This is a genomic window from Chachezhania antarctica (genome assembly GCF_003646465.1).
GTDB lineage: Bacteria > Pseudomonadota > Alphaproteobacteria > Rhodobacterales > Rhodobacteraceae > Chachezhania > Chachezhania antarctica.
Map to the genome: position 1 here is coordinate 1 of NZ_QZEX01000021.1, position 41,041 is coordinate 41,041.

Sequence of the window (41,041 nt, forward strand, 5' to 3'; positions counted from 1 at the left end):
AATTCCACAGAATACATCTCCCGACCCTCAGCTTCCGCCTCGGGTGTCAGAATGGCGGAATTTTACTCCGCGACGGTCAGGTAATCCCACCGTTTCCGTGGCCCAGTTTGCCTCCGAGATTCACAGCAGGCTCTTCGAACATGGCAATGGGGTCTTCACCGAACTCGACCTGAAACTTTTTGATCCAGAGTTCGACATCCTCCCGAGAGCGAGCTTTGGGTGGCATCGCGTCGCTACTTAGAAAATCGGTTACCAAGCCGTCGATCAGATTGGCGCTAGTCTTTTGCGGCACGGTGCAAGCCGCGAATGCTTGAAAAAACTCAGGCGACACCGGGTGTGGGATGGCATCCTCCCAGAACTTAGGGCCGCTACGCCATGCATAGAAGTGGTACTTTACTCTGCACTTGAGTTTCCGACGGACCCTGTGGACTCCTTTGGGAAGGCTACGTTTTACCAAGGCGGGCTCTCCTTTCCGCAACCAAATTTCGAGAGTTAGAGCTCGCAGTGCTGGATATCTGATCCATACCTTGAGCCTGATCCAGCCTCGACCGCACCAACTTTGGGTCGTACCACCCTCGCCGACCAGGTACTGGTGCTATGCGAAGATGACGGCAGAAGTCATAGAAAGACGTCGAGGCCGTATCGTAGCCAAGATGCTCTGCCAATTGCTGAGTGGAAATCAGCTGGATATCTCGCAGCATAATTTACCCTCCTAGAGCGCCATCTTAGTTGCATCTTTAATCGAGATAGGCTTGCTGGCGCAGGCTTCACTCGAGGGAGAGTTGCCCCGCATATGCAACGGGCTTCGCATTATCAGACGGTGAAGGGACTGATCAGCCACGCTCATGATCGGTCCTCACGCTCGTGCAAAGCTACTGGGACAATCATCTTCCGCTCAATAAATTCGTCGAGGGCTCCATCAGGCACGAAGAACCGATTATTTAAGCGAAGATGGCGTAGCTCATTTGATGCAATGAGGCTGCGGATCGTCTTTTCTGGCCATCCAGACGTAGTGGCGAGCTCACGTGGAGTCTGAAATCCTTGCAAAACGCTCTCCATTTTCTTGGCGAACTAGGAACGATCAGCTACGGTTGGGAATGAAGCGGCACGATTGTGACTCGTTCGCGAATCTAGGTAACATTTGATACCATAGGGTAACAATGAGCAGTCTGCAAGAGCGTTTATCCGCAATCAGAAAAGCGACTGGGCTATCCCAGGCAGCTTTCGGAGCCGAATTCGGCCTCTCTGATCGTGCTTACAAGAACTATGAGCTCGGGATTCGCGAACTTCCGTTGGCCGTCGCTCTTGGCATCGCTGACAAGTACGACGTGAGCATCTCTTGGCTCCTGACTGGCGAAGGAGCCAGAACCGGCCCTGAGATGCGCGATGCGCTCAAGGCAGCAGTGATAGCTGTGCGCGAGCACTTCATCGAAGAGGGGCAGACCCCGAGCCCAGACTATGAATCAGACGTCGTACAGTACGTCTTTGACGAAATACTGCGCGAGGGAGGGCTCAACCCTGCCCGCATGGATGCGTATTTCAAGACATTGAGGAAGGATTCGTGATGCAGAACATAATCTTAGCGGAGGCACGCAAGGTTCTCGCCCAAGCTCGGGCTCAATCCAGTGGACGGCGTCTGGATCAGGCCCGCAATCGGTGCTTTCAGCTCGCTACCGCAGCCTGTGCAGTTGCCGGACTTGGGTGGATAGGTTTTGGCATCTTCTTCCTCAATGAAGGCCCTCAACTGGCAGCGGCTGCCTTCGCGGCCATTATCATACTGAGCATTGTCGTCGCATGGACGTCAGCCGCCTGCATGTCCTTCACATCAAAGCCGAAAATCGAGACAGTCCGATGAGCCTTCAAACCACCGACTTGGGCTTTGAAGCCGACCTTTTCAAAGCGGCGGACCGACTTCGCGGCAACCTAGAACCCTCAGAGTACAAGCACGTCGTGCTTGGCCTGGTCTTCCTCAAGTACATCTCTGAAGCCTTTGAAACCTATCATGCTCAGCTAGCCGCCGATGAATACGCGGATGCGGAAGACGCTGAAGAGTATCTTGCAGAGAATATCTTTTGGGTACCTCCAGAAGCTCGTTGGACGCACCTTCGAGACAAGGCGCGTGATCCGAATATCGGCAAGTTGATCGATGACGCCATGGAGGCCATCGAGAAAGTACCAGCCAACGATAAGCTCAAGGGTGTTCTCCCCAAGAACTATGCCCGTCCCACGTTGAACAAAGAAATGCTGGGCGATCTGATCGACCTGTTCTCCAAGATCGATATGCGCGGGAATGCTTCTGAAGCCCGCGACCTCCTTGGCCGAGTCTACGAGTACTTCCTCTCTGGCTTCGCCTCTTCAGAAGGTAAGCGCGGCGGCGAATTCTTCACGCCGCGTTCCGTCGTGCGCACGCTGGTGTCCATGTTGGAGCCGAAGAAAGGCCGCGTCTATGACCCCTGCTGCGGATCGGGCGGTATGTTCATCCAGTCCGAGAACTTCATCGAGGATCACGGCGGCCGCCGCGATGACATCTCGGTATATGGACAGGAAATCAACCATACGACTTGGCGTCTGGCGATGATGAACCTAGCCGTGCAGGGCATCGACGCCGAGATCAAGTGGAACAACGAAGGCTCGTTTATCCGAGACGAGCTGCCCGACGTGCGCGCCGACTACATCTTGGCCAACCCGCCTTTCAACATCTCGGACTGGGGCGGCGAACGTCTGACCGAGGATGTGCGCTGGAAGTTCGGTACGCCCCCCAAGGGGAACGCCAACTACGCGTGGCTACAGCATATACTGCACCATCTGGCTCCGCGCGGTACAGCGGGGGTGGTGCTGGCTAATGGCTCCATGTCGTCCCAGCAATCGGGCGAGGGTGACATCCGTGAGGCGATGATCGAAGCAGACAAGGTCGACTGCATGGTGGCCCTGCCTGGGCAGCTATTCTATTCAACTCAAATCCCTGCCTGCCTCTGGATTTTGGCAAACGATAAATCCGCCAATGGACACCGTGATCGGCAAGGTGAGGTGCTGTTCATCGACGCACGTCAGATGGGGCACATGGTCGACCGTGTTCGTCGCGACTTCGACGATAGAGAGATCGCCAAGATCGCCGATACCTACCACCGTTGGCGAGCAAAGACGCCGGAGCTGTCCTACAAGGACGAGCCCGGTTTCTGCGCCAGTGCTAAACTGGAGTTGATCCGCAAGCATGACTACGTCCTGACGCCCGGCCGCTACGTTGGCGCGGCGGATGAAGAGGATGACGGCGTGCCATTCGCGGAGAAGTTTGAGTCTCTCAGAAACCAACTTCATGAGCAGCTCCTTGAGCAATCAAGGATCAGCGACAAAATCCGGCACAAGCTTTGGAGTGAGTTATGAAGGGTTTCTGTGAGGAAACGCTTGGGAGCATCGCCAACCCTTCACGTGGCGGCTTGGTTGATGGCCCTTTCGGATCGAATTTGCCTGCTTCAGAGTACGTTGAAGAGGGAGTACCCGTTTTGCGCGGCTCCAACCTGTCGATTGGGCCCTCATACCTCAAAGAAAACGAATTTGTTTTCGTTAGTCGCGAACTCACAGAAAAGCTCGCAAGAAGCATCTGTCGTCAAGGGGATATAATTTTTACCAAGAAGGGCACCTTGGGCCAAACTGGCTTTATCTCCGAGAGCTCAAAATTCAAAGAGTACCTTTTGTCGTCCAATCAGATGAAAATCTCTGTAGATTGTAGGAAGGCGATCCCAAAGTACGTGTATTACTACGTTTCATCTCCCTCCAGCATATCCAAGATCATCCGCGATGCTGAAGCGACAGGCGTTCCGAAAACAAACGTCGCCTATTTGAAGACTTTTCCGATTCTCTTGCCGAGTATCTCTGAACAACAGGCGATACTTGATATGATTGCCCCTCTCGACGACAAGATCGAACTGAACCGGCGGATGAATGAGACGTTGGAGGCGATGGCGCGGGCGGTCTTTCGGGATTGGTTTGTCGATTTCGGCCCCACCCGCCGCAAGGCCGCAGGCGAGACTGACCCCGCCGCCATCCTCGGAAGCCTCCTCCCCGACCCAACCCAAGCCACCCCCCTCGCCGCCCTCTTCCCCGACAGCTTTGGAGACAACGGCCTGCCGGAGGGGTGGGAAGAGCGCGAAGTCGGCGACCTGTGCCCCATTGTCGGCGGCGGAACCCCCAGCACCAAGGAACCCGCGTTCTGGGACGGAGGAACGCACAACTGGGCAACGCCAAAGGACCTGTCGAAGCTCTCGGGCCTGTTCTTGCGCGAATCCGAACGGCAGGTAACGGATGCGGGCCTCGCCAAGGTCAGTTCGGGCCTGTCCCCCGTTGGGAGCGTCCTGCTCTCGTCCCGCGCACCGATTGGCTATGTCGCCATCGCGGAAGAGCCTGTTGCGGTGAACCAGGGCTTTATCGTCATGCAGCCCACCCCGGCATTTCCAACGGAGTTTGCCTATTTCTGGACGCTGGAGAACCTCGACCTGATCAAGGCGAACGCCAACGGCTCGACCTTCCAAGAAATCAGCAAGAAGAACTTCCGCCCCCTGCGGGTCAACCACGCAGGCGCAGACTTGGTGGCAAAATTTGCTGAAGTCGCGGGGCCAATGATGGACCTGATCCGCAACAACGAACAAGAAAACCAAACCCTCGCCGCCACCCGAGACCTCCTCCTCCCCAAACTCATGTCCGGCGACCTCCGCCTGACCGGCACGGAGGGTGTGACGTGAAGAAGTATTGGGGCCAAGCCAAGCCAGTTGCTCAATACCATGCCAAAACATGGCTCAACTCAGGCTTTGAAAAGCTGGGCGTTGAAAAGCGCTTTGAAGTTACACCAAAGGAACGCCTCGCGGCCCGTGGAACATTGGGTTTCCCCAACCGGCAAATATTCATTTCCCGACAATGGTTTGATTGGGGCTTCCGCCAGACGCTGATTGGTTGGAGCCTTGGCTTGCTGGTTGTTTGTTATCTCGTCGTGCAAATCTTCGGTGTCGACGTTGGCGCAGAAAACCTCTGGACCGAGTTTTGGGGTCTGATCTTCGATATTCTTATCATCCTGGTGGGTTTCGGGCTTATCCAGAATTGGAAGCAACGGCGCGACGATATCGCAAGGCAAGAAGAGATCATCGAGGACCTGAAGCGGTGGGACAACGAAGAATCCATGCATCGCATCGTTGGGGCTATCCGTCGCCTAAACAACATGGGCAGGACTGAAGTTGATCTTACAGGTGCTTCAATCTCTGGCGCGAAATTCAAAGGATATGGCGTAAGCAGTTTACGTGGTTCGCGACTGTCTGGAGGGGGCTGGGCGGATGAAACTATCCGCAAGTCATCGTTCAAGGTCGTCGATTTTTCTCGACTCGACCTTAGAGACGTAACCTTCGGAGTCGATGCTTGGGGAATTGGGCTCGCGGTGTCCGGCCATTACCAAGATTGCAATTTCTGGGAAGCCGATTTGCGAGGCAGTAACTTTGATGCCACCGAACTAAACTGGAACAATCCACCGCCCGACACTCTCGATGAAGAAATCGACCGCGAGCCGGATGGGCGTCCGATTATGGCCCGCACGCACGCTGATAGCTTCAATGACACGGACCTCGCTGGCGCATCTTTCAAAAGGTGCCAATTTCACTGGGCCGATTTCCGAGAGGCATTCAATGTCGAGCACGCGGATTTTTCCGGGTCTAAAGGCCTCGAAACATGCGCATTCGATACCGAAGAGTTGAAAGCCAAGGTCATCGCTCAAGCCAAGGGAGATGCGGTTTGAGTGAAACGAAGTTGACCCAGGACGAACTGCGCGAAAGACTCGACTCACTCCCTATCTGGCCCGAGTTTCGCGAAGGCGATCCCGACGTTGATGGGCTGATCCCGACCTGCCGGGTCGAGAGTTGGGAAAAATTCATCGAGGCAATGCGCGATCCGCAACACAACCGCGCAGCCAGTGAGTGGGTCTATCGCGGACAACGCGGGGGCGACTGGCCCTTGGCCTCGACTCTCGGGCGCAAGTTCGACGGTGGCAGCATCCCCGCCGACAAGCGCCAGCAGCTCTTATCGCAATTCGAGCTTGCCATGCGCGGGCGTGGCTATGACCTGAGCGCCTTCAACGGAGATGATTCCGAGATCGAGAAATGGGCCATCGGCCAGCACCATGGGTTATTGACCCCCTTGCTGGACTGGACGCGCTCGCCCTTCATTGCCCTGTTCTTCGCTTTCAACAGTCCGGATGATCCGGAAAAGAACCCCTCTCGCGCCGTCTATTGCGTAAACATGTCGGCGCTGCGGAACGCGCTTGGTGAACAGACCCTGTTCCGCGATCCGATGGGGCACAATAACAGCCGCTTGGTGAACCAGGCGGGTCTCTTCACAATGATCCCAGATGACGACGACAATTTCGCCAGCTACGTCATCAATACACTCCAAGAAGAGGGGGTTGTAAGTGCGGAACCCGTTACCCAGACGGCGACCGTCGAAAGTTCTGGCTCTGAGGTTCCTGAGGTCGAATACACGGTCACGGACAACCTTTCAGACCAGCTGAAGCAGTATATCCAGAAGATTCACATTCCAAACTCCGGTAGGATGGACTGCCTCGCAACTCTGAGGAAGATGAACATTCACAACGGAACTCTTTTCCCAGATGCCCAAGGCGCTTCACTGTACTGCAATGATTGGCTTGAACGTATCTTGCGGGAGGAACAGGACGAACGCGCAAGAGCAGCCGAGCGAGGTGCCCGTATGACCTCAACAGCGGCTGCTAAAGAGGCGATCGCAGCCGCGCCTGATGCATTGGCAGCAGTTAAGGCAATCTTGGGTCAGTCACTTGGAGAGGAATTTTCGCAGCAAGAGAAGGATGATTTTGCCGAACGCTTGTACGAGCGCTTCCAGCAAGATCAGTCGTTTGACTGGCACCTGTCTGACAGCAAGACCGCCAAGGTTAAGACCGGGCAACGACGGCTGGCCGCTGCATTTGGCTTCTCAGACACACTTCGCGAACAAGTAACGGATCAACTGGTCGAATTTTACAAAGCGGCGGCGAGTGGAGTTTCAGACGCATGATCAACGAAGACCTAGTTGAACAAGCCGCGCTGGCCATTCTGCAGAATAGCGGAATTCCGTACCTAGGCGCCGATGTGATCTCGCCCGACGGTACAGAGCCTGAACGGGCGTCCTATGGCGAGGTTTTGTTGAGAGGGCGGCTGGAAGCGACTGTAGCCCAGCTCAACGCCCATATCCCTGAAGATGCACGTAGCGACGCTCTGAGGCAGATTTCCGGGTCTACCTCGCAAAGCCTGATCGAAGAGAACAGGCGGATTCAAGGGTTGCTAGTCAATGGCGTGGATGTTGAGTTTAAGTCTGATGACGGGACGATCCGCGGTGACAAGGTCTGGCTTGTCGATTTCGAGGATCCGCAGGCCAACGACTGGTTGGTGACCAACCAGTTCACCGTGATTGAGGGGAAGCATAAGCGCCGCCCTGACTTGGTTGTGTTCCTAAACGGCTTACCGGTGGCGGTGATCGAGCTGAAGAACGCTGCAAGCGAGGCTGCTACGATCGAAGATGCCTTTGCCCAGCTTCAAACCTACAAGCAGCAGATCCCATCTCTATTTCGAACAAACGCCGTTTTAGTCAGTTCAGATGGTTTGCTGGCGCGGATCGGCTCACTGACGGCCAATGAAGAGCGGTTCATGCCATGGCGTTCTGTAACGGGTGCTGCGGAGGACTTTACCCCTGAGGGCCCGCAGGAGATGGAGACGCTGCTGAAGGGCGTATTCGACAAAGGCCGCTTCCTGGAGCTGCTACGGGATTTTACCGTATTTGGTGACACAGGCGATGGCCCGTTCAAGATTATCGCCGGCTACCACCAGTTTTTCGGCGCACGAAAGGCCTTGGTGAACGCAATCGAGGCTTCAAAGCCTGAGGGTGATCGTCGCATCGGTGTAATCTGGCACACTCAAGGCTCCGGGAAATCGCTCCTTATGGCCTTTTTTGCGGGCTTGCTGGTTCGAAGCCCCGAGCTTCAGAACCCTACCCTGATTGTACTTACGGACCGAAACGACCTCGACGACCAACTGTTCCAAACGTTCTCGACCACCAAGGACCTGATCCGGCAAACCCCAGAACATGCTGAGAGCCGGGACGAGCTACGCGAGCTTCTAGAGCGCCAATCCGGCGGGGTAATATTCACGACTATGCAGAAATTCGCTCCCGAGAAGGGGGAGGAGCGCTTTCCTACATTGACTGACCGCCGCAACGTCATCGTGATCGCCGATGAAGCGCACAGAAGCCAATATGGGCTGAATGCCAAAGTGAGCGCCAAGACTGGCGAACGAAAGTACGGGTATGCTCATTACGTCCGGCAGGCACTCCCGAACGCCTCATTTGTTGGCTTTACCGGCACTCCAATTGAGACTGCCGATGTAAACACACCTGCAGTTTTCGGCGGCTATGTTGATATTTACGACATCACGAGAGCGGTCGAGGACAAAGCCACGGTTCCCATCTACTATGAAAGTCGCTTGGCTCGCATCGAGTTGGACGAAGACGAAAAGCCCAAGATTGATGAAGAAATCGCCGCCATCCTGGAAGACGATACCCTATCGGAGCAGGAAAAGGCTAAAGCCAAGTGGAGCACGGTTGAAGCGCTCGTCGGCGCAGATAAGCGTCTGAAGCAGGTCGCCGCGGACTTGGTCGAGCACTTGGAGGCTCGGACCGCTGCTTTAGGCGGCAAAGCCATGGCTGTTTGTATGAGCCGCCGTATCTGCGTTTCACTGTACAATGAAATCGTCAAACTGCGTCCGGAATGGCACTCGGACGCTGACGAAGCTGGAGCCGTAAAAGTTGTTATGACCGGCTCAGCGTCCGATCCTCTGGAATGGCAGGAGCACATCGGCAACAAGAAGCGCCGAGACGACTTGGCCAAACGCGCGCGTACGCCGGATGATCCGTTGAAGCTTGTGATCGTGAGAGACATGTGGCTGACGGGCTTCGACGCGCCGAGTATGCACACGATGTATGTCGACAAGCCTATGCGCGGGCACGGTCTGATGCAGGCCATTGCACGCGTAAATCGAGTTTTCAAAGACAAGCCAGGCGGTCTGGTGGTCGACTACATCGGCATCGCCCAGAACCTGAAAAATGCGCTGTCGCAGTACTCTGATGCGGATCGAGAGCGAACCGGAATTGACGAAGAGCAGGCCGTTGCCTTGCTCGCCGAGAAGCTCGATGTAGTGCGTAGCATGTTCAACGGCCACGACTACAGCCTGGGGCTCAGCGGCACCGCACAAGCCCGATTGAAGGCTCTGGGCGATGCCGTTGACTGGATCGTTGGGCAGCAGACCAACAAAGCTCAAGCCGCGTCAACAGAAACTGAAAAGAAGAAGCAGCTATCACGCTTTCAGGATGCCAGTCTTGAAATGTCACGTGCTTTTGCGCTGGCATCTTCCAGCGACCTGGCAAAGTCTGTGAAGGACGAAGTTGGTTTTTTGCAAGCTGTTCGCGCTGCGATAACGAAGACATCAGCGAAAGGCAAACTGTCCTCGCGGGCAAAAAACTTTGCCATCGAGCAACTTGTTAATAAGGCTGTCGCTGACGCCGAGATCGTCGATATTTTGAAGGCGTCCGGTATCAAGACACCAGATATTTCCATTCTGTCCGATGACTTCTTGCTGGAAGTTCAATCTATGGAGCGAAAAAACCTCGCTCTGGAAGCGCTTAAGAAATTGCTCAATGGGGAAATCAAGAGCCGAACTAAGCGCAACGTTGTTGAAAGCCGGGCTTTTAGCCAGCGACTTCAGGAAGCCGTCGCTCGTTACCATGCCAATGCCATCTCGACGGTCGAGATGATTCAAGCTCTTATTGATATCGCTAAAGACGTCAAGGCTTCGGCCATGCGTGGTGAAGCTGAAGGGATGTCAGATGACGAGCTGGCCTTCTATGATGCCTTGGCGCAGAATGACACCGCAGTGGAAGCAATGGGGAATGAGCAACTACGCATCATCGCTCATGAGTTGCTGGATCAAGTTCGCCGCAACGCCACGGTCGATTGGCATAAGAAGGAAAGTGCACGGGCCAAGATGCGGATTCTTGTGCGACGCATCCTTCGAAAATACGGCTATCCTCCCGACCTATCGAAAGAGGCTGTTCAAATCGTCCTAGAGCAGGCCGAAGCGTTGCTGCACGAGATCACATGACGTAGAACCTTGCCGCCCTTGGCGGCAGCCGCCTTTCCGTCCCCTGCCTTGTGGGGGCGATGTCCTCCAAGGCGGCGGGCATCAGGCCCGGCCCGCTCGCATCACGACGGGCCGTAGGGACGGGACTGATGCCCGCTCAGGCCACCAATGGTTCGATGTCGGATACATCGATCTGCTGGATGGCGGCGTGCATGTCGAAATTGGTCTGCATGTTCATCCAGTAGTCCGGGGTCGTGTTGAATACGCGGGCAAGGCGCAGCGCCGTGTCCGGCGTCATGCTCGTCGCACCCTTAACCAGCCGTTCGATACGGGTCCGCGGAACGCCGAGGCGACGGGCCAGTCCGATCGCGCCGATATCAAGCGGATCAAGGTAAAGCTCTTTCAGGACTTCGCCGGGGTGCATCGGATCGTGAAGCAAGCTCATGACATCTCCTTTCAGTGGTAATCGACCATCTCGACTTCGGCTGGTCCTTTCGGAGTCCAGACGAAGCAGATGCGCCATTGGCCGTTGATCCGCACCGAGTGCTGCCCGGCACGATCTCCCTTCAGTTCCTCGAGGTTGTTGCCAGGAGGAAAGCGCAGGTCTTCCACCGCAACAGCCGCGTCCAGCGCCGTGAGCATTGCCCTCGTGCGCTTCACGAGATCAGCGGGAAACCCTTTGCCGTACTTGCCTTGCAAGGCGTTCATGGCAAGTTTGCCCTTCGCGCTCTGGATCATGACAGGTATGTATCACGACGTGATGCATGTGTCAAGGTGTGATACATTTGCGCTGCGCCCCTTCGCGCCAGATATTTCGATTTGTCTCCAGACGGGCCGCCGTCGCAGCCAGTGCTCGACCGACAGCGCCCTCGGGTCCTGGGATGTCTCCAACCGCTTCGCACACAGCACCAAGCCGATACCAGCGGCTGAAAGATCGCAGCCAACCTTTTGAAGTGCCGAAATCATAATGGAAACCGATTACTGGCGAGGTCGTGACCCATGGATCAGAAATCGTTGGATGGCCGCTCAGGTCGCCTTCAGCGCGGATTGCGTCACTCTCGCGCTTGATAAAGAACCAGCTCTGCAGGAGCGGAGCATCTTCCAGGTCGGAAATTTGCGGCCCAGCTTCTGCGGCTTCGATCGCAAGGAGCAATGCCTTTGGGGGAACCTGACCAATCATATCAATCTGTATCTCCCTTGCCGTAGAGCCTTTCAATTTCGGCAAAGAAAGCTTCTTCGTCGAGTTCGAACTCCATGCGTTTCATGGGGCACAGATCATAGGCCAGCACCTTCATGATCACCATGTTGATCGAGAGGGCGTCCTCGTAGGAGCGTACCGACGGAAGCTCCACATGAAGGTCGTAAGTTCCGTCGTCTCGTGCTGCGATGCGGATCGATCCCTCTTGGGCCTCGCTATCGAGCACCACCGATCCGTCCCTTTTCAGAGCTTTGCAGCGTGTGACGGTACGGCAATGTTCAAGGACCGGCGGCAATGAGTCCAGAAGCAACTCCAGCGCATCGGCTTTTCCGGGCGGATTGAGGTAGTGCGCACGGGTGTTCTCGATGAGGAGAAAAGTGCTGCCAAAAATCTCTCGGATCGCGTTCTGTGTACTCCGTGCCTCTTGAGCACGTTTCGATGACTTGGTTGACCTGACCATGAAGTGGCCTCCTTGCTGATTTTAGGTGACTAAGGCCCATCTTGAGGCGAGTTACTCGGGCTGGGAGCGGGCCGCCTTGGTGGGGTGAGGTCCTGATCGACCTTCACCTCCTGAGCCGGAACCCGCGCGGCTGTTTTGCCTCCGGCTCCGGCTTTGGTTCCGTGGCCTGCAAAGACTGCTCCAAGCCGTTCAAGGACTCGTGCAACTCCTTCTGCAAGCGCGCGAGCGATCTCTCTTGCTCGATCAATTTCGTCATGCAGTCTTCCACGCCTTTGCCGAGCTCTTCGACGCAGGACAGCAACTCGTGCTCCAAGTTCGTCAGGGTCATCCTCTACTCCTCTTGATGAAGACAGATGCGTCCAGCCCCGGTCCCCAGCGGACAGCGTGTCGGCACGAGGCCGGGCGGCAGGGCGATCAGTTCTCCAAGGCCGCCCACGCCCCGGATCGCCCTGCTGCCTTGAAGCGCCTCGGGCGGTTGCGCCAGGCGCGGGGTCGGCGTGGGCTGATTGCTGGCGATCATCAACGTCACCGCCAGGAATGACCCGCTGAGCGTCAGCGCGGCCATCACTCCGCCTACCAGCGCCACCCGCGCCAGCGTGTGCCGGGTCAGCAGCCTGTTGAGCCGCAGGCTGCGCGCTTGGAGCGCTTCGATCCTCTCCTCGATCACGTTCAGGGTATCGGTTGTCTCGCGGTTCAGGCAGGCCAGCCGCTTGCGGGTCTGGTTCTCGAACTCGGCCGTATCGCTCGTGATTGTAGAGAAGGCGCTTCTGGCGCTCTTCGTCCACGCGCCGCTCAAGTTCTTCAACTGAGATTCCAGCGAGTCGAGCTGAGAGGCCAGCAGGCTGTCCATGTTCGCTTGGATGCGCGGGTTGAGTTTGCTCTGCGGTCCAGTGTTCATCGAAGATCGCTCCTTTCAGACGCCAGCGCTCGCCGCTGTCTGGGTCCAGTACGGTGAGGTAGGCCTTGCCCTTGCGGGGAAGTTTGAAACCGATCTCGGTCAGCGCCGAAATCATCGACCGCCGGTCCCAGATCGCGCCGATCGCTATCTGACCCTCGATCCAGGCGTTCAGCTGCTCGCGTGTGGCGGCGCGGGCCGGTTCCTCGGGCAGGGCCTGCGTCTGTCGGGCGCGCGCCGGATCGAGCGGATCAGCCCAGCCGTGCCGCCGGTTCTCCAGATCCACGAAGGCGCTGAAGGCGCTCTCGTGGCCGGGCGGCGCGATGTTCAGACTCTTGCGGGTCGACAGCTCCATCCGGGGCATCAGGAAGTGCAGCTCGACACGCCCGGCGTGGGTATGGCGCACCCAGAGCATGTCGAACTGGTCGGCCTCCAGCCCGGCACAGGCGAACTCCTCGAACCGCTGGATGACCGCGCGCTGCTCCTCTTCGGTCGGCGCGTCCTCGGCGGCAAAGCTGATGACGCCGCTCTTGTAGCGCCACTGGTGCGGCATGGCATCGATGAGCGCCTGCATTCGCGCGGGATGGCCTTCGATGACCTCGGGCAGCGTGGCACGCCGATCCCAGACCTGCTGCCCGCGTGCGTCCCGGATCGCGTTGCGGTGCTCGTCGTAGGCCTTCACCGTCTTGGCGATCAGGTAGGCGACGGCAGGGGCAGCTGATCCCTGCCCATGGGGGAAGAACTTCACCATCATGCGCGCCAGTCCTCACGGAGGCCGTCCAGCTCCCGCTCGATGGCGACCAGAGAGGCGGAGAGGGCCAACAGGTCGATCCGGTCCAGCGTGCCGAGCTTACGAGACGCGTTGAGCGCACGGGCGACCTGGTTGAGGTTGGCCCCGATGCGCGACAGGGCGACCAGCAGGTCCGGGTCGGCCTCGGGGACCACCTTCCGATGGCCGGAGCGCACCAAGGGCAACCGCTCGCGGAGCAGCTCTGCCAGCGGACGCCGGGCGCGTCGGGCTTCCACCTCGAGGCGCGCTTTCTCCGAAGCAGAGCAGCGGAACGCGATGGTCTCGGTCAACGGCTCGGCGTATTTGGGTGTCCTAGCCTTGGCGGGGTTCGAAGGGGCGGCAGGCCCCTCGCATGGTCCCGTGTGCAACACGGGTGACCTTGCTGTCTTTTGATCCAAGCGGACTCGATGCCGTGGACCTGTCATATCCCAGCTCCCGCGCAGGCCTCAATGCGGCGAGGCGAAAACTCTTCATAGCCCGGGCTGGCGAAGGTCAGATGGGATCGGCCTTCTCTGCGGATCAAGTCACGCAGGGATTGGACTTGCTCCCGCCATCGAGCGCTACCTTCCGGCGCGGGCGTCCGGCCTGGGAGCCAGAAACCTCGGTGACGCCCGTGATCGGATATCGGGAGACACCGCTCCAACGTAGCCAAGCCCTCTCGCGACAGGCGGTCATCCCAATCGCGCGCAAAGCATATGTCGCGAGGAACGAACGTCAGGCCACCCGTTGCGGCGTCTGCCTTGCCGGATTGCCCCCTCTCAGGCAAATCCGGCGTGGCAGAACGCTGCGGTTCATTTCTAAATTCTTGTTCTTTGTTCGGGGGACATTTCTGTCCCGCTGTGACGGACAGGTCTGTCCCCCTATCAGGACAGGAATGTCCCCCTTTGCCCTGCTTTAGAGGGACAACTTTGTCCCCCTCACGACGTCGCTCGGCGGCTCGACGCATGACCGCTTCTGTGGGGCGATAGCGAGAAGACGAACCCTTGTTGGTTCCCCTTTGGACGATCAGGTACCCGGCAGCTTCAAGAGCGTTGATGGCACGCTTCACGCTTTTGGCGCATTTGCCAATTGCGCTGCCGATCGTGGCGAATGTCGGGAAAGACTCGCCTGTGTCATGATCGGCATGTGAAACGGCCAGATAGAGCGCCACCCTCAGCGCGGCATCGCTGAGATCGTGGTCCAAAACAAGCTCCTGGAGGTATTGCAGCTTGATCGTACAGAAGCGCGGCAACTCAGACATGGCGACCTCCCGAGATTGCTCTGAGAGGGAAGCTCTGGTAGGGTGCTACAAAGAAGACTTTCCAAGTGCCGTTGAGGTGGGTGGCCGCCCCCTCAACGGTTTTTCTTTGTCCTGTCTTGATCCGCGAACGGTTTACAGACGCCTCGTAACCCATTGATATCAGGGCGTGAACAAACGGGGTCCGTTTACGGAAAAATCCTTTATTTTCAATGATTCCGGACGGATTGCAAATCCGTGTACACCGGTTCGATTCCGGTACTCGCCTCCAAAATCACCCCAGTCAGTAACGACTAGTCGCCCAGCCCGGCGCGAATGTGGGCGTAGCCTTCGCGGTAGACCGCCTCCGGGCTTTCGGCGAAGTCGCGCCAGACTTTCGTGGCAGCCGCCAGATCCGGCAGACCGCGGCCGAAGGCCTCGATCGTAAGCCAGTCGTCATAACCGATCTCGCGGATCGCGGCGAAGGTCTCGGCCCAGGGGATGTGGCCCCGCCCCGGCACGCCCCGGTCGTTTTCCGAGATGTGGATGTGGACGACATCGTCCGCATGCTGCGTCAGCGCGGCTATCGGTTCGGTCTCTTCTATATTGGCGTGGAAGGTGTCGTACATCGCGCGGATGTTCGGATGATCGACCTGCGCCAGCAGTGCCGACAGATCCGCCATCGTGTTCACAAGGTAGCACTCGAAGCGGTTCAGCGCTTCCAGCCCGACCATGACACCGGTCTTGGCCGCATGCTCCGCGATCCGCCGCTGGCTTTCGACGGCGCGCTTCATCTCGTCATCCGTGGGCCCCGTGCCCGAGAACTGGCCCAGCACAGAATGCAGTGGTCCCGACACCGTATTGGCGCCCAGCGCGGCGGTGCAATCGAGCACCCACTTCATCCGCTCGACACCGGCATCGCGGACCAAGCGGTCAGGCGAGATCAGGTCATGCGCGGGGTCGCCCAACGCCGACACGGCGGTCCGCTCCAGCCCCAGCCGGTCGAGCATCTGCCCCAGTTGGACGTAATCTTCCGGCACCCCGTCGAAGATCGGAATCTCGACACCGTCGAAGCCCGTCTCGCGTATGTCCGCCAGAAGCGCCTCGTGCTCTGGCCCGACCTGTGTCGTCCAGAGAAACATGCACATCCCGATCTTCATTCGCCGCTCTCCTCATGGCTTTTCTGGTAATACCAAATCATCCTCGTGCACTCCAATGAAAAACTGAGCACTGCGCCGCGCAAATGCCTACAGGACAGAAAACTGCACAGATAATTGCGAGTTTATCCCTCAAACCGCCTCTTGACCGACTCTCCCCAAATCCGCAATCTGGTCTAACCAGAATATGGTGCCGGGGTGTGCAGCCCGCGCATCGAGAGGGAGGACCAGTATGCACCTTTCAACCCACAACTGGATGCGCGCGGAGCCGTTGGAAACGACCGTCCGGCGGATCAAACAATATGGCTACGAGTCGATCGAGATCTCGGGCGAACCCGACCAGTACAACACGATCGAAACCCGCGCCCTGCTGAAGGAGACCGGCATGCGCTGCTGGGGGGCCGTGACGCTGACACTGGGCGACCGCAACCTAGCCGCCAAAGACGAAGGCCAGCGGGCGCGGTCGGTGGAGTACGTCAAGTCCGTCATCACCATGGTGTCGGAACTGGAAGGCGAGATCGTCACCCTTGTGCCCGCCACCGTCGGCAAGGTCGTCCCCGACGGCACGCTCGAAGAGGAATGGGGCTGGGTCGTCGAGGCGACGAAGGAATGCTTTGCACACGCGCAATCGCGCGGTGTGAAGATCGCGGTCGAGCCGTTGAACCGGTTCGAGACGTACCTCTTCAACCGTTGCGCGCAGGCGCTGGCGCTGGCCGGTGCGGTCAGCCCCGACTGCGGCGTGTGCCTCGATGCCTTCCACCTCAACATCGAAGAGGCCGACATCTACGACGCGATCCGGCTGGCCGGTGACCGGCTGTTCGATTTCCACGTGGCTGACAACAACCGCTTTGCCGCGGGTCTTGGGCACCTCGACTGGCCCAGGATCGTCAGCACGCTGAAGGAAATCGGGTACGACGGGGCGCTCACGAACGAATTCGTGGCGCCCGTGGACCGGACACCGGCCGCGATGTACCCCGACATGGTTGAAACCGATCCGGTGGATATCTCTCCGGAGCAGCTGAAGTTCATCCAGGATCACGGCTCATCGCTGCTGACGGAAAAGTTCTACGCCGACCAGATGCGCATCACTGCCGAAACCCTTCTGCCGCTGATGAAGTGAAACCGCGCGGGCGGCCCCGTGCCGCCCGCCGCCATAAGGACGCGACAGATGCGGATAAAGTCGGTTGAGGCGCGGTGGGTCCAGATCCCGCTGAAGAAGGAGCAGCAACATGTCAGCGATTTCGGACGGCTGAAGACCTTCGACGCCGCAATCCTGCGGATCGAAACGGAAGACGGCCATGTCGGCTGGGGTGAAGGCAAGAACGCGGCGGGCAGTGCGGGGAACTACGGCAGCCTTGTCCATCTGCTGAACGCCGAGTTCGGGCCGCGCCTGATCGGGCAGGACGCCAGTGCGATCACGCCCATCTGGGAGATGCTGTACAACGGCGTCCGTCATGAAAGTGCTGCCGCGCGTGGCCATGTCATGCCGGAACTCGCGCGCCGCGGGCTGACCGTGGCCGCGATCAGCGCCATCGACATCGCGCTGTGGGATCTGCGCGGCAAGGCGCTGGGGGAACCCGTCTGGTCTCTTCTGGGCGGCAGGACGGCCGACCGGCTGCCGGCCTATGCCTCGGGCGGCTGGGCCGATGCGTCCGGGATCGGCGATCAACTGAAATCCTATGTCGACGCCGGGGATTTCGGCGCGGTCAAGATGCGGGTCGGATCGATGGATGGCGCGCCGCATGTCTCGGCCGAACGGGTGCGGGCCGCGCGCGAAGCTCTTGGCCCGGGCATCGACCTGATGGTCGATGCGCACGGCACCTACACCGTGGCCGACGCGAAGCGTTTTGCCGCAATGGTCGCCGATTGCGATCTTGCGTGGTTCGAGGAGCCGGTAACGGCCGACGACCGGGCCGGGCTGATCGAATTCCGGGCCGCGACCCATATCCCCGTGGCCATCGGCGAAAGCGAGGCAACGCGTTTCGACTTTGCCGATCTCGCCGCCCGCCGCGCGGTTGACATCCTCCAGCCCGATCCGGCCTTCTGCGGCGGCATCACCGAAGCCATGCGGATCGGGACCATCGCGTCGTCCTTCAACCTGCGACTGGCGCCGCATCTGTGGGCCGGGGCGCCCGCGTTCTTTGCCGGATTGCATGTCATCGCGGCCTCGCCTGCCGGGTCGATCGTGGAATTCTCGCTGGGCGCCAACCCGATGATCCACGACCTTTCGCGCGCCCCGGTCAAGGTGACGGGCGGCACCGTCGCCGTGCCCGATGCGCCGGGGCTGGGACTGGAGATCGACGAGGATGTCGTTGCCCGATACACCAAGCGCTGACCTCATGGAACGGATCGGCTGATGCAGGAACACGAGCTTCTCCCCGCGTTTACGGCGCATGTGCTGAGCGCCGCGCGCGCCAATAACGGCAAGGCGCCGTCGGAACGCGATCTGGCCGAACATTTCTCGGTCAGCCGCGGGCAAGTGCGCGAGGCGCTGGCGATACTCGAATCGATGCAGGTGATCGAACGGCGGGCCAAATCGGGCATCTACCTTGCCGACGGGCACAATGGCATCGCCGCCATGGCCTTTTTCGCCCGCGCCGGATTGCCGCTGGAGAACCGGCAGATCTACGAGGCGGTCGAGGTCCGCAAGATCCACGAGATCAAGGCCGCCGAGATGGCCGCCGAACGCGCGACGGAGAAGAACTTTGCCGCGCTCCGCGATATCCTTGCGCGCTCCGAAGACCGGCTGGCGCAGGGCGAAGGGATCGACTCGCTGGACCAGGAATTCCACCTGGAGATCGTGCGCGCGACGCAGAACGGCGTGTTCCTGAGCATCTGCACCGCGTTCTACGAGGTCGGCGCAACGCGGCTGCAGGTGTATTTCCGCGATCCCGAACGGAATCGAAAATCCCACGACGAACACCGCCAGATCTACGAGGCGCTACTGGCGCGCGATGCCGCCCTGTCGTCGGCGCTCATGGTCTCGCATCTGCGGGGCGCGATGAGCTACTGGACGGAACTTCTGGAACCCGACGCCGACAGGCCCGCGTGATGGGGCTTTCGATCTTCTCCACGCACCCGTTGCACCCCGAAGTCACCCGGGCGCTGTCCGACATCGGCCCCTACCGCGTTGCCAGCGCGCCGGAGACGGGGGCCATCCTGTCGGAAAGTGAGGGCGCCAACGTGATCGTCGTGCGCGCGCCGATCGCGGAGGACGTGATCCAACAGCGGCCGGGCTTGCGGGCGCTGGTGCGGCACGGCGCGGGGCTCGACATGATCCCGATGGACGTGGCGACCGGGGCCGGTGTGCTGGTGGCGAACGTGCCGGGCGCGAACGCGGTGACGGTCGCCGAACATGTGATATGGTCGGCCCTTGCCTTGCTGCGACGGTTCCCGCAGGTGAACGCCGATCTGCGCACGCAAGGCTGGCCCGCGGGCCGCGCGCATTCCGACGGGGGCCGCGAGATTTCGGGCCGGACGCTGGGCATCGTCGGCATGGGCAATGTCGGGCAGACGCTGGCACAGATGGCGTCAGCCGGGTTCGGCATGCAGGTCCTGTGCCACACCCGCAGTCCCGGGCGGGTGCCTGCTGGTGTTACTTCTGTTTCACTCAATGAATTGCTTGAGACCGCCGACATCATCGCACTGTGCTGCCCGCTGACAGACGCGACTCGGGGACTGATCGACGCCGAGGCTCTGGCGCGGATGCGTCCCTGGGCCGTTCTGATCAACGTCGCGCGGGGGCCCGTCGTGGTGGAAGACGCGCTGATCGGGGCGCTGCGGTCCGGGCACCTAGGCGGCGCGGCTCTGGATGTCTTCGACGCCCAGCCGCTGCCCACCGATCATCCGTTGACGACGCTGCCCAACGTGGTCCTGACGCCGCACATGGCGGGGATCACCGAAGAGAGCATGTTGCGCATGGGCCAGGGCGTTGTCGCCGCGATCCGCAGCCTCGACGCGGGCGCCCTGCCCGATACGTTGGTGAATCCGGAGGCGCTGCCGCTTTATCGCGAACGGTTCGGCCTGCCCGGTTAGGCGAAGGCCAGGTTTCGCCCGGTGTTCCGGTCGAAGGTCAGTACCTTTTCCGGCTTCCAACCGAAGCGCACGATCTCGTCTCGTTTCACATGGGTCCCGGCGGGCACGGTGGCGTGGAGCCGCGTTTCGCCGAAGTCGAGCGACAGGATCTTGATGACGCCCTGATCCTCGATGTCGAAGACCCGCGCCTCGCCCGGGGCGCCCTGTTCCAGCACCATGGCTTCGGGGCGTACACCGAAAGTCAGCGGGCCTGCCCCGCCCGCCATGCCGATCGCGACCGGCAGGCTGATGCCGTTGAGGTTCGCCGCACTTCCCGACAGCGTGCCTTCGATCAGGTTCATCGGCGGGGAGCCGACCGAGCGCGCCACGAACGTGTTCGCGGGGCGTTCATAAATGTCCGACGGTGTGCCGACCTGCACCAGCCGCCCGCTGCGCAGAACGCCGATCTTGTCGCCCATAGACATCGCTTCAACCTGGTCATGGGTCACGAAGAGGAACGTCGCGCCCAGTTCGTGGTGCAGTGCCTTCAGCTCCACCCGCAGGGATTCGCGCAGCTTGGCATCCAGCGCTGACAGGGGTTCGTCCATCAGGAACACCCGCGGTTCGCGCACAATGGCCCGCCCGATGGACACACGCTGCATCTCGCCGCCCGACAGGCGTTCGACCTTCCGGTCCAGAAGATGCGTGATCTGCAGCGTATTGGCGGCACGTTCGACGCGCCGCGCAATTTCGTCCTCGCTCATCCGCCGGCCCTTGGGGCGCAGCGGGAATTCAAGATTTCCGCGTACGGTGAGACGGGGATAAAGCGAATATTGCTGCAGCACGAGCGCCACGTCGCGCTCTGCCGCCGTCCAGTCGCCGACATCGACACCGTCGATCAGAACGCTGCCTTCCTCGGGCTTTTCAAGCCCGGCGATCGACCGCAAGGCGGTTGTCTTGCCTGCCCCGGTCCGGCCCAGAAGCACGAAGAATTCGCCGTCTTCCACCGTCAGGGTCAGATCCTTCAGCGCGCGGGTACCGCCGAAGCGCTTGGTGACATTCTTGAATTCGACACGCGCCATCAGGCGGTCCTCCTCAGCGACTGACCTGTTTGGGCATCGAAGAAATGCGCCCGCGCGGGATCGAGCGTGACCCAGACCTTTTCACCGTCGCCCCGCGCAAAGCCGGAATCGCAGCGCGCGCGCAGGGTCTCATCGCCCACCCGCACGTCGACGATGTCATGACTGCCCAGCGGTTCCACGTTGGTCGTCTCGGTCTCGAACCCTTCGCCCGGTTCGCGGGACAGAAGCACGGCCTCGGGCCGGATACCCAGCTTGGCGGGGGAGCCGTTCAGGTGGGATACCGTCGCCGTCGGCACGCGGAACCCTTCCGACCGGCCGACCCGCAACAGCGCATCGGTGCCCGATCCTTCGACGGCCACGTCCGCGATGTTCATCACCGGCGATCCGACGAACTGTGCCACGAACAGGTTCGCCGGGTGCAGATACACCTCGTTCGGGGCGCCCACCTGTTGCAGCACGCCATCGTGCATCACCACGATCCGGTCGGCGAGCGACATCGCTTCGACCTGGTCATGGGTCACGTAGACCGAGGTGGAATTCCGCGCGATATGCAGCCGCTTGATTTCCGCCCGCATCTGTTCGCGCAGCTTGGCATCCAGCGCGCCGATGGGTTCGTCCATCAGCAGCGCCTGCGGCCGCCGCACCAGCGCGCGGCCGATGGCCACGCGCTGCATGTCGCCGCCCGACAGCGCCGAAGGCCGACGCGGCAGAAGCCGTTCGATACCAAGGAACTTGGCCACTTCCTTGACCTCGGCCACGCGGTCGGCCTTGCTGCTGCGCACGGCGCGCAGCGGGAAGGCGATGTTTTCCTCGACCGTCATGTGCGGGTAAAGCGAGAACGACTGGAACACGAAGGCGATATCGCGGTCGGCGGCCTTCAGGTCCTGCACCTCGCGCCCGTCGATGGTGATGGTGCCGGAAGACACCGTCTCCAGCCCCGCGATTGCGCGCAGCATCGTTGTCTTGCCGCAGCCAGACTGGCCCAGCATCACCACGAATTCCCCGTCCTCGATGGTCAGGCTCACGTTTTTCAGCACCTGGACGGAGCCGAAGAACTTCTCGATATTGTTCAGTTCGATCCGCGCCATCAGATCAACTCGTCCTCTTCTTCTTCCTCGGCTTCGGGCTCGGGCCCGATATGCGAGGTCACCATGAAGGCGATCAGCCCCACGATGGTGATGGTCACACCGTAGCGGTGCAGCGGTTCGATCCACGGCTGACACAGGGCGATCAGCCCGAAGATCATCAGCGACTGCGCCGCGGGTTCGTAATACTTCCGGTTCTTTTCTCGAAAGGTCATTTGCGGATCGCTCCGAAGGACATGCCTCTCAGCAGGTGGTTGCGCAGAAGGAAGGTGAAGATCGCGACCGGCAACAGGAACAGGAAGGCGCCCGCGGCGATCACGCTCCAGTCCGGCAGGCCGGAGCCGACCTGGCTGGGGATGTAGGGCGGGGCCGTCTGCGCGTTGCGGTTCGTCATCATCAGCGCGAAGGCATATTCGTTCCACGCGATGATGAAACAGAACACCGCCGTCGCCGCGATCCCGGTCAGCGCCTCGGGCAGGACGATCTTGATGAAGGCCTGCAGCCGCGTATAGCCGTCGACCAGCGCCGCTTCTTCGTATTCGCGGGGGATCTCGTCGATAAAGCCCTTCATGATCCAGACCGAGAAGGACAGGTTGAACGCCGTGTAAAGGATGATCAGCCCCAGATGCGTGTCATGCAGACCCACCGCCCGGTACATCAGGAACATCGGGATCGCGACAACGACGGGTGGCAGCATCCGCGTACTGAGTATGAAGAACAGCCAGTCGTTCTCTCCCTTCACCTTGAACCTTGAAAACCCGTAGGCAGTCAGCGTGCCCATCGACACGGCAAGGAAGGTCGAGATGATCGAGATGATCAGCGAGTTCTTGTAGCGGTCCCAGTAGCCCGACGGCGTGATCTCTCCGCTGCGGCGGTTGCGTACGACGCTTTCGCCATCGTCGTAGATCAGCTGCTCCCACCACGGGGCGGCGTCATAGGTTTCTTGGTCCACCGGTTCGCGCATCTGGCTGCGGCGGACGAAGAGCTTGGCAAAGGGCGTCAGCGTGGGTTCGAAGAACACCGTCGGCGGCGCCGTGGTGGCCAGGCTGCGGGGTTTGAACGCGGTCGAGGCGATCCAGTAGATCGGCGTCAGCATGACGATCAGCGCGACAAAGACGGCGGCAATCGCAGCCCGGTTCATCACGACTTCGCGGGTTGTCTTTACCTCTGCCATGTCAGCGCGCCTTTGCCCGGTTCAGGTATTTCACGTAGATATTGGTGATGGCCACGACCATGATCAGCACGATGTAGGCGAAGGCCGAGCTCATCCCCGTCTGCCATTCCAGAAACGCCATCTTGTAAAGCCGGATCGCGATCAGTTCGGTCGTGGGTTGCGACGACAGGATGTAGGCGTGATCGAAGGTCTTGAAGGCCTCCATCGTGCGGAAGATGATCGCGATCATCAGGATCGGCGCCACCAGCGGCAGCGTGATCCGGAAGAAGGTATAAAGGGAACTGGCCCGGTCGATCTCGGCCGCCTCGTAGAGGTGCTTGGGCACCGCCGACAGCCCGGCCAGCGACAGCAGCATCACGAAGGGCGACCACATCCAGATATCGACGATCGCCACGGCAAAAAGCGCCACCTGCGGATCGGCCAGCCATTCGAATTTACCCAGCCCCAGGAAGTAGTTGATGATCCCGAAGGATGGATCGTACAGCAGCTTCCAGAACAGGCCCACGACGGCCATCGACAGCATCATCGGCAGCAAGAGCAGCGTGGTGATCAGCCCCTTCATGGGGATCGCCCGGTTCAGCAGCATCGCAAGACCGAAGCCCACGACCACCTGTCCCGAGACCGAGATCAGCACGTATTTCGCGGTGATCGTGAAGTTGCGCCATATGAATTCGTCGCCCAGCAGATCGCGGTAGTTCGCAAGCCCGATCCAGTTCGCCGGCGCCGTTGTCGAGGCGCGGAAATCGGTGAACGACTGCCAGAGCGAATAGAGCAGTGGGAAGACGTTGAAGATAATAAGAAAGGCGATCGTCGGAATGATGAAGAGATTCCGGATCGTCATGTCGGAAAGCCCGCGCGCGACGGCGCGGGTATCCGGCTCGAGCCTGGTCATTACGTCAGCCACGTCTGTCGTCCTGCCTGTAAAGATGTCCGGGCGGAGGCGCGCCTTGCATGCCCCCGCCGTTTACGTGCCGATTACTCGGTGCGGCCGTACTTCTTGAAGGTTTCGACCCAGTCCGCGGCCAGCGCGTCCAGCGCTTCCTCGGCCGTGCCTTCGCCGCCCACGACATAAGGGTAAAGCCGCTGGTTGGCCGAGGTCAGAAGCTCGGCGAACTCGGGCACTGCCCAGAAGTCCTTCACCCGGAACATGGTCTGGTAGAAGGCTTCGTTATAGGGCGTGGCGTTGCGGAACTCCTCGCTTTCCAGCGTTGCCGCGTGGGCCGTGTAGCCGCCCAGCTCGGCCCAGCGCTTCTGCACTTCGGGCTGGATGAACCATTCGAGGAACCTGTAGGCCTCGTCGATGTTCTCGGAATACGAGACGATCGAGATGCCCTGCCCGCCCAGCGCCGCGTGCTGGTCCCCGTCCGGTCCTGCCGGGTTCGGGAAGAAGCCGGTGTTCTCGGCATGCGGGTTGGTGGCCGGGTTCAGCAGCGCCGGGAAGAAGGCGAAGTAGTTCATCGACATGGCCGCCAGGCCTTCGGTGATCGCCTGGTTGTTTTCCACGAAGAAGGTCTTGGACCAGCCCGGGGGCGTGTAGCTGTACAGCCGCTTGTAGTCTTCCAGCGCCTTGACGTTCTGCGGGGAGTTCAGGATGCCCTCGACCTCGTAGGTCTCGTAATCCCCCAGGTCGCCGCCATACGAGAAGATCGCGTTCTCGACGCCCATCACCATCGCATCGTACGAGTTGTCGGTGTAGATCGCGACGCCATAGCGGTCTTCATCGGGGCGGTGGAAGAACTCGGCGATGTCCAGAAGCTGCGCCCATGTCTCTGGCGGGGCCAGATCATAGCCGTACTTGGCCTTGAAGGCCTCCATCTCGGCCGGATCTTCGAACCAGTCCTTGCGGTAGGACCAGCCCACCGCGTCGCCTTCGGCCGGGACGGCCCAGAACTTGCCGGAGTTGCCGGGGTATTCGGCGTAATACTTCACCGTCGCGGGCGCCATGATGTTGCCCAGGTCGTGCTCGACGAAGAAGTCGGTCAGATCGACATAATGCCCGCCTTCCGACGCGGCGCCCAGCCACTGGCTGTCGCCGACGATCAGGTCGTAGGCGGAACCGCGCGCGTTGAATTCGGTGAAGGCCTTGGTCTGGAAATCCGACCAGGGGGTCGTTTCCACGTTCACGATGACGCCGGTTTCGGCCTCGTAGTCGTTCACGAGTTCCTGCAGGTAGTTCGCGGGATCCCATTCGGCCCAGAAGATGTTCAGCTCCTGCGCCATGGCGGCAGGGGCGATGAACGCACCAACAGCCGCCCCGGCCAGTAGCCGGCTAGCAAATCGTTTCATTTCTATCTCCTCCCAGTTCGGGCTCTCGGGCGGCGTCCGGTTTCGGATCGTTTGAATTGTTTCACTGCCTGAGGCCCTGAAACTGCCACCCTTGAACACATTTTTGGTACTACCAGATTGCGCAATCTGTCAAGAAGTTGTTTAGATTGTCGCAGGCACTTCGGATCGGATTCCGCCATGTTTTTTATGGATGAAATTGACTTCTACACACGGCTTTTCAGGCCGGTCGCAGCGGTACGAGCCCACGGGACCCGTCAAATCAGTTCTGGCTTTTTGGTCCGACCAGATTTTGCCTCTCTACTGCCCTCCCCCATTTCGTTGCGCGGCGGCGATCATCGCCTGCGCCGCCCACAAGGCCGTTTCCAGGGCCTCGTCCTCGTCCAGGCCCCAGATGTCCTTCAGCACAACCATCGCCTCGATCCCGAAGGTCAGCGACAGCGCGCGGGTCAGCCGGGCGCGGTCGTCGGGCGCGATGTCCAGATCGCGGGTGGCGCTTTGCAGCAGCGCACGGCGATGCCCCCGGCCCAGCGTGGAATCCTCGGCCCCCGCATCCAGCGACTGGCGCAGGGCAGCGCGGAACGTCGCCTCGTGCTCGAACAGCCGCGGAAAGGCGGTGCGGTACAGGTCATCGACCCGCGCCTCGCCCGTCGTGCCGTCGTCCCATTCAAGGATGGGGCCCAGGGCCTCGGCCACGACAGCGCGCAGCATGTCGGCAAGGGTGGGGAAGTAGCGGTAGGCGGTCGAACGCGACACGCCGGCGGCCTCGGCCACCTCGCTGACGGAAGGCGATTGTCCGGCCCGCATCATGTCCCGCGCCGTGGTCACCATCAGCGCATGGGTGCGGGCCGCCGCGCCCTTCAGCGGCTGCGCGTCTGTCGTTTCGACTCGTTGACTTGGGACGTCCATCCCAATATGGTACTCCAGTCCCATTTTCGGTCAACCCGAAATCTGCATGGGGCCTCTGGGAGGAGGAGGTGGGCATGTCCGGCATGATCCATGTTGTCGGCACCGCCGACACGAAGGGCGAGGAACTCGCCTATCTGCGCGACCTGATCGTTGCCGGCGGCAGCGCGGCGCGCATCGTCGACCTGGGCACGCGGGAGCCGACCATTCCGGTCGATGTGGCGGCTGAAGACGTCGCCGGTTGCCACCCAGACGGCGCATCCACCGTGCTGGGCGGCGATGACCGCGGCACGGCGGTCGCGGGCATGGGCGCGGCCTTCGCCGAATGGTGTCGGCGGCACGGCGACCAGGTGACCGCCATGATCGCGGTTGGCGGCGGGGGCGGAACCTCCATCGCGTGCGCCGGCATGAAGGAACTGCCCTACGGGTTGCCGAAGATCATGGTCTCGACCCTCGCGTCGGGCGATACCGCGCCGTATGTCGGCACGTCCGACATCGTGATGGTCCCCTCCGTCACCGACATCGCCGGGCTGAACCGTCTCAGCCGGGTGATCCTGTCCAACGCGGCGCAGGCGCTGCTGGGCGCGGTGCGCAACCCGGCGCCCGAAGCGACCAACGACAAGCCCGCCATCGGGCTGACCATGTTCGGCGTCACGACACCCTGTCTGACCGCCATCGGCGAACACCTCCGCGACCGATACGATTGCCTTGTCTTCCACGCCACCGGCACCGGCGGGCGGGCGATGGAGCGGTTGCTGGGCCAGGGCGTTCTGTCCGGCCTTGTCGACATCACCACGACCGAAATCGCGGACCTGCTGGTCGGCGGGGTGCTGGCCGCCGGGCCCGACAGGCTCGACGTGGTGGCCCGCAGCGGTGCGCCATGGGTGGGCTCGGTCGGCGCGCTCGACATGGTGAACTTCTGGGCGCCCGAGACCGTCCCCTCGGCCTTCGAAGGCCGGCAATTCTACCATCACAACCCGAACGTCACCCTGATGCGCACGACGCCGGACGAGAACACCGAGATCGGCCGCTGGGTCGGGCAGAAGCTGAATGCATGCGAAGGCCCCGTCCGGCTGCTGTTCCCGGAAAAGGGAATCTCGGCCCTCGACACCGAAGACGGCGATTTCTGGGACCCGGAGGCTGACGCCGCGCTCTTCGATGCGCTGACCGAAACGCTGAACGACACGTCCCGCCTTGTGCCGCTCCCCCACCACATCAACGACGACGCCTTCGCAAAGGCCGCCGCCGCAACCTTCCTCGAACTGATGGACGACTGATGCCCATGATTCCGCGCAAAGACCTGTTGAGCCGCTTTCACGAAATGATCGCCGCGGGCGTGCCCATCATCGGCGGAGGTGCCGGCACCGGGCTTTCGGCCAAGTCCGAAGAGGCCGGCGGGATCGACCTGATCATCATCTACAATTCCGGCCGCTATCGCATGGCCGGGCGCGGATCGGCGGCGGGGCTGCTGGCCTATGGCAACGCGAACGAGATCGTGAAGGAAATGGCGGTCGAGGTGCTGCCCGTGGTCAAGCACACGCCCGTTCTGGCGGGCGTGAACGGGACCGACCCGTTCATCCTGATGCCCCGCTTCCTGGCCGAACTGAAGGACATGGGCTTTTCTGGCGTGCAGAATTTTCCCACCGTGGGCCTGTTTGACGGCAACATGCGCCAGAGCTTTGAGGAAACAGGCATGGGCTTCGGGCTGGAAGTCGACATGATCGCCGAGGCCCACCGGCAGGATCTGCTGACGACGCCCTACGTCTTCAACCCGGACGAGGCCGTGGCGATGACAAAGGCCGGGGCTGACATCATCGTGGCGCATATGGGCGTGACGACGGGCGGCACCATCGGTGCGACCTCGGCCAAGTCGCTGGACGATTGCGTGGGCGAGATCGACGCCATCGCTGACGCGGCCCGGTCCGTGCGCGAGGACGTGATCCTGCTGTGCCATGGCGGGCCGATCTCGATGCCCGATGATGCCGCCTACGTGCTGGGCAAGGCGGGCCGCATCCATGGCTTCTACGGCGCGTCTTCGGCCGAACGCCTGCCGGCCGAACGCGCCATTGCCGACCAGATACGCGCCTTCAAGGCACTGACACCCAAGGGAGATACGTGATGACCGACGTCAAGGACCTCTACAAATACCCCGGCGACGTGGATGCCTTCGGCTTCGACTGGGGCCAGCTTTCGGTGACGTTGGGCCCGAAGGTGAACGGCGCGAGCAGCATGTCGGCCGCGGTGGTCAGCGTGCCGCCCGGACAGGGCCACGCGCGCCACAATCACCCCGGCTCGGAGGAGATCATCTACATCCTTGAAGGCGAAGGCGAACAGATGGTCGAGGACGAGGATGGCAACCCACACACCGAAACCGTGCGCGCGGGCTGCACCATCTTCATCCCGGAAAGCCGTTTCCATTCGACCCTGAATACCGGCAGTGCCGAAATGAAGATCTTCGTGGTCTATTCCCCCGCAGGCCCCGAGGAGCTTCTGAAGGAGGCACCCGATTTCCACCTGATCCCCGCCGGAGGCTGAGATGCTGGACCATACCGAAGGCCTGCCCTACGACTTCGTCCGGCTGGACGAGCTGATGGAGGCGGCGGGCATCGACGTGCTGCTGGCGACCTCGAAACACAACGTGCAGTACCTTCTTGGCGGCTACCGGTTCATCTTCTTTTCGGCGATGGATGCCATCGGGCACAGCCGCTACCTGCCCGTCGTGGCCTACATTCGCGGCGCGCCGGACCGAACGGCCTATGTCGGCAACCGGATGGAGGGGATGGAGCACGCCAACCACCCCTTCTGGACCCCGCATTTCCATCCCGTCGCCTGGGGCACCACCGATGCGATGACGCAAGCAATCCGCCACCTGAAGGATCACGGCCCCGCCTCCCCCCGGATCGGTGTGGAACCCGGCTTCCTGCCGATGGATGCCGCGCAGGCGCTGACGGCGGCGTTCGCCAATGCGCCCCTGACCGATGCCACGGACCTGATGGAACGTCTGCGCGCGGTTAAGACGCCGGCGGAACTGGCGCTGCTGAAGGAGGCGAGCCAGCGGATCACCGACTCCATGCAGGCCACCATCGCCGCGGCGCGCACGGGCTCTACCAAGCACGAAATCATCGACCGGCTGCGACGCGAGGAGACGGGCCGCGGGCTTCAGTTCGAATATTGTCTGCTGACACTTGGCGCCTCGCACAACCGCGCGGCGTCGAATCAGGCGTGGGCCGAGGGCGAGGTGCTGTCGATCGATTCAGGTGGGAACCTGAAAGGCTATATCGGTGACATCTGCCGGATGGGTGTTCTGGGCGAACCAGACAGCGAACTGACCGACCTGCTGGCCGAGATCGAGACCGTGCAGCAGGCGGCCTTCGCGAAGGTCCGGGCCGGTGCGCAAGGATCGGAGGTGATCACCGCAGGCCAGGCCGAACTTGCCCGCCAGCCCAACCGCGATTGCACCGACTTCTTCGCGCACGGTATGGGCGTGATCACCCACGAAGCGCCGTTCCTGATGACCAACCATCCCGTCACCTATGAAGGCGTCGATGCCGACCGGCCATTGCAGGCCGGCATGGTACTGTCGGTCGAAACCACGATGCAGCACCCAAGCCGCGGGTTCGTCAAGCTGGAGGACACGCTGGCCGTGACCGAAACGGGCTACGAGCTTTATGGCAGTGAAGGCCGCGGATGGAACCGCGGCGGGACTGCCTGATCGCCGGAAGGTCGAGGGAGGCGTCTTCGACCAGCCCGTTGCGCTTCCCTCCGGAGGAAACCGAAGTTCTTCCGGCGACTGGACGGGCACGGCCCGCCGGTCTCTTCCCTGCGGGCCGTCTTTATGCGCAGGATATGGCAAGCCCGACATCCGGCCTGCCGCCTGCAGGTCAGCGCGGGATAACGGCCCCGAAAGCCCAGTAACGGAGAACTCCCCGTGAAGGATGTAAGGATCATCGTGACCGGCGGCACGATCGACAAGGTTCACGACACCCGCAGCGAAGGGCTGGACTTCGCGCCCGATGGCAAAACGCACATCCCCGATCTGCTGCGCAACGCGCGGTGCCATTTCCCGAAGGTCGAAGTGCTGATGCTGAAAGACAGCCTGCTTTTCGACGATGCGGACCGGAAGGCCATTGCCGACGCCGTGGACCGCGCCGAGGAAGACGCAATCGTCGTCACCCACGGCACCGGCACGATGGGCGAAACGGCGCGGTTCCTGGATGGCAAGGCCCAGGGAAAGACGGTTGTCCTGACCGGCGCGATGCGGCCCTTTTCGCTGTTCGTCTCGGATGGTGATTTCAACATGGGCGGCGCGGTGATCGCCGCGCAGGTTCTGGCGCCCGGCATCTGGGGCGTCATGAACGGTCGTGTCTTCCCGGCCGGCCAGCTTGGTAAGAACGTGGAAACCGGGCGGTTCGACGACTGACGCACCGCTCTGCAAGGTGCGAACGGTCTGTGCAGCACCGGGCGAAAACCCGGCGTTCCCGTGAACGTACAATTCCAGCCGGTCGATTGTCCTGTCATTGCGACGGTCATGGTGTTTGGGTGGGGGTAAGCGCCGCGCGCCACCAGATCCCGACCGCGCGGTCACACCTGCGGCGGGACGCACTGATCCCCGGAGATCGACGATGCGCATGCAACTGGGATGCCGGCTGACCTTTTCCCTGCCGGCCCCGACACCGATGATCATTCTTCTGAACGTGCACTACTCACGGGCCAGCGATCTGGAACGGCCCGATTTGCTGGTCACCGACCCTGCCGGGCCGCTGGAGGCCTATCGCGACGGCTTCGGCAACTGGTGTACGCGTCTGGTCGCCCCGGCCGGCCAGATGACCATTTCCACCGACGGCGTGATCCGCGACAACGAATTGTCCGACCCGGTCGGCCACGAGGCTCAACAGCATCCGGTCGACCAGCTGCCCGGCGATACGATCGCGTTCCTGTTGCCCAGCCGCTATGCCGAATCCGATGTGCTGTCGGACTTCGCATGGGCGAATTTCTCGCAGATCCAGCCCGGCTGGCAGAGGGTGCAGGCGATCTGCGACTTCGTGCACAACCACGTCCGGTTCGACTACACCCAGTCCCGGCCCACGCGGACGGCGGTCGAGACGCTGAACGAAGCGGTGGGCGTCTGCCGTGATTTCACGCATCTGGCCGTCGCGCTTTGCCGCAGCCTGAACATCCCGGCGCGCTACTGCACCGGCTATGTCAGCGACGTGGGCCAGACACCGCCCTTCCCGCCCATGGACTTCGCGGCGTGGATGGAGGTCTATCTGGGCGGCACGTGGTGGACGTTCGATCCGCGCAACAACGATGTCCGCTTCGGCCGTGTCCTGATCGCCCGCGGGCGCGATGCGGCGGATGTGCCGCTGTCCCACAGCTTCGGCAAGCATGAACTGCAGGGATTCGAGGTCTGGATCGACAAGCTGGAAGACAGCGCTGCCTAGACACGAAAAGCGCGGGACAGGCCATAAGCCCGTCCCGCGCCAATTCATCTTGCCACGCTATGGAAAGCGTCAGGCCGCCTGGCGGCTGCGCGGACGCCTGCCGCGCGACGAAGGCTTGCCGGACATGCCGGGCTTGCCGCCACGGCTCTGGCCCTGGCCGCGCGGACGACCGCCGCCCTTGCCACGGGACGGTCCATCGGCACCCGGGCCTGTCGGCGCGGTGCCGGAGGCGACGGGGATATCCATCTTCATCAGCTTCTGGATCTGACGCAGCAGGTTCGCTTCCTCGCCGCAGCAGAAGGCAATCGCCTCCCCTTCGCGGCCGGCACGGGCCGTCCGGCCGATGCGGTGGATGTAGTTGTCGGGCACTTCCGGCAGATCGTAGTTGATCACGTAGGCAACGCCCGGAATGTCGATCCCGCGCGCGGCGACGTCGGTCGCGACAAGCGTCGTGATCTCACCCGTACGGAACGCCTTGATGGCGCGGTCCCGCTGGCCCTGGCTCTTGTTGCCATGGATCGACGCGGCGTTGTAGCCGTCGGCGACAAGGCCTTTCATCAGCTTTTCGGCACCGTGCTTGGTGCGGGCGAAAACCAGCGTCAGCGCGTCCTTGTCGCGGGACAGGATCTCGCGCAGTTTCGACGGCTTCGCGGCCTTGTCCACGAAGTGGATCGACTGCGTGACCTTGTCAGCAGCCTTGCCCGGAGGTGCCACCTGCACCCGACGCGGGTCGGTCAGGTAAGCGCGGCTGAGTTCTTCCATCTGCTTGGGCATCGTGGCCGAGAACAGCTGCGTCTGGCGCGGCGTGCCAAGGCGCGGCGCGATCTTGCGCAGCGCATGGATGAAGCCCAGGTCGAGCATCTGATCGGCCTCGTCCAGCACAAGCTGGCGGGTGTCGCTCAGGTCGACGGCGCGGCGGTCCATCAGGTCGATCAGGCGGCCCGGCGTGGCGACAAGGATGTCGGTGCCGCGCGCGAGGAAGTTGATCTGCTTGCCGATGGACTGGCCACCGACAACCGTGAAGACGCGCAGCTTGGTGCCGGCGGTCAGGTCACGCAGGCTTTCGGCGATCTGGTTCACAAGTTCCCGCGTGGGAGCGAGGATCAGCGCCTTGACCTTCTTCGGCTCGGGCTTGCCCGGGTCGGCCAGCAGGCCGTCGATCAGGGGAAGGCCGAAGGCCAGAGTCTTGCCGGTGCCAGTCTGCGCAAGGCCGAGGATATCGTGGCCTTCCAGCGCCAGGGGGATTGCCTTGGCCTGGATCGGCGTCGGCTCGGAGAAATTCGCACGTTTCAGCGCGTCGTGGAGTGCCGGCTGGAGGCCGAGCATATCGAAATCAAACAATTCGTGTCCTTTCGGCCGCGCGTCCCGTTCGGACATGCGTACCGGTAGAGGCCCCAGGTCCGGAGCCAGGAGGGTTGCGTAGCGACAAACGGGCGTATCCCGTTGTCTGGCTATCGCGTTTGGAACCCTGCGTGATGGGGAACGGAGGTCTCGTGTGCGCTGGTGGCCCGTCGAACGGGCGCGGCTTACTCACGCTGCAGCACAGCAACTTGGGCTCAGTGCAGCATTGCGACGCATTCGTCAAGGGGCAGCGGCACGGTGGTTAACCACGCAGCGGACGTGCCCAACGCAAAAGGGGCGGCTTGCGCCGCCCCTCGGGGTCTTTCGGATGCGTGAAGATCACGCAGCCGGATTACCAGTCTTCGCGAACCACAACGCGGGTCTTGATCGGCAGCTTCATCGCTGCAAGGCGCAGGGCCTCGCGGGCGACTTCGTCCGACACGCCGTCGAGCTCGAACATGATCCGGCCCGGCTTGACCTTGGCGGCCCAGAAATCGACCGAGCCCTTACCTTTACCCATCCGGACTTCGGTAGGCTTCGACGACACGGCAGTGTCGGGGAAGATCCGGATCCAGACCCGGCCCTGACGCTTCATGTGACGCGTCATGGCCCGGCGGGCGGCTTCGATCTGACGAGCGGTGATACGCTCGGGCTCGATGGCCTTGAGACCAAACGAGCCAAAGTTGAGGTCCGATCCGCCTTTTGCCAGGCCATGGATACGGCCCTTGTGCATCTTGCGGAATTTCGTTCGTTTTGGCTGAAGCATCTGTTTATCTCCTCAGCTCACCGATCACGGTCGCGGCGACCGCCGCCAGCACCGCGGGGGGTGGGCCCGTCCTGCAGTTCCTGCGCGCGGCGTTCACGTGCCGACGGATCGTGCTCCATGATCTCGCCCTTGAAGAGCCAGACCTTGATCCCGATAATCCCGTAGGGCGTTTTCGCCTCGGCAAGGGCATAGTCGATATCGGCACGGAGCGTATGCAGAGGCACACGGCCTTCGCGATACCATTCCGTCCGCGCGATTTCCGCGCCGCCCAGACGGCCGGCAACGTTCACGCGGATACCGAGCGAGCCCATGCGCATCGCGTTCTGCACCGACCGCTTCATGGCCCGGCGGAACGATACACGACGTTCCAGCTGCTGGGCGATGCTTTCGGCCACCAGTTGGGCGTCGAGTTCCGGCTTGCGCACTTCGACGATGTTCAGGTGCAGTTCGCTGTCCGTCATGCTGGCCAGCTTCTTGCGCAGGGTTTCGATATCAGCGCCCTTGCGGCCGATGATAACGCCAGGACGTGCCGTGTGGATCGTCACACGGCACTTCTTGTGCGGCCGCTCGATGATGATCCGGGCAACGCCGGCCTGCTTGCACTCTTCGCGGATGAATTTGCGGATCTTCACGTCTTCAAGCAGAAGATCCCCGTAATCCTTCGTGTCGGCATACCAGCGGCTGTCCCAGGTGCGGTTCACCTGCAGGCGCATGCCAATCGGATTGACTTTATGACCCATTAGGCTTGCTCCTCGACCTGACGCACCTTGATCGTGATTTCCGAGAACGGCTTCTTCAGCGGACCGAAACGGCCACGCGCCCGCGGACGACCGCGTTTCATGACCAGGCCCTTGCCGACCCAGGCTTCGGCGACGACCAGTTCATCGACGTCCAGGTTGTGGTTGTTCTCGGCGTTGGCGATGGCGGACTGAAGACATTTCTTCACGTCCAGCGCGATACGCTTGTTCGAGAAGGTCAGGTCCGTCAGGGCCTGCTCTACCTTCTTGCCGCGGATCATCGCTGCCACCAGGTTGAGCTTCTGCGGCGAGGTCCGGAGCATGCGCGTTTTCGCCATTGCTTCGTTCTCTGCCACGCGGCGGGGGTTCTTTTCCTTACCCATGGCTTATTTCCGCTTCGCTTTTTTGTCGGCGGCATGACCGTAGTAGGTCCGTGTCGGCGAATATTCACCGAACTTCTGACCAATCATGTCTTCCGAAACCGAGACAGGGATGTGTTTGTGACCGTTGTACACGCCGAAGGTCAGCCCCACGAACTGGGGCAGAATTGTCGACCGGCGTGACCAGATCTTGATGACGTCGTTACGGCCCGATTCGCGCGCAGCTTCGGCTTTCTTAAGCACGTAAGCATCGACGAAAGGGCCCTTCCAAACAGAGCGAGACATGTTTTAGCGCCCTTTCTTCTTGGCGTGCCGCGAACGGATGATGAGCGACGAAGACGCCTTCTTGCGATTGCGCGTCTTGGCACCTTTTGTGGGCTTGCCCCACGGCGTCACCGGGTGACGACCGCCCGAGGTCCGGCCTTCACCACCGCCGTGCGGGTGATCGATCGGGTTCATGACGACACCGCGGACAGAAGGACGCTTGCCCTTGTGACGCATGCGGCCCGCTTTACCCATGTTCTGGTTCGAGTTGTCGGGGTTCGAGACGGCACCGACCGTGGCCATGCATTCCTGGCGCACGAGCCGCAGTTCGCCCGAAGACAGGCGGATCTGCGCGTAGCCGCCATCGCGGCCCACGAATTGCGCATAGGTGCCGGCAGCACGTGCGATCTGGCCGCCCTTGCCGGGCTTCATCTCGATGTTGTGGACAATGGTACCGATCGGCATGCCCGAGAACGGCATCGCGTTGCCCGGCTTGATGTCTGCCTTGGCGCTGGACACGACGGTATCGCCGACGGCCATGCGCTGCGGTGCCAGGATATACGACTGTTCGCCGTCCGCGTACTTGATCAGCGCGATGAAGGCGGTCCGGTTGGGGTCGTATTCGATGCGTTCGACCGTGGCCGGCGCATCAATCTTCCTGCGTTTGAAATCGACGATCCGATAGAGGCGTTTGACGCCCCCGCCGCGGCGGCGCATCGTGATCCGTCCGGTGTTGTTCCGGCCGCCCTTGCCAGTCAGACCCTCGGTGAGGGCCTTGACGGGGCGTCCTTTGTACAGCTCCGAACGGTCGATCAGCACCAGCCCGCGCTGGCCCGGCGTCGTCGGCTTATACGACTTGAGTGCCATGCTTTCTGTCTTCCGTTTAGCGTTGGGCGGCTTGAGCCACCCTATGTTTGCGGCGCGGGACGGGTGGTCCTCTGCCGATGTATAGGGCCCCGAAGGTCCCCGGTGGAACGGTGCCCGTTTCGGGCCGCCGGTGGGTCCTGCCGTAGGGTGCGTGGTCTCCACGCACCGTAACCAGACCAAAACAAGTGGCCCCGGAACGAATCCGGGGCCTTGTGATTGGCGGGACCTAGCAGATGGTCCGGGTGAGGTCCAGAGGCTAAAGCCCGCCCTGCCCGCTACCGCCGCCGCAACGCCTTGCGTATCCGAAGATCGAACAGCACGGCAACGCTCACTGCGATCACGGCAAGGCACAGCACCCATTTCGACACAATCTCCATCGCGCCCTGGATCTGCACCGCATGGACCACGGTCGCCACAACCACGACCAGCGCCAGCGCATTGTGCAGGACGTTCCACACCACCGGACGCAGGCCCAGACGCCGCCGCAGGGCGACCAATAGCGCCGTAAGCAGCACCGCCCACATGGCCGTCACGCCATAGACGGAAAACGGCGTGGGCGAGACAAGCAGCAACGCGTCAAGCGTATCGGGTGGACTGGCAACAAAGAGCCCGCCCACATGCACGACCACGCAGGCCACCAGAAGCGCACCGACCCATCGGTGCCAGCGACGACCACGCGGCCCCTCGAGCCCCGGCAACCAGCCCGCCGCCATCAACGGCTTCGGCAGCAACAGCGCCAGCGCAAGGATGCCTGCGAAGCCGCCAGCGATATAGGGCGCATCACGATAGGCCAGAAACGGGCTCGCCGCCGCGAGCGCTGCGGGCACGATCATCAGGCCAAGCACGGCCAGCCAGATCAGCACCGCCCGCCCGCGGCCCTTGCCGAAGGGCATGGGATCAGGCCGGGGCCAGCACGAAATCCGCCTGCACGGACGTGTCCCGCGCGCTCGACATCACAGGACGCAGGAAAACGGTGCGGAAGGTCCCGTCGTCATAGGCCAGATGCGCATGGGGCTGGCCGAAATTCGGCACGATCTGCTCCATCTCCAGTTCGTAACGGCCGTCCGGGCCGGTCAGCACGCTGCCATGGTTGCGCGGCTCGCGTTCGCCACCAAGGGTCGTGGCCGCCCAGATCTGGATACGCACGTTCTTCAACGGCGCCCCGTCTCCGGCCCGGCGCACGGTGCCCGACACCCAGAAGCCGCGGCCCAGCCGGTCGACCAGCGGCGCCCCGGGAGCGTAATTGTTGGACCCGCCCCGCATCGTTGCGGTCGGTGTCCAGCTTTGCGCCAGCGCGGGCGTGATCCCGGACGAAGCGGCGGCCGCCGCAGCGGCACCGGAGATCAAAAAGGAACGGCGGTTGTAGAAAGGGGAATGCATGGACGTCTTCTCCATCTTCACAAGCAGAGGATCGGGCACCTGACCTGGACAGTCGTTGCATTGAGGATAGAGCGTGCGGGCGTTTCGGCAAACACCACCCAGCCGCACATTCCTGTGACCGCCCGGCAAGGTGCCAAAGGAAAGTGCCGCAATGGCCATGCGGAACACGTCAGATCGGAGGGTGTGCCCGGCATTCCCGTCGGACGCCTCCGGCGGGAGTATTTCCGAAGAGAAGAAGCAGGGCGAGCTCGCCTTTTCTTCTCTTCCTGAAATACTCCGGGAGAGTCCGAGCCGCAGGCTCGGGCGGGGGCAGCGCCCTCTTTTGAGTGGCCGGGCGGGACATCCCCGCCCGAGGTCCGGTTCGCCTCAGCCGCCCAGCACCTTGGCCTTCTGGACCTGGAATTCTTCTTCGGACAGGTGGCCGCCCTCTTTCAGCTTGGCCAGACGCTCGATCTCGTCCGCGGCCGACACGCTGGCGACCGAGCGGATGTAATCCTTCTGCGCGGTCTCAAGCTGCTGCTGGAACTCGATCTTGTGCTCCTCCATCTTGCCACCGCGGAGGATCAGGTAGGCCAGCACACCAAGCCATGGCAGCAGGATGACGAAAGCAACCCAGGCGGCCTTGGCCACCCCGGACAGGTCCTTGGAGCGGAAGATGTCGGCCACGACCGAAATCAGCACCCAGAACCAGGCGATCATCAGGAAAAGCCAGAAGATCGACCAAAAAATGTGAAAGATCCCAAAACCGTCTTCCATGCTGCACCTCGTATCCCGGTTACGCGCCCAACCGGCGCCTGTCCGCGCACTATAGCCCGGTCCGAGTAACGGCGATACCAAAGACGCGGCCGTGCGACCCCGCGGCGGAACGCCCGCCCGGAAACGCAAAAGGCCCCACCGTTGCCGGCAGGGCCTTCCGTCTGTTTACGCCTGGGCGGATCTCAGAGACCGGTGGTCACGTCGATCGTGTTGCCCTCTTCCAGCGTCACATAGGCTTTCTTCACGTCCTTCCGACGGCCGGGCTGGCCGCGGAAACGCTTGACCTTGCCCTTGGTGATCGACGTGTTGACGGCTTTCACCTTCACGCCGAACAGCGCCTCGACCGCGTCGCGGATCTGGGGCTTCGAGCTGTCGATGGCAACTTCGAAGACAACGGCGTTGGCTTCCGACGCCATCGTCGCCTTTTCCGTGATGATCGGCTTGCGGATCACGTCGTAATGTTCCGGTTTCGCGCTCATTTCAGACGCTCCTCCAGGGCTTGGACACCGGCCTTCGTGAGCACCAGGGTGTCGCGACGCAGGATGTCGTAAACGTTGGCCCCCATGCTGGGCAGCACGTCGAGCCCTTCGATGTTGCGCGACGCCTGCAGGAACGCTTCGTTCACTGCCGCACCGTCGATGATCAGCGCGCGCTTCCAGCCCAGGTTCTTGACCTGTTTTGCCAGCGCGGCCGTCTTGCCTTCGGTCTCGATCCCGTCGATCACCACCAGTTCGCCCGCCTTGGCCTTGGCCGAAAGCGCGTGCTTCAGGCCCAGCTTGCGGAACTTCTTGGGCAGGTCATGACCGTGACTGCGGGGCGTCGGACCCTTGTAGATGCCGCCCTTGCGGAAGATCGGCGCCTTGCGCGAGCCGTGGCGTGCGCCGCCCGTGCCCTTCTGGCGATAGATCTTCTTCGTGGAGTACGACACTTCCGAGCGCGTCTTCACCTTGTGCGTGCCGGCCTGCGCATTGTTGCGCTGCCAGCGGACGACGCGGTGCAGGATGTCGGCGCGCGGCTCGAGACCGAACAGTTCGGCGTCGAGCTCGATATCGCCGGCCTTGCCGCCGTCGAGCGTGATTACGTCGAGTTTCATGCTTCACCCCCTTCCGCGGGCGCGTCTTGAACCGGAGCGTCAGCCACCGGTGCCGAAGCACCTTTCAGCGCCGCCGGGGTCGGCAGACCGTCCGGGAGTTTCTTCTTCACTGCATCCTTGACCGTGACCCAGCCGCCCTTCGATCCCGGGACAGCGCCCTTGATCATGATCAGGCCGCGATCGGCATCGGTCTTGACCACTTCGAGGTTCTGCGTGGTCACCCGTGCAGCACCCATGTGGCCGGCCATCTTCTTGCCTTTGAAGACCTTGCCCGGATCCTGACACTGGCCGGTGGAGCCGTGCGAACGGTGGCTGATCGACACGCCGTGCGATGCACGCAGGCCGCCGAAGTTGTGCCGCTTCATGGCACCCTGGAAGCCCTTACCGATCGAGGTTCCCGACACGTCGACCTTCTGACCCATCAGGAAGTGTTCGGCCGAGATTTCGGCGCCTACTTCGATCAGGCAGTCTTCGGTCACGCGGAACTCGGCCAATTTGCGCTTGGGTTCCACCTTGGAGGCTGCGAAATGGCCGCGCATCGGCGCGCTCACCCGCTTGACCTTGGCAGTACCGGCGCCCAGCTGAACGGCGGTGTAGCCGTCCTTGTCCTTGGTGCGCTGTGCAACAACCTGGAGCTTGTCCAGTTGCAGCACGGTGACGGGGATCTGCTTGCCGTCTTCCATGAAAAGACGGGTCATCCCCAGTTTCTTTGCGATGATTCCGGAACGCATGTTTTCTACCCTCCGGCCTTACGACTGCAGCTTGATCTCGACATCAACGCCGGCGGCGAGGTCGAGTTTCATGAGCGCGTCAACGGTTTGCGGGGTCGGATCGACGATATCCAGGAGCCGCTTGTGGGTGCGGATCTCGAACTGGTCGCGGGATTTCTTGTCCACGTGGGGACCGCGCAGAACGGTGAATTTTTCGATCTTGTTCGGCAAGGGGATCGGGCCGCGCACGGTGGCGCCCGTCCGCTTGGCGGTGTTCACGATTTCCTGCGTGCTGGCGTCCAGCACACGGTAATCGAACGCCTTCAGCCGAATACGGATGTTTTGGCTTTGCATAGAATCTGCCTTTTTCTTAAGGCGTTGGAGTTGAGAGGAGGACAGGCGCTCATCGCCGACCCTCATCGAACCCAAAAGGCGGGAATCATCCCGCCCCTGTTTCGCTGCCGCGAACTCGCGCGCCATACTAGGCGCCGGAGCCCGAGGCAAGGGAAAAGCTGCATTTCCCCGGCAATTCGCCCCGCCACCCGATAGACGCTAGACGATCAGGACGCCGCAGGGCCGGGCAGGACAGCAGATGGAAAAAGGGCCGGAGTGATCCGGCCCTTGGTCTCGTCCGGGGAGCCTGGCGGTAGGGTGCGTGGTCTCCACGCACCTTTGGCCGAAGCGCCCGGTTTTCCCGGGGCGGGGTCCCGGCAGCTCCGCGTTGCGGAACCGCCTGCCACCCGCCAGTCGAACGGCGGAGCCGTTCGACTTACTCGATGATCTTCGACACCACGCCGGCGCCGACCGTGCGGCCGCCTTCGCGGATGGCGAAGCGCAGGCCGTCTTCCATCGCGATCGGCGCGATCAGCTCGAC

At 61.7% G+C, this 41,041-nt stretch carries 48 protein-coding genes; 17 read left to right on the forward strand and 31 right to left on the reverse strand.

The features are described 5' to 3' along the window. Nucleotides 1-76 precede the first annotated feature (76 nt). The gene (locus tag D4754_RS22705) at nucleotides 77-457 is read right to left on the reverse strand and encodes a hypothetical protein (RefSeq protein WP_121068371.1); all 381 of its coding nucleotides are present in this window, start codon (nucleotides 455-457) and stop codon (nucleotides 77-79) included. 703 nt (nucleotides 458-1,160) lie between these two features. Here D4754_RS22705 and D4754_RS22710 point away from each other — a divergent pair. The 6 genes from D4754_RS22710 to D4754_RS22745 all read left to right on the forward strand — a co-directional run bounded on the left by D4754_RS22710 (nucleotide 1,161) and on the right by D4754_RS22745 (nucleotide 10,193). Continuing rightward, nucleotides 1,161-1,565, forward strand: coding sequence for a helix-turn-helix domain-containing protein (locus tag D4754_RS22710; protein WP_121068373.1), 405 nt, complete (start codon nucleotides 1,161-1,163; stop codon nucleotides 1,563-1,565). A gap of 229 nt (nucleotides 1,566-1,794) precedes the next feature. Beyond that, nucleotides 1,795-3,381: a type I restriction-modification system subunit M gene (locus D4754_RS22720; RefSeq protein ID WP_240453988.1), complete on the forward strand. Its 1,587-nt coding sequence runs from the start codon at nucleotides 1,795-1,797 to the stop codon at nucleotides 3,379-3,381. After that, the gene (locus D4754_RS22725) at nucleotides 3,378-4,736 is read left to right on the forward strand and encodes a restriction endonuclease subunit S (RefSeq protein ID WP_121068379.1); all 1,359 of its coding nucleotides are present in this window, start codon (nucleotides 3,378-3,380) and stop codon (nucleotides 4,734-4,736) included. The genes D4754_RS22720 and D4754_RS22725 overlap by 4 nt, the downstream gene beginning before the upstream one ends. Further along, entirely contained in the window at nucleotides 4,733-5,773 is a 1,041-nt protein-coding gene (locus tag D4754_RS24175; protein WP_163026035.1) for a pentapeptide repeat-containing protein, read from the forward strand. The genes D4754_RS22725 and D4754_RS24175 overlap by 4 nt, the downstream gene beginning before the upstream one ends. Further along, the gene (locus D4754_RS22740) at nucleotides 5,770-7,059 is read left to right on the forward strand and encodes an FRG domain-containing protein (RefSeq protein ID WP_205589696.1); all 1,290 of its coding nucleotides are present in this window, start codon (nucleotides 5,770-5,772) and stop codon (nucleotides 7,057-7,059) included. Before D4754_RS24175 ends, D4754_RS22740 begins: the two co-directional genes overlap by 4 nt. Then, the gene (locus D4754_RS22745; RefSeq protein WP_121068386.1) at nucleotides 7,056-10,193 is read left to right on the forward strand and encodes a type I restriction endonuclease subunit R; all 3,138 of its coding nucleotides are present in this window, start codon (nucleotides 7,056-7,058) and stop codon (nucleotides 10,191-10,193) included. Before D4754_RS22740 ends, D4754_RS22745 begins: the two co-directional genes overlap by 4 nt. A 136-nt stretch (nucleotides 10,194-10,329) precedes the next feature. Here D4754_RS22745 and D4754_RS22750 read toward each other — a convergent pair whose 3' ends face one another. From D4754_RS22750 to D4754_RS24500, 6 genes are all read right to left on the reverse strand, one after another. Then, entirely contained in the window at nucleotides 10,330-10,617 is a 288-nt protein-coding gene (locus tag D4754_RS22750; protein ID WP_121068388.1) for a HigA family addiction module antitoxin, read from the reverse strand. An 11-nt stretch (nucleotides 10,618-10,628) separates the two neighbouring features. After that, nucleotides 10,629-10,910: a type II toxin-antitoxin system RelE/ParE family toxin gene (locus D4754_RS22755; RefSeq protein ID WP_121068390.1), complete on the reverse strand. Its 282-nt coding sequence runs from the start codon at nucleotides 10,908-10,910 to the stop codon at nucleotides 10,629-10,631. 31 nt (nucleotides 10,911-10,941) lie between these two features. Continuing rightward, nucleotides 10,942-11,397, reverse strand: a complete 456-nt coding sequence (locus D4754_RS24180) for a DUF6634 family protein (protein ID WP_205589697.1) — start codon at nucleotides 11,395-11,397, stop codon at nucleotides 10,942-10,944. Then, nucleotides 11,354-11,830 (reverse strand): hypothetical protein, encoded by a 477-nt coding sequence (locus D4754_RS24185; RefSeq protein WP_163026037.1) that lies wholly within the window; start codon nucleotides 11,828-11,830, stop codon nucleotides 11,354-11,356. Before D4754_RS24185 ends, D4754_RS24180 begins: the two co-directional genes overlap by 44 nt. 103 nt (nucleotides 11,831-11,933) lie before the next feature. Next, the gene (locus D4754_RS24495; protein ID WP_240453989.1) at nucleotides 11,934-12,158 is read right to left on the reverse strand and encodes a hypothetical protein; all 225 of its coding nucleotides are present in this window, start codon (nucleotides 12,156-12,158) and stop codon (nucleotides 11,934-11,936) included. A gap of 3 nt (nucleotides 12,159-12,161) precedes the next feature. Further along, on the reverse strand, nucleotides 12,162-12,728 hold the full coding sequence (locus D4754_RS24500) for a hypothetical protein (protein ID WP_240453990.1): 567 nt from the start codon (nucleotides 12,726-12,728) through the stop codon (nucleotides 12,162-12,164). Between D4754_RS24500 and D4754_RS24505 the strand changes: the two genes are divergently transcribed. Next, nucleotides 12,721-13,446 (forward strand): hypothetical protein, encoded by a 726-nt coding sequence (locus D4754_RS24505; RefSeq protein ID WP_240453991.1) that lies wholly within the window; start codon nucleotides 12,721-12,723, stop codon nucleotides 13,444-13,446. The genes D4754_RS24500 and D4754_RS24505 overlap by 8 nt on opposite strands. 29 nt (nucleotides 13,447-13,475) lie before the next feature. Here D4754_RS24505 and D4754_RS22770 read toward each other — a convergent pair whose 3' ends face one another. The 3 genes from D4754_RS22770 to D4754_RS22780 form a co-directional block, all read right to left on the reverse strand. Next, the gene (locus tag D4754_RS22770) at nucleotides 13,476-13,805 is read right to left on the reverse strand and encodes a plasmid mobilization protein (protein WP_163026038.1); all 330 of its coding nucleotides are present in this window, start codon (nucleotides 13,803-13,805) and stop codon (nucleotides 13,476-13,478) included. A 131-nt stretch (nucleotides 13,806-13,936) separates the two neighbouring features. Continuing rightward, the gene (locus tag D4754_RS22775) at nucleotides 13,937-14,755 is read right to left on the reverse strand and encodes a helix-turn-helix domain-containing protein (protein WP_121068398.1); all 819 of its coding nucleotides are present in this window, start codon (nucleotides 14,753-14,755) and stop codon (nucleotides 13,937-13,939) included. Nucleotides 14,756-15,045: 290 nt separating this feature from the next. Further along, nucleotides 15,046-15,891, reverse strand: a complete 846-nt coding sequence (locus tag D4754_RS22780) for a sugar phosphate isomerase/epimerase family protein (RefSeq protein ID WP_121068401.1) — start codon at nucleotides 15,889-15,891, stop codon at nucleotides 15,046-15,048. A 229-nt stretch (nucleotides 15,892-16,120) separates the two neighbouring features. Between D4754_RS22780 and D4754_RS22785 the strand changes: the two genes are divergently transcribed. From D4754_RS22785 to D4754_RS22800, 4 genes are read left to right on the forward strand one after another with little or no spacing between them, the layout of a single operon-like run. Next, nucleotides 16,121-17,008, forward strand: a complete 888-nt coding sequence (locus tag D4754_RS22785; RefSeq protein ID WP_121068403.1) for a sugar phosphate isomerase/epimerase family protein — start codon at nucleotides 16,121-16,123, stop codon at nucleotides 17,006-17,008. A gap of 48 nt (nucleotides 17,009-17,056) precedes the next feature. Next, nucleotides 17,057-18,223 carry a mandelate racemase/muconate lactonizing enzyme family protein gene (locus tag D4754_RS22790; protein WP_121068405.1) on the forward strand — a complete coding sequence of 389 codons (1,167 nt, stop codon included), beginning with the start codon at nucleotides 17,057-17,059 and terminating at the stop codon, nucleotides 18,221-18,223. Nucleotides 18,224-18,244: 21 nt separating this feature from the next. After that, nucleotides 18,245-18,940 (forward strand): FadR/GntR family transcriptional regulator, encoded by a 696-nt coding sequence (locus tag D4754_RS22795; RefSeq protein ID WP_121068407.1) that lies wholly within the window; start codon nucleotides 18,245-18,247, stop codon nucleotides 18,938-18,940. Further along, entirely contained in the window at nucleotides 18,940-19,923 is a 984-nt protein-coding gene (locus D4754_RS22800; RefSeq protein WP_121068409.1) for an NAD(P)-dependent oxidoreductase, read from the forward strand. The genes D4754_RS22795 and D4754_RS22800 overlap by 1 nt, the downstream gene beginning before the upstream one ends. Here D4754_RS22800 and D4754_RS22805 read toward each other — a convergent pair. The 7 genes from D4754_RS22805 to D4754_RS22835 form a co-directional block, all read right to left on the reverse strand. After that, nucleotides 19,920-20,984, reverse strand: coding sequence for an ABC transporter ATP-binding protein (locus tag D4754_RS22805; protein WP_121068411.1), 1,065 nt, complete (start codon nucleotides 20,982-20,984; stop codon nucleotides 19,920-19,922). The two genes, D4754_RS22800 and D4754_RS22805, sit on opposite strands and share 4 nt — an antisense overlap. After that, nucleotides 20,984-22,072: an ABC transporter ATP-binding protein gene (locus D4754_RS22810; protein ID WP_121068413.1), complete on the reverse strand. Its 1,089-nt coding sequence runs from the start codon at nucleotides 22,070-22,072 to the stop codon at nucleotides 20,984-20,986. The genes D4754_RS22805 and D4754_RS22810 overlap by 1 nt, the downstream gene beginning before the upstream one ends. Beyond that, entirely contained in the window at nucleotides 22,072-22,284 is a 213-nt protein-coding gene (locus tag D4754_RS22815; RefSeq protein WP_121068415.1) for a hypothetical protein, read from the reverse strand. The genes D4754_RS22810 and D4754_RS22815 overlap by 1 nt, the downstream gene beginning before the upstream one ends. After that, nucleotides 22,281-23,243: a carbohydrate ABC transporter permease gene (locus D4754_RS22820; RefSeq protein ID WP_121068416.1), complete on the reverse strand. Its 963-nt coding sequence runs from the start codon at nucleotides 23,241-23,243 to the stop codon at nucleotides 22,281-22,283. Before D4754_RS22820 ends, D4754_RS22815 begins: the two co-directional genes overlap by 4 nt. A gap of 1 nt (nucleotide 23,244) precedes the next feature. Continuing rightward, a complete protein-coding gene (locus D4754_RS22825) occupies nucleotides 23,245-24,147 on the reverse strand; it encodes a carbohydrate ABC transporter permease (RefSeq protein ID WP_205589698.1) in 903 nt (300 codons plus the stop codon). Between the two features lie 71 nt (nucleotides 24,148-24,218). Further along, entirely contained in the window at nucleotides 24,219-25,529 is a 1,311-nt protein-coding gene (locus tag D4754_RS22830; protein ID WP_121068420.1) for an ABC transporter substrate-binding protein, read from the reverse strand. A gap of 297 nt (nucleotides 25,530-25,826) precedes the next feature. Further along, nucleotides 25,827-26,435, reverse strand: a complete 609-nt coding sequence (locus D4754_RS22835; protein ID WP_121068422.1) for a TetR/AcrR family transcriptional regulator — start codon at nucleotides 26,433-26,435, stop codon at nucleotides 25,827-25,829. Between the two features lie 74 nt (nucleotides 26,436-26,509). Here D4754_RS22835 and D4754_RS22840 point away from each other — a divergent pair, with 74 nt between their 5' ends. From D4754_RS22840 to D4754_RS22865, 6 genes are all read left to right on the forward strand, one after another. Continuing rightward, nucleotides 26,510-27,709 (forward strand): Tm-1-like ATP-binding domain-containing protein, encoded by a 1,200-nt coding sequence (locus D4754_RS22840; RefSeq protein ID WP_205589699.1) that lies wholly within the window; start codon nucleotides 26,510-26,512, stop codon nucleotides 27,707-27,709. Further along, entirely contained in the window at nucleotides 27,709-28,551 is an 843-nt protein-coding gene (locus D4754_RS22845) for a phosphoenolpyruvate hydrolase family protein (RefSeq protein WP_121068424.1), read from the forward strand. The genes D4754_RS22840 and D4754_RS22845 overlap by 1 nt, the downstream gene beginning before the upstream one ends. Further along, the gene (locus D4754_RS22850) at nucleotides 28,551-28,967 is read left to right on the forward strand and encodes a cupin domain-containing protein (protein WP_121068426.1); all 417 of its coding nucleotides are present in this window, start codon (nucleotides 28,551-28,553) and stop codon (nucleotides 28,965-28,967) included. Before D4754_RS22845 ends, D4754_RS22850 begins: the two co-directional genes overlap by 1 nt. Nucleotide 28,968: 1 nt before the next feature. Then, nucleotides 28,969-30,144, forward strand: coding sequence for a M24 family metallopeptidase (locus D4754_RS22855; protein ID WP_121068428.1), 1,176 nt, complete (start codon nucleotides 28,969-28,971; stop codon nucleotides 30,142-30,144). 216 nt (nucleotides 30,145-30,360) lie between these two features. Then, complete coding sequence (locus tag D4754_RS22860) at nucleotides 30,361-30,852, forward strand: asparaginase domain-containing protein (RefSeq protein WP_121068430.1); 492 nt, start codon at nucleotides 30,361-30,363, stop codon at nucleotides 30,850-30,852. Between the two features lie 202 nt (nucleotides 30,853-31,054). Next, nucleotides 31,055-31,873 (forward strand): transglutaminase-like domain-containing protein, encoded by an 819-nt coding sequence (locus D4754_RS22865; RefSeq protein ID WP_121068432.1) that lies wholly within the window; start codon nucleotides 31,055-31,057, stop codon nucleotides 31,871-31,873. A 69-nt stretch (nucleotides 31,874-31,942) separates the two neighbouring features. Here D4754_RS22865 and D4754_RS22870 read toward each other — a convergent pair whose 3' ends face one another. From D4754_RS22870 to D4754_RS22935, 14 genes are all read right to left on the reverse strand, one after another. Then, complete coding sequence (locus tag D4754_RS22870) at nucleotides 31,943-33,214, reverse strand: DEAD/DEAH box helicase (protein ID WP_121068435.1); 1,272 nt, start codon at nucleotides 33,212-33,214, stop codon at nucleotides 31,943-31,945. 352 nt (nucleotides 33,215-33,566) lie between these two features. Next, entirely contained in the window at nucleotides 33,567-33,980 is a 414-nt protein-coding gene (gene rplP / locus D4754_RS22875) for a 50S ribosomal protein L16 (RefSeq protein ID WP_121068437.1), read from the reverse strand. Nucleotides 33,981-33,997: 17 nt separating this feature from the next. Then, nucleotides 33,998-34,720 carry a 30S ribosomal protein S3 gene (gene rpsC / locus D4754_RS22880; RefSeq protein WP_121068439.1) on the reverse strand — a complete coding sequence of 241 codons (723 nt, stop codon included), beginning with the start codon at nucleotides 34,718-34,720 and terminating at the stop codon, nucleotides 33,998-34,000. Next, on the reverse strand, nucleotides 34,720-35,100 hold the full coding sequence (gene rplV / locus D4754_RS22885) for a 50S ribosomal protein L22 (protein WP_121068441.1): 381 nt from the start codon (nucleotides 35,098-35,100) through the stop codon (nucleotides 34,720-34,722). The genes rpsC and rplV overlap by 1 nt, the downstream gene beginning before the upstream one ends. A 3-nt stretch (nucleotides 35,101-35,103) precedes the next feature. Continuing rightward, a complete protein-coding gene (gene rpsS / locus D4754_RS22890) occupies nucleotides 35,104-35,382 on the reverse strand; it encodes a 30S ribosomal protein S19 (RefSeq protein WP_121068443.1) in 279 nt (92 codons plus the stop codon). A gap of 3 nt (nucleotides 35,383-35,385) precedes the next feature. Next, on the reverse strand, nucleotides 35,386-36,228 hold the full coding sequence (rplB, locus tag D4754_RS22895; protein WP_121068445.1) for a 50S ribosomal protein L2: 843 nt from the start codon (nucleotides 36,226-36,228) through the stop codon (nucleotides 35,386-35,388). A 275-nt stretch (nucleotides 36,229-36,503) separates the two neighbouring features. Next, nucleotides 36,504-37,121 carry a ferric reductase-like transmembrane domain-containing protein gene (locus D4754_RS22900; protein WP_121068447.1) on the reverse strand — a complete coding sequence of 206 codons (618 nt, stop codon included), beginning with the start codon at nucleotides 37,119-37,121 and terminating at the stop codon, nucleotides 36,504-36,506. Nucleotides 37,122-37,125: 4 nt separating this feature from the next. Then, entirely contained in the window at nucleotides 37,126-37,608 is a 483-nt protein-coding gene (locus D4754_RS22905; protein ID WP_121068464.1) for a peptidase associated/transthyretin-like domain-containing protein, read from the reverse strand. 366 nt (nucleotides 37,609-37,974) lie between these two features. Further along, on the reverse strand, nucleotides 37,975-38,364 hold the full coding sequence (locus tag D4754_RS22910; RefSeq protein WP_121068449.1) for an SHOCT domain-containing protein: 390 nt from the start codon (nucleotides 38,362-38,364) through the stop codon (nucleotides 37,975-37,977). 182 nt (nucleotides 38,365-38,546) lie between these two features. Continuing rightward, nucleotides 38,547-38,843 carry a 50S ribosomal protein L23 gene (locus D4754_RS22915; RefSeq protein ID WP_121068451.1) on the reverse strand — a complete coding sequence of 99 codons (297 nt, stop codon included), beginning with the start codon at nucleotides 38,841-38,843 and terminating at the stop codon, nucleotides 38,547-38,549. Next, nucleotides 38,840-39,457: a 50S ribosomal protein L4 gene (gene rplD / locus D4754_RS22920; protein ID WP_121068453.1), complete on the reverse strand. Its 618-nt coding sequence runs from the start codon at nucleotides 39,455-39,457 to the stop codon at nucleotides 38,840-38,842. Before rplD ends, D4754_RS22915 begins: the two co-directional genes overlap by 4 nt. Continuing rightward, nucleotides 39,454-40,188, reverse strand: coding sequence for a 50S ribosomal protein L3 (gene rplC, locus D4754_RS22925; RefSeq protein ID WP_121068455.1), 735 nt, complete (start codon nucleotides 40,186-40,188; stop codon nucleotides 39,454-39,456). The genes rplD and rplC overlap by 4 nt, the downstream gene beginning before the upstream one ends. Before the next feature lie 18 nt (nucleotides 40,189-40,206). Further along, the gene (rpsJ, locus tag D4754_RS22930) at nucleotides 40,207-40,521 is read right to left on the reverse strand and encodes a 30S ribosomal protein S10 (protein WP_121068457.1); all 315 of its coding nucleotides are present in this window, start codon (nucleotides 40,519-40,521) and stop codon (nucleotides 40,207-40,209) included. A gap of 415 nt (nucleotides 40,522-40,936) precedes the next feature. Then, nucleotides 40,937-41,041: EF-Tu C-terminal domain-related protein (locus D4754_RS22935; RefSeq protein ID WP_149788994.1), on the reverse strand; the 105-nt coding region annotated here is incomplete at its 5' end.

Coding starts and splice junctions, on each gene's coding strand:
- D4754_RS22710 (WP_121068373.1), top strand. CDS start 1,161: ATGAGCAGTCTGCAAGAGCGTTTATCCGCAATCAGAAAAGCGACTGGG.
- D4754_RS22720 (WP_240453988.1), top strand. CDS start 1,795: ATGGACGTCAGCCGCCTGCATGTCCTTCACATCAAAGCCGAAAATCGA.
- D4754_RS22725 (WP_121068379.1), top strand. CDS start 3,378: ATGAAGGGTTTCTGTGAGGAAACGCTTGGGAGCATCGCCAACCCTTCA.
- D4754_RS22745 (WP_121068386.1), top strand. CDS start 7,056: ATGATCAACGAAGACCTAGTTGAACAAGCCGCGCTGGCCATTCTGCAG.
- D4754_RS22750 (WP_121068388.1), bottom strand. CDS start 10,617: ATGAGCTTGCTTCACGATCCGATGCACCCCGGCGAAGTCCTGAAAGAG.
- D4754_RS22755 (WP_121068390.1), bottom strand. CDS start 10,910: ATGATCCAGAGCGCGAAGGGCAAACTTGCCATGAACGCCTTGCAAGGC.
- D4754_RS24185 (WP_163026037.1), bottom strand. CDS start 11,830: ATGGTCAGGTCAACCAAGTCATCGAAACGTGCTCAAGAGGCACGGAGT.
- D4754_RS24495 (WP_240453989.1), bottom strand. CDS start 12,158: ATGACCCTGACGAACTTGGAGCACGAGTTGCTGTCCTGCGTCGAAGAG.
- D4754_RS24500 (WP_240453990.1), bottom strand. CDS start 12,728: ATGAACACTGGACCGCAGAGCAAACTCAACCCGCGCATCCAAGCGAAC.
- D4754_RS22775 (WP_121068398.1), bottom strand. CDS start 14,755: ATGTCTGAGTTGCCGCGCTTCTGTACGATCAAGCTGCAATACCTCCAG.
- D4754_RS22780 (WP_121068401.1), bottom strand. CDS start 15,891: ATGAAGATCGGGATGTGCATGTTTCTCTGGACGACACAGGTCGGGCCA.
- D4754_RS22785 (WP_121068403.1), top strand. CDS start 16,121: ATGCACCTTTCAACCCACAACTGGATGCGCGCGGAGCCGTTGGAAACG.
- D4754_RS22790 (WP_121068405.1), top strand. CDS start 17,057: ATGCGGATAAAGTCGGTTGAGGCGCGGTGGGTCCAGATCCCGCTGAAG.
- D4754_RS22795 (WP_121068407.1), top strand. CDS start 18,245: ATGCAGGAACACGAGCTTCTCCCCGCGTTTACGGCGCATGTGCTGAGC.
- D4754_RS22800 (WP_121068409.1), top strand. CDS start 18,940: ATGGGGCTTTCGATCTTCTCCACGCACCCGTTGCACCCCGAAGTCACC.
- D4754_RS22805 (WP_121068411.1), bottom strand. CDS start 20,984: ATGGCGCGTGTCGAATTCAAGAATGTCACCAAGCGCTTCGGCGGTACC.
- D4754_RS22810 (WP_121068413.1), bottom strand. CDS start 22,072: ATGGCGCGGATCGAACTGAACAATATCGAGAAGTTCTTCGGCTCCGTC.
- D4754_RS22815 (WP_121068415.1), bottom strand. CDS start 22,284: ATGACCTTTCGAGAAAAGAACCGGAAGTATTACGAACCCGCGGCGCAG.
- D4754_RS22820 (WP_121068416.1), bottom strand. CDS start 23,243: ATGGCAGAGGTAAAGACAACCCGCGAAGTCGTGATGAACCGGGCTGCG.
- D4754_RS22830 (WP_121068420.1), bottom strand. CDS start 25,529: ATGAAACGATTTGCTAGCCGGCTACTGGCCGGGGCGGCTGTTGGTGCG.
- D4754_RS22835 (WP_121068422.1), bottom strand. CDS start 26,435: ATGGACGTCCCAAGTCAACGAGTCGAAACGACAGACGCGCAGCCGCTG.
- D4754_RS22840 (WP_205589699.1), top strand. CDS start 26,510: ATGTCCGGCATGATCCATGTTGTCGGCACCGCCGACACGAAGGGCGAG.
- D4754_RS22845 (WP_121068424.1), top strand. CDS start 27,709: ATGCCCATGATTCCGCGCAAAGACCTGTTGAGCCGCTTTCACGAAATG.
- D4754_RS22850 (WP_121068426.1), top strand. CDS start 28,551: ATGACCGACGTCAAGGACCTCTACAAATACCCCGGCGACGTGGATGCC.
- D4754_RS22855 (WP_121068428.1), top strand. CDS start 28,969: ATGCTGGACCATACCGAAGGCCTGCCCTACGACTTCGTCCGGCTGGAC.
- D4754_RS22865 (WP_121068432.1), top strand. CDS start 31,055: ATGCGCATGCAACTGGGATGCCGGCTGACCTTTTCCCTGCCGGCCCCG.
- rplP (WP_121068437.1), bottom strand. CDS start 33,980: ATGCTTCAGCCAAAACGAACGAAATTCCGCAAGATGCACAAGGGCCGT.
- rpsC (WP_121068439.1), bottom strand. CDS start 34,720: ATGGGTCATAAAGTCAATCCGATTGGCATGCGCCTGCAGGTGAACCGC.
- rplV (WP_121068441.1), bottom strand. CDS start 35,100: ATGGGTAAGGAAAAGAACCCCCGCCGCGTGGCAGAGAACGAAGCAATG.
- rpsS (WP_121068443.1), bottom strand. CDS start 35,382: ATGTCTCGCTCTGTTTGGAAGGGCCCTTTCGTCGATGCTTACGTGCTT.
- rplB (WP_121068445.1), bottom strand. CDS start 36,228: ATGGCACTCAAGTCGTATAAGCCGACGACGCCGGGCCAGCGCGGGCTG.
- D4754_RS22900 (WP_121068447.1), bottom strand. CDS start 37,121: ATGCCCTTCGGCAAGGGCCGCGGGCGGGCGGTGCTGATCTGGCTGGCC.
- D4754_RS22905 (WP_121068464.1), bottom strand. CDS start 37,608: ATGCATTCCCCTTTCTACAACCGCCGTTCCTTTTTGATCTCCGGTGCC.
- D4754_RS22910 (WP_121068449.1), bottom strand. CDS start 38,364: ATGGAAGACGGTTTTGGGATCTTTCACATTTTTTGGTCGATCTTCTGG.
- D4754_RS22915 (WP_121068451.1), bottom strand. CDS start 38,843: ATGAGCGCGAAACCGGAACATTACGACGTGATCCGCAAGCCGATCATC.
- rplD (WP_121068453.1), bottom strand. CDS start 39,457: ATGAAACTCGACGTAATCACGCTCGACGGCGGCAAGGCCGGCGATATC.
- rplC (WP_121068455.1), bottom strand. CDS start 40,188: ATGCGTTCCGGAATCATCGCAAAGAAACTGGGGATGACCCGTCTTTTC.
- rpsJ (WP_121068457.1), bottom strand. CDS start 40,521: ATGCAAAGCCAAAACATCCGTATTCGGCTGAAGGCGTTCGATTACCGT.